This is a genomic window from Streptomyces sp. NBC_01233 (genome assembly GCF_035989305.1).
GTDB lineage: Bacteria > Actinomycetota > Actinomycetes > Streptomycetales > Streptomycetaceae > Streptomyces.
The window spans coordinates 1,578,614-1,636,284 of sequence record NZ_CP108514.1 but is presented as its reverse complement, the minus strand read 5'-3'; the positions used below and the strand labels follow the sequence as shown (position 1 = coordinate 1,636,284).

The following is a 57,671-nucleotide window of genomic DNA, read 5'->3' as shown; positions in this document are numbered from 1 at the left end:
CGCTGCTGGAGACATTCATGGACCAGCCGGGCCGGCTGTTGAAACTGGTGTGGGTCGACAGCGCCTACCAGGGCCCGGCCCTGGCCAAGGCGTTCGCCCTGCACGGAGTGCGGATCGAGGTCGTGCGCCGATCCGACGGTCACCGCGGGTTTGTCGTGCTGGCCCGCAGGTGGGTGGTGGAGCGAACGCTGAGCTGGCTCTCCCGCTCACGCCGCCTCAACCGCGACTACGAACGCCGCCTCGACCACCACGCCCAGATGGTGTGGTGGGCCGCTGTGATCAGGCTGTCCCGGCGCCTGGCCGCGGACGCTCCGCGCTGGCCGGAGAAGCGTCCCGGCCGACTGCCCCGGGCGCGGGCATGAACCGTCCGTCCTTCGCCCGCGCCAGCCAGCCCCGCTTCTCCAGCACGTAGGCACGGTGACGGATCTTCTCCACCTCGTTCTTGATCTCCGCTTCCCGGCCCACCGCCCGCGTCAGCTCCACTCCGTTCACCGGCCCCGAAGCGGCCACCACCGCGGCGAACACCTCCCGATACAGGCCGCTGAGCACCTCCCCGCCCATGCCCGACCGCCGCACCGGCGGCCTCTCGCCATGCCCCGCGCCGGGGCCGCTCGATCCCACGGCGGCAGCCATCTCACCACCCGACGGCACGGAAACCGGCGTGATCACGGGGCTCTCCTCGGCCGGCACCGACACGAGCTCCTCACGCCCCACCCGGGCCCGCTCGACTCGCTCCCGCGCGGCATCCACCTCCGCCTGAGCCTGCTCCAGGACCTCCGTCCAGGACTCCAGGTCCTGCCTCGCCCGCGCCTCACGCTGTTCCATCAACCCCAGCACCGACGGCATCGCACCCTCCTCGATCAACAACAAGCCGTCCGCTGCCTGCCCCTACCCCGCCCCAGTCATGCCCCGCACACGAAGAAGCCCCTGCTCATCGAACAGGGACTCCCTTTGCCACAACGCACTGACACCCCGAGCTCGACCTCGGCATGGCACCGGCGACGATCGAGCTGCCCCTCTTGCGTGGCCGCTCCGTAGTTCTGAGCGAGAAACGCCGCGTGCCCGCGAGCGCACGATCGCGGGGTTGCCACCGATTCCGACCGCACCCCTGCGCCGGTCGAGCGGGGCCTGGACGAGGACCGTCAGCGGTTGCCCGGACCGTCCTCTGCCGCAAGTTCGGGCACTCTTCGGACGCTCATTCGTATACAACTGGGCGGTCGTTCCAGAGTGACCTGTTTCTCGGCCCATGCCCCCTGCCGCGCAAGCGTTCCGAAGACGGGCACGACCGGTCACCATCGAGCGGCGTGTGAAACTGGGCACACCTCTCTCCTACCGCTAGAAGTGAATGCAGGGGAACCACCTAGACGTGAGGTGGGCGGACAACGTCGAGGCTAGGCAACGCCACGCTGTCCGGTGAATTCCGTGCGATCCCAAGGGAGTGACCCGTGAATCCACTGCTGGCCGACGACCGTGAATCAGACGCTCCCGCGCGTGCCGTGGCACCCATACGGTTCGATCTGACTGCTGCTGAGGTCTCTGAGATATGCGACCTCGTCATCGTTCCGCTGCTCCTGCGGGGAGGTTCCGCAGGGGACATTCTGCGGCGCGACGCCCCCTTCGTGGCGAGGTCCCTCCCTCTGCGCCTTCAACGGTTCCTTTTCGCCTTCCGGTGCGAAGAGCCGGCCGGCGCCTGCGTCATCGGCGGCTGGCCGGTCGATGACGCAGACGCTGGTCCGACACCTGCACACTGGACACCGGAAGCCTTCCCCTCTCGGGTCCTGGAGCACGAGCTCTACCTGGTGCTGCTCGGGTCGCTCCTCGGTGACGTCTTCTCCTGGAGCAACGTCCAGGACGGTCGCTTCGTGCAGGATCTGTTGCCTGTGCGGGGACAAGAGCACGAGCAGAGCGCCGGGAGCAGCAGCAGTCGTATGGAACTCCATTCCGAGGACGCCTTCTCCCCACTGCGGTGCGATTACCTCGGCCTCATGTGCCTGCGCAACGACGATCGGGTCAGCACCAGTTACGCATCACTCGACGGGGTGGTCCTGAGCGCCGACCACCGGCGGGTGCTGTTGGAGCCGCGCTTCCTGGTACGACCCGACGACGAGCGCAGAAGGCGTGTTGCGGTACGAGGCGGGACGCCGCCCTCGTCGGTGAGGACGCCGGTTCTCTTCGGAGACCGGGAGTCGCCCTACCTGGTAGTCGACGGACGCTACACCGAGACCGACCCGGAAGACACGGAGGCTGCCGAGGCACTGGCCGCCCTGCTCGGACAGCTGAAGGCCAAACAGGCCGACATCGCGCTGACACCGGGGGAGGTCCTGTTCATCGACAACTACCGTTCAGTACACGGCCGTGCGCCCTTCCGTGCGCGGTATGACGGCCGGGACCGGTGGTTGAAGCGGGTCAACGTGACACGGGACCTTCGCAAGTCGCGAGCAGCTCGCTCGCGACTCGACTCCTATGTGATCGCCGCGGGCCAAGCCTGACAGGCCACGGACATGGCGACCGCCACGGGAGGGTGAGGCAACGAGCTGAACGAAGGATCTCGGCGTGCACACCTTCAACGGCGCCATCATCGAAGCCGGCACCGAGTCCTACCGCCTCGCCCAGACCAAAGCGAAGCAGCAGCAGACGAAGAAGTAGCCCTCACAGATCGCCGGTCACCCGGCGGATATCGATCACTGTCGGCCGCCGCCACGGCTCTCGAGATACCTGATCAGTTTCGCCTCGCTGCGAAGTAGCCGATCGCGCTCGTCCGCAGGGAGGGACGCCAGTGCGTCGACGAGGACACGGGTTCGGGGAACGTGAACCATCGCACCGGAGTAGATCCGGCACCCGGAGCACCAGGCCAACCCGACGCACCGCTCGAACATCGAGGACTCAGGCGGACGGAAACGGAACTGGTAGGAGCAGACTTCGGTTTCGCAAGCGGCGCAGATTCGGTGATCACCTTCCTTGACCGTGTCCCAGGACGCGACCTTGACCCAGTGCTGCCGCCCGGCCGGTGCTCTTCAAGTCGTCATGCGCAGCATTCTCTCTCATGACCATCCCGCAACAGCAGGCCGCCCCGACCGAGCCCCAGGGCTGGGCCGGCTGAGGCCGGAACCCGGGGCCACCTCGGGCCGGAACAATCGTCGTGTTGTCCACGAAGTGGGGCCAACCCAGACCGGAAACGTGGGGCCAATTCGAACCGTTAACGCCAAGCCGGTGTGACCCGGCGGCGGTCGTCCGCATCGGCGGCCTCGCGGACCTGCATCTTCGATGTGAGAGGTGCTGACCGAGCGCCGGTGGTTGGTGGGTTCGCTGAGTCGTTCTCAAGACGGCACCAACAATTTCGGGCGCCTGCCGGTACAGGTCCGGTCGCACTGCTCGGAAGCGGCAGCGGTGACTGGCGCTCCGGCCAAGCTGACACCGGGTCCTAGCTGCGACTATTCCTATGGGCGCCACTCTGTGGCCTTGTACACCCAGTCATGAACTCCACGTCTGCGGCGAGCGAACGGACGTGGCCGAGAGGCGGCCCAGCCCTATGCTGGAAGGGCCGGGCAGAAGCTGCAACTGCACTTCCCCTCGTCAGCGCTTGCGACGAAGCCGCCACTACCGCGCACCGCTGCTCGGCTGTCTTCACCCATGACAGCGGTTCGGTTTTCGGGGATCGGCCCCTTGAGATGAGCACGCACGAGTGGTCCAGAGCTCATCGCGCGCTGTGCTGACGAGGCCCATCGGTCGTCAGAGCCAGGCCATGACTCGTGCCCTTCATCGCCGTACTTGACTCATCGACGCAGGCCCACTCACGAGGAGAAACAGTGAACAATCCCCAGTCGGCCCCTGTGCATTTCGACAACCAGAGCTCCTCGTATCCGTCACCGGCGTGCAGTGGGATGGATCCCGCTCTGTTCTTCCCCCAGCCGGGCGGATCGCTTGAGGAAGACCACATCCAGGCGGCGAAGCACCTGTGCGAGGTGTGCACCGTGCGCGTGGGCTGCCTCGCCAGCGCCCTTCGGTTTTCTGCGGACGATGGGATCTGGGGAGGCTACACACCCCAGGAGCGCCGTCGGTTGCGGAAACAGGCAACTCTGTGGCAGCGTCCGGATCCTCTGACGATCGAGCGAATCCTCAGGGGTTCCAAGGTGCACATCGAGTTCAAGAATCGTCCAGCTGTCATAGTCCGCCTGCGTCGACTGGGCTGGAGCGAGCTGCGAATCGCCAAAGCACTCGATCTCACCCCTTTCGCCGTACAAGCAGCGGCACGCAACGCCCGTGATGTCGAACTCTTTCTGCGGGCCGAAGGCCTGGCCTTTTGCTCCGACCCGCACGTTGCTTCGTGATGAGTGCAAGGCACAGACTTGGTACGTCCACCCAGCAGCCCCCTGCTCATCTCAGTCTCCACAGCTCAACCGGCAGGGCTGCTGGCAGCACTGCGCAACGAGACCGTGCAACGCCGTACACCCTCATCTCCCTCGACAGAACGGCCAGTGGCTCGCTGATAGGGAAGCTATCCCTCGCCGGCTCCAGGCCTCGCACCGTCCACAGCTGGGGATCTCCACGCGCGCGCGAGGACTTGGTCTCGCACTCGCCAACGCTCGTCGTGATGGACATCCCGTCCGCGCGGCCCGCGCCCGAGCTGGGCACCCGTGTACGTGCTCTGTCGCGGCTTGCCCACGTGGTGGTGCTCATCCCTTCCGGGGTGGACCCGCTGGCCCTCCTCAAGTCAGGTGCTACAAATGTGCTGGAGCGAGATGCACCCTCAACCGAACTGGCTGCACGGATAAGAGCAGAAGGGCGGTGGCTCAGTTCACGGCTTCCCCTGGCCGCGCCGGCTCCCGTGAGCCTCGGCTCTGGGCCCGTACCCATCTTCCCCGCTCAGCGGTTTTTACTTGAAGTGCTTTTGGCCTACCCGGGGCCTTGGTGCTGCCACGACCTTGGAGCACTGTTGGGAACCGCTGACTCCCTCGTTGGCAGGCGCTCCCTGAGGTCAAGAGCCGGGCGGATCGCACCATTCCTGCATCATCGCGGTCTGGACTTGGAGGTCTGCGTGGTGTGGGGCAGAACCACATGGCAGGTCGTCTGGAATGTCCATGACGTTGCCCGCGCCAGCGGCTGACGAAGACGAGTCGCGACAGCGGCAGGCCATCTGTCTCCCCGCACCGCAGTAGGAGAATGCCGCGCTTTGTCGCTGCCAACAACGCCGACATTTCGCCGAGGGTGACGCGGCTGGGGGTGCAGCCCACATCCGGAGGCCCGTCGGTTTATCGGTGGTGCTTGAACCCGTCACCGAAGCAGGGCTTCGGCGTAGTCGCTTGATGCCCGTTTCGTGATCACGTGAGTCCAAGGAGAGCGAGCGGCCTGCTGGCGTCGCGAGCGTTACGTCGAAGGCTGGCGGCGATGTTGGTGCTCCCCGCGAGGCGGAGGGCGCCGATAGCGAGGTTGCGCCAGGTTGCCATGGAACGGGGGGCGGTGCCCGTCCGCAGCTGCGAGGCGTCCTCGGCGAACGTCACGTCTCGCACATGGTGCAGGGCCTCGATCTTCCAGTGGTCACGAATGAAGGTCGCGAGCTGGGCGGGTGTGACCTGCCTGGCGGTCAGGCTGGTGACCGCGTAGACGGTCTTGATACTGATCCTGCCGGTCTTGCGGTCCACCCGGCGGCGCCTGAGCTGAACGGCCTGGCGTGCGCTGGGGAAGAGCAGGTTGTTCACCGTGCACACCTTGATCCGGCGGATCTCACCCCGGCCATGCCCGGTGTCACGGGTGCGTGACTGCAGCGGAATCTGCTTCCACGGAAGGGACTTGAGCTGCTTGCGGAGCCTCTTCTGATGTCCTTTCACGATCACGATGAAGTGCGCGTTGCGGCCGAGCAGGTATGTCGCATGCTCGCGCTGGGTGTGCATCGCGTCGCTGGTCACGACCACGCCCGCCAAGTCGGTGAGGGTCTCCAGTAGCGGCCGGAAGCAGGTGATCTCATTGGTCTTCTCGCCCACGTCGAGCTGGGCCAGGACCAAGCTGCGGACGGGGTCGCATGCGGCGAGCAGATGAACCTTCCGGCCCTTGGCTCTGCCTGCTCGCGCAGGCTCTTGCCGTCGACCGCCAGTGCGCGCAGCCGGCCGTCGGCGCCGAGGCGCCGGTCAGCCAGCCAGCCGCACACTGCCCGGTCCAACACGTCGCCGTCGATGCGGCCCAGCAGCCGTCGTACCGTCGTTTCCGCAGGCGTGCATCGCTTCGGGAACAGCGGGTCGGGCCGTACGCCAAGGCGCTCCAGGACACAGGACGGGGCGTCAGCGATCTACTCGCCGACCGCCAGCAGGGAGGTCGCCCCGGCCAGAACCGCGCACGCGGTGAGCGTGAGCACGGCGACCAGGGCGTGTCGCACGCCGCGCGGGTCCCGAGGGTCGGGCACCTCAGCCAGTCGCTCCAGCAGGCCCGGGATCTCCTCGGGCACGGCCTCAGGCTGCTGACGGAGTTGGTCAAGGCAGGCGGGATCGGCGATGATGCTTCGGCAGGCACGGTCTTCCCGTCGGATCACGGGGCGTCGAGAACTCCATGATCTTGGAAGCCCGTGCCTGCTACGTTCCGGGGCCAGCCAAGCTGACAGATCGCCACGGACCGGGCCTCACACGAGAACGCTGAGGGCCTGCCGGTCGGGTATCCACCATCGGGACTCCAGCGGGGTTCTGCGTCGCAGCTGGACCCACGGACTCGCTGCACAGGGCTCCGCACCCGTGTCAGCACCGCAGCTCCGCCGCGCGCTCGCACATCACCTCCACAGCGTCAGGTAGTCGAGGAAGCGGCCCGGGGTGGGCCTCCCGGATGAGCTTCACCGCGTGAAGCCGCCGACCACCCCTGATCAGCTCGTCCACCTCTTCCCGAACCACCGGCAGCAACGCATCCCAGATCGAGTTCTCCATGCGCCGATCCAAGCAACTCACCCTCTCCCACCACCACCGGATTGAACGGTACGACCGCGCGAAGACCCGCTCAGTGGGCCGGGGGTAATAGCGGGCGATATCCCCACCGCGGGGCCCTCACATCGGCACCCAGGGAAGCCCGTTCCTGCTCTGCATACGGACCGCCGCCAGCGCATATCAGGGCAATCCACTCAAGCCACGACTATGCCGAAGCCCTGGTCACCGAAGCCAGTTGAGGGCTGCGGTCGTCCTGGCGGGGAGTGCCCTGCGGCTTGAGGAGCAGAGCTGCTGCCAGCGGGCGTGAACCGGAACGCTGCCGAGGGCAATCGGGCATTCCACGGCGCTGGTTCCGCTCATATCCTTTTGTCTGCATGGGGCAGAAGGTGGCCGAGACGGCGACTATCTGCAGCCTGTCCGCCCGAACCAGTCACGGCAGACACCGGCCTTCCTGCCGGTAGCCGCCGATTTTTGTGCGCGAGGTTCCAAGGGGGAAAGCATGAACACGAGTTCTTGGCGAGTCGTCCTGAACGATGAGCCCGGCGTGAAGTCCCCGGCGCCCGGCGCGGCGATCGTGCTGGCAGCGGCGCCAACGGGCAAGGGGCGGCTGATGGAAACGGCGTCCGCCCTGCTCCCGCTGGGAGCGATCCCGCCGAGCCGATTGACCGGTACGGCCGAGGGGTCCGTCATCGAACTGGTCGATCCCATCGAGCCCGAGGCGGTGCTGGCACGGATACGCGGTGTTCTCCAGAACCGCGGCCCAGTGTCTGTCTACGTCGTGGGTCAGCTGTACTTGGACCGACACAAGAGCGAGTTGTACCTGGGGCTGGCGCTGACCACTCCTGGAAGCCTGCGGTACACGTCGCTGTCCTGGCGGTCATTGGCAACGGAGCTCAAAGTGCGGAGCGCCGGCCACACCCGTGTGGTGGTGGACCTGGTAGCGGAGCCTGCGGCCTGGACCCACATCAGGGAGAATGGGCTGGCCCTCTGCCAGGGGGTTTCCTTGTACGGACGGGTACTTCCACCGCCACGTCGACGCGAGACCCGTTCTCCCACCTATCTGATGGCTTGTGCGAAGCTGCTGAATGACGGCCAGGAACTCCCGTTCCCTACCGTCCACACGGCGGCGATCGACCTGGTGGGGGAGTCGGACGGAGTGGTATTGGCCAGGGAGCATTGTCCCCCGGTTGCGCTACCGGGGTTGCGCGCCGTGGGTCGGACCTTGGCGTCGCGCGACACCGCAAGGTCCCTCGGGGCAGGGCCTGCCACGCCCGAAGACCCCCTGCCCGCGATCCTCATGGCGGCGGCGGCCGGGTGTCATGCCCGGGCGGCCTCTATGGCCTCCGCTTGCCAGTCCGAGGCGCTACGGTCCCACGGGCCTCATTCGGCACCGGCCGTCCAATGGATGGAGGTGCAGGCGGATCTGGCTCGTCTTGCCGAGGACCCCGGCCGCAGCTGCGAGGGCTGGATGAAGGTTGCCGAGGTCCGGCTGTACAGCCTCCGGCAGGTGCCGGAGGCCGAGGAGGTCATAGCGGCCGTGGACCGAGCCCACCATCAATGGCTGCGGGTGTCGGACCCTGTCCGTACCATGGCCCTGGGAGCGACGCTCCTTTCACTCCGTGAGCAGGTCCCCGGTCGACAGCCAGGCGCCCGCGCCGCCGTTCGGCGACGACTGGACGGCTTTCGCACGACCGCTACCGACTCCTGACGTGCTGTGCGGCACAGCCTTCACTACGGCCGGCCATAGAGGTTGGGGTTGAAGGAGCTGAAGCTCGACACGCGGACCGACCTTCCAGGGCGGGGAGACTCCAGATACTGATCGCCCCCTAGGTAGATCGCGACGTGGTAGACACCGGACGCACGCCCGTTGGTGGACCAGAACACCAGGTCGCCGCGCTGGAGTTGCGAGCGGGTGAGGGGAGTGGTGGCGCGGTACTGGTCCGCCGCTACGCGGGGGAGTGCGACCTTGGCTTGCTGGTAGGCCGCCTGGACCAGCCCGGAGCAGTCCCAGGCGTTGGGGCCGTTGCCCCCGTATACGTAGGGGTCACCCACCTGCGCGCTCGCGAAATCGATGGCGCTCTCGACAACCGATGTCCCCGAGCCCACCGGGACTGACTCCGTGACCGTCTCTCCCTCGGCGTCGTCGCCGGCTGTGGTGGTGGTCGCGCGATTGGACCTCTCGCTGAATCGTTCGTACTTCTCACGATGGCTGGTCCACCACCAGTGCCCGTCGTTCTCGTACCAGTAGACGCGGTCTGTTGCGTCCCACCCCGCGTGGCCCCGGAAGACCGGCATGGCTGAGGGGCGGGTGTTTGTGGGGGCCGCGAGGTCGGCCCCCGCGGCATCCACGTTCGCGAGGTACTTGTCGTAGTGGGACGTCCAGCGCCACCCACCCGAGGCGTCCTTGTACCAGTACCTGGTCCCATCCCATCCAGCGTGGCTGGGTGCGGGCATCGCTGAAGCGGTTCCCGTGCCGGTTCCGGCCAGCACAGCCGCGCCGACCGTCGCGCCCAATACCAAGCGGGCGAGGCGTCTCGGGGCGGAGGAGGGACGCCCTGCGGCGGAGTAGGAGTTCTCTGAGGCGCGCGGGGCTTCTCCCGGCCTTTGTTCCAGAGCCTGTCGAGCGAGATCGCGGCGGCGCTGACGGGCGCCGTACGAAATGGCAGTGCTGGCCAGGGTTTCGGTGAGTGTTCTCACGGCTCTCCTTCGGGTATGTCACTGCATTTATAGGCAGATTTCCTTTGCCGTCAAGAGGAATGGGCAAGACGTGGCATTCTGGCTCGTCAAATCTTTCGATGTGTGCCCGAATTGCAGGGTGAAGCGGGCGCCGTCGTGGCCAGAAGCGGTCGCTCGGGAGCGATGCGGAATGACGCGCACTGGTGTAGGCCGGGAGTCTGAACCGCGCTGAGATGCAAGTATGCCCCCACGGGGAGTCGTCGCAAGCCATGCTGCAGGCATGAACACCACACGTTTCAAGCCAGAACGGGCCTGACTGAAAGGGAGATGGGGGCCTATCCTGGAAGAGGCTGGCGACGCATCTGCGTGTCAGCTTGCTCGTCCTGAGCCCGAAAGATTTCACGCCTTACGGAATTGTTGTGTAGAGGGTGAGTTCTCCAGATTGCGCTGTCGCATGGAAAGTTCGTCCGGGACGTGTCTGCCGTAGGCGGTTTCGATTCGCGGTACTTGGTTCGCCATGGGGACAGCCGGTTGAACCGCGTTGACGGGGCGGCATTCGCCGACGGTGGGCCGTGGCCGCATGGTCCGGGCATAAGCGCGGTGTGCTGCTGCGGGCCGGGGTGGGGATCAACGATGTCAGGAGCGCAGGAGCGCAGGAGCGCAGGAGGGCGTGATGGACCGTAGGAGCCAGGACCTGGCCTTGGAAGACATCGAGTGTCGGCTGCGGGAGCAGGCGCCCTGCTTCGCGCGTCGCCTCGACCGATTTGACGGCCATCCGTTTCCCCGGCAGAGCCGGTGGCGGCGGATCGCGGGGATCGCAGGCATCGCGGCCCTTCTCCTCCCGTGGGCCGGCTGCGTGGGCCTGGTCCTCTTGCTGATCTGAGAGCGCCTCACTCGTGCCTCACGGGAGGCAGGAGGGAGCCTCTCTCGCCGCGGTTCCGCGGCCCCGCCCAAGGGCGGAGGGGCACCGAGCGGGCGGTCTCTGGCAGGGCTGGTTCAGCGCCGTGTTCGCTGTGGATGAATGTTCTGCTCCAGGTCCTCAGGCAGCAACAGCCTCAAGTCGTCGACAGTCGGCCGCTCCATTCGGGTGAGCCGGCGGGCCTGGTGCGTGATCATGTCCTCCAGGATGCGGCGGGCCAGCCGGCCGTTGCCGAAGGACCGCCCGCGTGGGATCGCGTCCACATGGACGCGCAGGGCCGCGAGGGTGGCGGCGTCCAATGCGTACCCGGACACCGCGGCGTGCTGGGTGACGATCGTCACCAGCTCTTCCGTCGTGTAGTCCTCGAACTCCACCAAGCGCGAGAACCGTGAGGCGAGGCCGGGGTTCGAGGCGAGGAACCGCTCCATCTCATCCGTGTAGCCCGCGGCGATGAGCACGACCTCGTCCCGGTGGTCCTCCATCAGCTTCAGCAGGGTGTCCACCGCCTCACGGCCGAAGTCGTTTGCAGAGCCCTCCGGCGTCAGGGTGTACGCCTCGTCGATGAACAGCACTCCGCCCAGAGCGCTGTTGAACACCGATTTGGTGAGTTGTGCGGTGTGCCCGACGTACTGGCCCACCAGATCGGCGCGGGCCACTTCGACGAGGTGGGGCCGGGCCAGTACGCCGAGGGAGTGCAGCAGTTCTGCGTACAGGCGCGCCACCGTCGTCTTGCCCGTTCCTGGCTGCCCGGTGAAAACCAGGTGGTTGCTGATCCTGGCGGTCGGCAGGCCCGCGGCGGCTCGCTGCCGGGCGTTGGACAGCAGGTCAACCAGATCGGTCACCTCGCGCTTGACCGCGTTCAGGCCCACCATCGACTCCAGTCGGGCCAGCGGTCCGGGCTCGTCATCCGCGGCTTCGGCTGTGCCGTTCAGGGACGCGGCCACCTGCTCCCCGACATCTTCCGGCAATAGCGTCGACAGGTCACTCTCGCCCGGATCGGTCAGGGAGGCGAGCCGGAAAGACTGTCGGTCCACCATTTCCTCGAACACCCCGCGAGCCGCACGCCCGTTGCCGAAGGTCGCATCCCGGGTCATTCCCTCGAAGTGCAGGAACAGGGCCTCCCTCGTCATCGGACCGAGGGCGTACTGGTGCTGTTCGCACATGCTCTCAGTGATTGTCACGAGTTCGTCGACGCTGTAGTTGCCGAACTCGATGGTGCGTGTGAACCGGGAGCTGAGGCCGGGGTTCGCGGTCAGGAAGGACTGCATCTGCTCCGAGTAGCCGGCCGCGACCACGACGATGTCGTCGCGGTGGTCCTCCATCAGCTTGAGCAGGGTGTCGACGGCCTCACGGCCGAAGTCGTTCGACGAAGCACCGTCGGGCGTGAGGGTGTACGCCTCGTCGATGAACAGGACCCCGCCGAGCGCGCTCTTGAAGGCCTCCGTCGTCTTGATCGCCGTGCCGCCGATGATCTGTGCGACCAGGTCGGCGCGGGCTACCTCGACGAGGTGGCCCGTGCGTAGGACCCCCAGCGATGCCATGATCCCCCCGTACAGCCGGGCCACGGTCGTCTTGCCGGTGCCGGGCGGTCCCGCGAAGACCAGGTGGCGACTCATGGACGCCACCGGCATGCCGAGCCTCCTGCGCTGCTCCGCCAGCTGGTTGAGATTGACCAGCGTGCGCACCTGATGCTTGACGTTGTCCAGGCCGGTGAGGGCTTCCAGCTCGGCCAGCGGGCCTTCGGGCTCCCGGCCCGCGGCGTTCTGTGCTCCGTGCGGATCGCCCGTGCCGGGTCCGGTGTCCCCCCAGGCGTCCTCGGCACCGTTGCCGCCACTGGTGAGGTGTTCGACGGAAAGGCGGCTGCCGGGCCGGCTCTGGCGCAGGCCCGAGCCCCGGTTGTCCCGCACGACGCACCGGACGGCGGACACGGCCTCCTCGGTGTCGACGCGTATGCCGTCGCCCGCGCCGCCGGTGAACTCGCAGGCGGTCAGCTCCCCCCGGCTGCCACGTGAGAGGAGAATCCCGTGAGCACGGGCGCCATGGACCCGGACCCGCTCCAAAGTGGTCTCGCCGCCGTCCATCACGGTCACACCGGACTCGGAGCTGGCGCTGATCTCGCAGTCCCGCAGCAGGGCCAGCCCGCGCTCCCCGACGGTCAGCCCGGAGCGGTCCGCCGAGGCCAGCACGGTGTCACTGACGTCCGGGCTGGCGTCATCGGCGACGAACAGCCCCGAGCCGCCCGCCGTTTCGACGCGGCAGTGCTCCAGGCGTCCCCGCCCGTTGTCGGTGAACTCCACACCGTTGCCTCCGGAGCCCGTAACCGTCGCATGGCGGATCAGCGGATCGGCGGACGAGCGGACGGAGATGCCGGCTCCCGCGGCGCCGTGCACCTGCAGGCCGTCGAACTCGGGCGTGGACGCGTCGGTGACCAGCACGCCGGCGATGGTGTTGGTGCAGTCGCGGACGAGATTTCCCAGGAGTGTCGGCGAGCTGCCCTCCGCCACCCGGATCGCGGGTTCGGTGGCGGAGAGGAACTCGCACTCTTCGATCGTGCCCCGCGAGCGGTCCAGGACGACCAGCCCGCTGCCCTTCGTACGCCGCGTGACACACCTGCGGACCAGCGGATCGGCGCCGCCCGAGATGATGATGGCGCTCTGGGCTGTGGACTCGAAGGAGGTTTCCTCGATCTCCGGCCGGGCCACGCTGCTGACCAGGAGGCCGACGGCCGAGCCCCGTACGGTGGTGCCCCGGATGCGGGTGGAGCTGTGGCCCTCCAGCGCGATGGCGGGCTTGTCGGTTCCGGAGATCACACAGTTCTCCACCGTGCCCCTGGCCTCACCGTTGGCGAGAATTCCGTTGCCGCGTGCGCCGCGTACCGTGCAGCCGCGGATGGTGGGGTCGCCGTTCTCGCCGATGACCACCGCGGAGGTGCCGAGGTTCTCGAACTGGCAGTCTTCGATGACGCTGCCGGCAGCCGAGGTGTCGACGAGTCCGGCACCTCCGGGGTTGCCGATGCGGCACCCTCGGGCGGCCAGCGAGCCGCTGCCGCGCACGAGGACTGCCGTCCACCCCGCCCCGGTGACGGTGCAGCCGTTCATGGCCGCCTGTCCCGCCGGGATGTCGACCACCGCCACTTCCTTGTCGTGGCCGCGCAGGCTGAGGTCACTGAGCATGACGGCATCGGCCAACAGGCTGACCGCGCTGCCGCGGCGCGGGCATATTTCCACGGGACCGTCGTCGGCCTCCGCCACGAGCGTCACCCGGGTCCGGATCACGAGGTTCTCGGGGTATCGGCCGGCGTGGATCCGGATCATCGCTCCGGTGCGCGCCTGGGCGAGTGCCTCACCGATCGTCTGGTAGCTGTCCGGTTTCCCGGGGTGCACCGTGAGCATCTGCCGTGACACGCTCTCTCCAAATCCTTTGATATATTGGTATGTTGGGCTATAGACGGGGGTGGGCGTGATGCGCCTATCATGCGCGGCATGTCAAGTCCCGTAAAGAGCACATTCGTGGCGGCCGTGACGGCGGCCACCCTCTTTCTGCCGACCCCCGCGTCCACGGCGATCGCCGCATCCGCCGCGGACGACCCGACGCCGGATGCCGTGACGCTCCTGCCTCCGCTGCCCGTGCGCCTGGGCGAGGGCCAACCCTGCACTGCGGCCTCGGACAAGAGGGCGGACAGCAGCTCGTGGGCGCGGGCGGTCCTCGGGTTGCCGAAGGCACAGCAGCTCACCAGGGGCGCCGGCACCACGGTGGCCGTCGTCGGGACCGGCGTATCGGCGCAGGCACCCAGCCTCAGCGGCCGAGTGACAGCCGTGGACGGAGCCGACCAGGACTGCGTGGGACACGGCACATTCGCCGCCGGACTCATCGCCGGGGCCCGGATCGAGGGGAGCGCGGTGCTGGGGATCGCGCCGGAGACCCGCATCCTGGCCCTCCTGGGCACGGACAACCGTGGCGTGCCCAGCGCGCAGCGCATCGCCCAGGGCATCCGTACCGCCGCTGACCGCGGCGTGGACGTCATCTACGTCGGCCACGCGCTCCGCGGTGACGGGACGGAGGTGAGTGCCGCCGTCGCGTACGCCACGGGCCGGGGTGCGCTCGTCGTCGCCCCCGCGGCGCCCGATGCGGTCCCCCGGGAGGAGCTCGGTCCCGACGGCACCCCGCCGCCCGGACCTTTCTGGCCGGCCGCCTCGCCCGGGGCGCTGGCCGTCGTCGACTTCGGGTCCAACGGCAACCGGCAGGAGGACGCACCGCCCGCGTACAAGCCCGACCTGGCCGCGCCCGGAAGCCAGATGGTCAGCGTGGGTCCCAGCGGCAACGGCCACTACATCGGCTCCGGCGCCTCGCTGGCCGCTGCCGAGGTCGCGGGCGCGGCAGCGCTGGTCAAGGCACGCCACCCCGGCGCCACCGGAGCGGACCTGCGGCGCCGGCTGATCGAGGCGGCCTACCCGGCAGACACCCCGCGCCTCGACCCGTTCGCGGCCCTGTCCCTGGAACTTCCGGCCAAGACCGAGGCGGAACGCCAGGCACCGCCAGCCGCGCGGTACCCGGCTCCTGCCCCCACCGGGCACGTCACGCGCTCGCTCGTCATCGCCGCCTCGGTGCTCGCGCTGGTGCTGCTGATCGGATTCGCCGCGGTGATCATCCCGCTGGGGCGGGCCAGGGGTTGGCTTCCGCCGGGCACTCACCAACGGGACCCCGCTGCGGATTCGTAGGGCCTCACGGTGTGGCTTCCTCTAGGAGAGGGGTCTGCACCTGAGTCGTCTTGCGCCGAGCGATGCGTACGGCCCGGCCCGGGATGAGATCACGCCCCTTGACGTTGCCGAAGAGGTACCCCTCGCTGGGCGGGCAGGACATCAGCAGGGCCGGAGTGTTCACCTCCTGCAGCCTGCGCATGAGCGATTCGTTGAGCCCTCGTCCGGCTCCGGCCGAGGAGCGGGCGACGACGATGTGCAGCCCGATCTCGTGCCCGAGGGGCAGATGGTCCAGTAGCGGCAGGAACGGTTGCGCCATCGGACCGCTGCTCACCATGTCGTAGTCGTCGACCACGACGAAGAGCCTCGGACCCTCCCACCAGTCGCACAGGGGCATTCGGGCCGGGGCGATGTCAGGCCCGGGAACCCGGCGCCTGACAGCCTGCGTGGCGCCTTCCACCAGCTCCTTGAGCACGTCCATCGAGACTGCGTGTCCGAGCTGATACGCCTCGGGGACCGCTGAGATCAGGTTCCTTCGGTAGTCCACGGTCATGATGCGGGCCTCGTCGGGGGAGTAGCGGTCGGTGATCCCCTTGACGATGACGCGCAGCAGGTTGGTCTTTCCGCACTCGCTGTCTCCCACGACGATCAGGTGCGGGTTCTCCGCGAAATCGTGCCAGACCGGGGAGAGTTCGTTCTCCTCCACGCCGATCGGGATCCTCAGGTTGCCCTGCCGGACGACGGCGGGCAGGTCCCTCGCGGCGAGCCGCGTGGGCAGCATGCGTACGGGCGGGGCGGGCGGCCCGGCCCAGCTCTCGCTGATCGCGGAGACGAGACCGGCGATTCCGTCGGCGAGATCGTCCGCGTCCTCGACCCCGTCGATCCGGGGGAGGGCCGCGAGGTAGTGCAGCTTCTCGGCGGTCAGTCCGCGGCCCGGGCTGCGCGGGATCGAGGCCGCCTTGCGCGAGTCGATCTGGGAGTCCATCGGGTCTCCCATCCGCAACTCCAGCCGGGTTCCCGCCTGATCGCGGATGGAAGCCGACAGTTCCACCCAGCGGGCTGTGGTGACGACGAGGTGCACGCCGTAGTTGAGGCCACGGCCGGCCAGCGCATTGAAGGTCGGGATGTGGCTGTCGAAATCCTGACGCACGGTGGCCCAGCCGTCGATGACGAGGAAGATGTCCCCGTGGGGCTCGTCCGGGAACTCGCCCGCCGCCCGCCGCCTGCGATAGGTCGGCATCGAGTCGATGCCGTGCTCCAGGAAGAAGCGTTCGCGGGCACTGAGGAGTGTGCTGACCTCCGCTATCGTGCGGCCGACGCGTTCGGTGTCGACCCGCGCGGCAACGCCGCTCATGTGCGGCAGCCCGGACAGCCCGGCCAGCGTGCCGCCGCCGAAGTCCAGGCAGAAGAACTGGACCTCACGAGGGGTGTGGGTAAGGGCGAGTGTTGTGATCACGGTCCGCAGGAGGGTGCTCTTTCCGCTCTGCGGACCGCCGGCGATGGCCATGTGCCCGCCCGCTGCCGACAGGTCGATCGTCAGCAGCTCGCGCAGCTGGTCGAAGGGCCGGTCGACGATGCCCACGGGTACGGTCAGACGGCCGCGGAGCGGGGAGCCGACGGTCGTGAGCCCGTGCTCCGGGTCAGGACTGAGCGGCGGCAGGATCTGGTCCAGCGTGGACGGCAGGTCCAGCGGCGGAAGCCACACTTCGTGCGCGGGGGGCCCCGAGTCGCGCAGCCGGTCCAGAGCCACGGACATCAGGGTGTCGCCGGACTCTTCCTCTTCGGCCTCCGGCTCCGCCTGCGTGCCTTCGCCCAGGGCATCCGGGTCCGCCGGAGTGCGCGGTACCACCCAGGCCGAGGTCCAGGGCACGACCTGGCGAGCCACCTGTGCCTGCACAACCGCACTGCGGCGCCGCTTGTAGGGGCCGGAGATGTAGGCCGCGCGAAAGCGGGTGAGCGCGTCGATGCCGCTCTTGAGGAAACCGCTGCCGGGCTGCGCGGGCAGCTCGTAGGCGTCGGACACGCCCAGTACGCCCCGGCTCTCCATCGCGGAGAAGGTGCGCAGGCCGATGCGGTACGAAAGGTGGCTTTCCAGCTGGTGCATCCGGCCTTCGTCGAGCCGCTGCGAGGCGAGCAGCAGGTGGACGCCGAGACTGCGCCCCAGCCTGCCGATCATGACGAACAGCTCCATGAAGTCCCGGTGGGCAGAAAGCAGTTCGCTGAATTCGTCCACCACTACGAAGAGACTGGGCAGGGGCGTCAGAGGGGTCCCCGACTGGCGCGCCTTCTCGTATTCCAGCGCGGAGGTGTAGTTCCCGGCGGCGCGCAGCAGTTCCTGCCGCCGGATCAGTTCGCCGTGCAGGGCGTCCTGCATGCGGGAGACCAGTGCCACCTCGTCGGCGAGGTTGGTGATCACTGCTGATGTGTGAGGGAGTTCATCCAGTCCCAGGAAGGTGGCGCCGCCCTTGAAATCGACGAGGATGAAGTTGAGGGTCTCGGAGGAGTTCGTCAGGGCCAGGGCGAGCACGAGGGTCCGCAGCAGCTCGCTCTTGCCGGAGCCGGTGGCGCCGATGAGCATGCCGTGGGGGCCGGTGCCCCCTTGGGCGGACTCCTTGATGTCCAGCTCGACCGGGATGCCGTCGCCGCCCACGGCGATGGGGACGCGCAGCCGGCTGCTTCCGGTGGAACGCTCCCAAAGGGTCTTCGGATCGTGACGGTAGAGGTCCGGGATGTTCAGCAGCGAGGTCAGTTCCACATCGCCGGAGAAGGGCTCGGTGAGGTCTCCGCCCATACCCATCCGGTACGGGGCCATGAGCCGGGCGACTGCCAGAGCCCCGGCCGGACCCAGCTGGTCAGGACGGCCGAGTGGGGTCGTCTGTTCCTTGCGGTCCTTGTCGGTGCGGACGAGCGACATGAGGTTGCCGTCCGCTTCGAGCCTGAGCGTGGTCTTTCCCGGCTTCCAGGTAAGGGCGCCGGAAAGGTCCAGTACGACGCTGTTGCGAAAACCCAAGCCGTCGAACCGGTGGCCGCCGGGCACGGTGCAGCCGTCGAGCACGATGACGGTGAAGGGCTCCTCCCGGCCGGGAACCGCATCGGGGTCGGCAGCCGGGCGCTCCTGGAACTCGGCGCCGAGCAGATTCTCCAGGTCCGCGAAGTCGGAGGTCACCATGCGAGCCGGCCCGGCCCCGTCCTGCTCGTGACGGTGGAGACTGTGCGGCAGCCACTTGGCCCACTCCCACTGAGGCCGGGCGGCGTCGGAGACACACAGGGCGATCCACACGTCGTCGGGTGCGTGGAAAACGGCCAGTTGGGCCAGCAGCGCTCGTGCGGCACCCCGAATGCGTTCCTCGTCCCCACGGAACAGCACCTTCGACCAGGCACGGAGGTAGATGGCGACCGGCTGGTCGGGGACGGTGGAGTAGGCACGGGTGAAACTGCGCAGGGCATGAGCCGACAGAGGCTCGAGGTCCTCCACCGGTTTGGTCGACAACGGCGTCAGTTTCATGGCGATGCGCTGGTCCCCGATGCCGAGGCGGACCTCGCAGAAGTCGACGTCGGATACCCTGCGTTCCCACAGGCGGCTGCTTCGGACGAAGGACGAGAGCGCCTCGGGGTGGGGATGCCGCCATGCCAGGGCGCGCTGCTGGTCACGGATGGACGCACGTACCTTGCGCCTCGTCTGGGCAAGGTAGCGCAGGTAGTCCCGGCGCTCACCCTTCAGCCGCTGCTTTCGCTCACTGTTGCGGCGCATCACCTGACCCACCATCATGGCGGCGGACGCGACCAGCATCAGTCCCAGCGCCAGGTACATGAACCCACCACTGGCACCGCGCATTCCGGGCCGCATGAACATCATCATCATGGACACCGACATCAGCGCCATGGGCAGATAGGTCCAAATCGCCGAGCTGTCGGGTACGACCTCGGGAAGCGTCGGGGGTTCCTGGAGGCTCAGTTCTCCTGACGGCATTTCCGGACCGTGGCGGCGTGCCGGTCTGCGGAACAGGATGACGCTCAACGAATGTCCTCCTTCTGAGGGCGGCCCGGGTTGAGAACCCCGACTGTGAGAGGAATGGGGAAATCTCCCGGTGGGGTTCCCGGGTTTGGAGGGAAGAATCCTGCCGATCGGTCGTTCAACAGGCGTTGCGAAGAAGCCGGTGGGCCCGTCAAACTCTGATCACACAGTCATACCGCTGACTTGAATTGATGTCAGCAGTTCTGCCGAAGTTGAAAATTTCCCGCCACCGCTGAAGCGGCCTGCCAGGAAGCGCGGAGACGAAGCCATGACCGAATCACAGGCGGCCAGCTTGTGCCGCATCACCGTACATGCCCCCGCCAGGGACATTGACCTGGCCGTTCCCGCCGATGTCCCCATAGCCGACCTGTTGCCCACAGTGATCAGCTACGGAGGAGAGGCCCTGGAGGAGTCCGGCCTGGACCACGGAGGTTGGATCCTCCAGCGCTTGGGCGGCGCACCGCTCGATCCTGAGAGTACCTTGGACTCCCTCGCGTTGCGCGAGGGCGAAGCCCTCTATCTCAGAGCCCGGGACGAGGCGCTGCCGGAGGTACACCTCGACGACCTGGTCGACGGCATCTCCACGACGATGCAGGACCAGTCGCACGGCTGGAACGCCGATGCCAGCAGGCGCCTTCTGCACGGTCTTGCCGCCGCCACCATGATGCTCGGGCTCGTCGCGCTCGCCCTGCCCGGCGCGGCCGGGTGGATCAGGGCGATCGCAGCCGCGGCCGCAGGGCTGCTCCTGGTCGCCGGCGCCGGCACAGCGAGCAGGGCGGTCGGCGATACGGGGGCGGGGGCCGTACTCGGGATGATGGCCGCACCGTACTTCGCCCTCGCGGGCTGGCTGTTGCCCGGGGGTGAGCTCGGCGGCGCCGGGGGCGATGGCGCGCTGGGCGCCCGCTTGCTGGCCGCCGCTGCCGGAGCGACCGGCGGTGCGGTCCTCTCGCTGGCCGCGGTCGGGACCTTCCCCGCCCTCTTCCTCGGCGCGGCCACCATCGGAGTGGCCGGCGCCGTCGGGGCGGTGCTGATCCTCTGCGGCCTCACCTCCGAGGAAGCTGCCAGCGTGATCGTGGTGGTGATGGTGCTCTTCGGAGGCTTCGTACCCTCCTTCTCCTTCCGTCTGTCCGGGATGCGGATGCCGCCGCTCCCCACCAACGTGCAGCAGCTCCAGGAGGGCATTGACCCGTACCCCACCGGTGTCGTGGCGGAGCGCTCGGTTCTGGCCGATGGATGGATGACGGCCTTCTACGGTGCCATCAGCTTGATCTGCCTTCCGTGTGTGGCCGTACTGGCGGCGGATCCCGAACTCGCCGAGATCTTCACGATCGCCGCCCTCTCCCTCCTGCTTCTCCTGCACAGCCGGGGACTGGGCAACGTCTGGCAGCGGCTCGCGCTCACCACCGCCGGGGCGTGGGGAGTCGCACTCCTGCTCCTGGTCTCCGCGCATTCCCTCGCCCCGTTGGACCGGCTGACCATGGTGGCGGGCCTGGTCGGGCTGACGGCAGCCCTCGCCATCGCCTCGTGGACGGTGCCCGGGCGCAGGCTGGTGCCTTACTGGGGGCGGGCCGCCGAACTGCTACACACCACGGCAGCAGTGGCCCTCGTTCCGCTCATGCTCTGGTGCGTCGGCGTCTACGGCATGCTCCGCGCACTCGCCAGCTGAATCCCAGAAGCCGTCGGAAGGACATCGAGATGCAGACCAAACGCGATCAGGTCCAAGCCCATTTGTTCGTCATGGGCAGATTGGCATCCGCCCTTCTGCGGTCCGAGCCCGACGCACCCGAGAGCCCGTCAGGCAGGACCAACCGCGGAGCGGCGATCGGTGTGCTCATCGCCCTTCTCGTCTGCGCCGGCGCTTTCGTGTTCGGCCTGATCAAGCCGGGTGGGGACGACTCCTGGAAGACTGCGGAAGGCTTGATCGTCGACAAGGAGACGGGCGCCCGCTACTTGTTCCTCGAAGGCCGCTTGCGCCCCGTCCGCAACTATGCCTCCGCCCGGCTGATCGCCGGTGGCGGACTCACGGCCACGACCGTGCGCACGTCCTCCCTCGCCGGTACACCGCGAGGAACACCCATCGGCATCCCCGGCGCGCCCGAGGCTCTGCCGTCCCAAGGTGACCTTGATGCCACGTCACCTTGGTTCGTGTGCTCGGCAACGGTGCTCAAGCCGAACGGCACCGCCTCGGCGACGACAGCTCTCGCGACGGGCCTGAAGACCGCGGACATTCCCGGCAGGCGGCCATTCGACGGAACGCAAGGCCTGCTGGTCCGTGGGCCCGACGGCACTGTCCACCTGCTGTGGCAGGGCAGCCGGCTCCGCCTTGATCAAGGTTCGGAGGCAGTCCAGGCCCTGGGATACGGGTCCGTCACGCCGCGTCCCGTGTCGTCCGCGTTCATCGACGCGTTTCCCCAGGGTCCCGACCTCGCGCCCATGCCCGTACCGGGCCGAGGCGGGGACGGTCCAGCGTTGTCGGGACAGCCGACGAAGATCGGGCAGATCTTCCGCGTAGAAGTACCCGGTGCCGCTCCACGCTTCCACCTCCTCAAGGCCGAGGGTCTGGTTCCGCTCACCGCGACGGATGCGGCGCTGATGCTGGGTGATCCCCTGACCAGGAAAGAGGCGTACGGAGGGGCCCCGGCGACCGTGGCCAGCGTCGGTGCCGAGGCGCTGAGCACCCATCTGGCGCCGAGTCCTCCGGGAGCATCCGACAGCCGGGCGAAGCTGCCCCCCTCACCTCCAGCGATGGCCGAGGTGCCCGGCGGGTCCCTCGTGTGCGCGGAGGTGGACGCTCAGGGCGGCAGCACACGGGTCGCCACGTCCGTCCTTCCTGGCATGAGCCTGCCCCCGCAGGTGCAGCCGCCCGGCCCGGAAGCGGTGCCGGCATGCGTCGCGGTCGACGCCGTCACCGCGCGCCCGGACAAGGGTTCCCTGGTCCGGGCGGTCGGTGCGAGCGGCAGCACGATCGGGGACACGACCTACCTCGTGACCGAGGAGGGAGTGAAGTACCGGATGCTGTCGAAAGAGGCGCTGAAGTCGCTGGGCCTGGAGGGCGCGACGATAAGGACGCTCCCCGCGCAATTGCTGTCGATGTTGCCCACCGGGCCCGACCTGACGCCGGAGTCCGCTTCACTCGGTGAGGCGAGGGTAACGTTGCGTTGTAGCTGACCGGTGCATGCGACCAAAATGCCACACCCTGCAGCAATGTGACTCAGTGTAACTTTCGTGACGCAGGGATATGCCCCCAAGGGGCAATGTCCGAGAACGCCCCATCTCGCCGCGGCTGCCGCTCGATTGAGCGCCATCTCCTTTAGTTATTGCTCAATCGAGCATTTCTCTCGGCCGGTTGGCGGGAGTTAATTACGGCTGGAATATTGCCCCTCAGGGCTGGTCGGGTCTATCGTTTGGATCGTCACACGTCGCGCCCTGTGGTAGGTCCCGGAGGCGCTGAGTTGAATTCTTCCGAAGGGGGATCTCTGGTGGCGATGCAGCAGTCCGAAGAGGGCGCAACACGAAATGGGATCATGGCGCTGGAGCAGGCTTACTCCGGTGTCCTGAAGTGTCAGCAGGACGTCCAGGGGACGCGGCAAAACCTCGCGTCCGGATATGGAGGGGCCGACGGCGGCCAGTACGGCAAGCTCCTGGATCAGTGGGACGGGCATGTGGATACGATCCTGACCAATCTCGACAGGATGGTGGACGAGCTCAACAGCACGCTCACGGAGCACGGTCTGGCCCAGGGTTCCGCGAACGAGTCCATCGACTCTGCGTACTCGCAGGCGACGAATGTCTTCGACACGCTCAATCCGGGTGCCGGCCACAGTTCCTGATCGCTGCAGCCGCCCCGTAATACCGCACGCCCGCACACCGCACTGCCGAACCACGCCCCGCCCACAGGTGATGGCTCGGAATCCGACCCCTCGCAGTCGAATCGAGGCTTCTATGGACTTCAGCGACGGCTACATCTACGTCGACTACAACCATGCTGAAAATGCCGCGGACGACATGGTCTCCCAGTCGCAAGCGATCATGAGTATCATCGCCAACCTGGAAATGGAACTCGCGGAACTCAGGAACACCTGGATAGGTGACGACCGCGAGGTCTACAGTGAGGTCCAGGCGAAATGGGACCAGGCTGTCGAAAACATCAAGGCTCTTCTCGCTAGTCACTCCGCGCTCCTCACGGACATCTCAGGGAACTATCGCTTCACCGAGAACAATCTCGCCCAGAAGTGGGGGGACATTCGAATCGGAGGCCGCTGATCGATATACAGCCATGCGCCGTCGTTCTACGCCGTGCCGGGCGAGATCGACGGCGCTGACACACCTCGTCACATGAGAAGGGAGGTCCGGTGGCCGACAAAGGCCGAACGCCGACGGTTCTCGACAGCGAGTGGTTGAAGCGATTCATTCACGAGAACATCGATGAATTTCGTGCCACTTTGCAGAAGATTCTCAAGGACGACCCTAATGGGCGCGCCATCAGTTTCATCGCCGATGCCATGCTCACCAGCACCACCCTCGTCGCCACCAAGCCGCTTGCATTGGGGCTCATGGCCGGCGAGAAAGGGGTCGGTGGAGGGGATCTCAACAAAGCGATACAGGAGACGGCGGCGAGCATCGTAAAAATACTCACCGACCAAAATCTGCTGTGGGAAGAAGTGGAAGACGCTCTTCGGGAGACCATCCAGAGGATGCGGGAGAGGCAGGGGAAGAGCCTTCAAAAGATCTCGACCGAGACCTTCCTCGATCTCTTCGAGGATGTGGACACCGCTGTGAGTTCTGACATGCCCGCCAAGGACGCCTGAGGAGAGGCTGGAGCCCCGCCATGGCCGACGTGCCTGCCGTCACGAACAACGATGACAACTGGAAGAGAGCGGTCGAACTGCTCACCGGATACATCCTGCCGGAACGTTCCACGTTGTTCGACACCCTCAAGGGCAATGACGGCATTCCCCTGATGCACGTCCGGCTGCACAAGGTCGGTGGCTCGAAGTACCTTCCAGGATGGGTGAGTTCAGGCGGGTGGGGCCGGAGCAACTCGGACTTCGTCCTGCCCTACTACCGAGACCAGGACGGGGGCGCGGAAGATCCCGCGCCCGGAAACGAATACCTCTCGCACTACAAGGCCTTCATCACACTCATCGGGCGCAAGGCAGGTTCGGCTCCGCCCAGTGGTGACGACGTCGTCGCCGGGGGGAAGAGGACGAGCGGCGCGCTCAAGGACAAGGGCATGTGGAACAAGGAGGGCGGGGCGCTCACCTGGGATGCCTTGCCTTTGATGCAGTACGTGCGTGGTTCCCGGGCAGCCCTGGACAAGCTCGCGCTGTACCCGCACACCACGCAGGGCTTCGAAGACAGCGGCATCTCAGTCGGCGATGACGCCTTCGTGGACCTGCTGACCTTCACCGAAGTGGCCAAGTCGTTCGACCGGGTGGTGCAGTTCTTCCAGGACAGCGCCAAAGAGATCGAGCGCTGGAGATCCGAGGACATCGGCGAAGGCAGCAAGGCCTGGGCCGGCACGGGGGCGGAGCTCTTCAAGGAACTCGTGGAGAAGCTCGCCAAGAACTACGAGGGCTACGCCGAACAGGTGGGAAAGGGCGAGGGATTCGTCCCGACCGTTTCGATCGAGGGCGAGGTGATCGGGTCCGCCCCCGGCCGCGCGCTGATGAACGCACAGTTCATCATCCAACGAGAAGCCGTAAACTTGATCAATGCCTGGGAAGCGTGGAGGCCGGAGAGCTCGCCGCACCGCTGGCTCTACGACATGTTGATGGACGCTCAGCTCAGCATGTTCGACAACCAGTACACCCAGGTCGATTTTCGCTCCGGTGCCCGGGGCGACATCAGCATCGTTGCGGGGGCAGGCTTCCGCAACACCATCACCATCGAGGGCCAGGACTACGGTCCGCCGAACGAGTTGGCGACGTGGAAGGCGATCGGTGACGAGGCCGTCCGTCGCTGGGAGAACTCGGTACAGGGCTGGTTGAGTGCGGCGGCCGCGGACGTGATCGTCGCCATCGACTCAGCGCTGCGAGCGGCCGACGATCCGTTCGGGCAGAAGGTGACCGACGTCTCCAAGGGTTCCCTCACCGCTCTCGCGGACGAGGCGGAAGCCAAGAAGGAGAAGGAGGACGCGAAGAAGGAGAAGGAGGACGCGAAGAAGGAGCGGGAAGAGGTCCGGACGCAGAACGAGCAGGACCGCAAGGAGGCCAAGAAGGAGCAGGAGGCCGCCAAGGAAGAGGCCAGGAAGGAGCGGGAAGAGGTCCGGGCGCAGAACGAGCAGGACCGCGAGGAGGCCAAGAAGGAGCAGGAGGCCGCCAAGGAAGAGGCCGACAAGGAGCGGGAAGAGGTCCGGGCCCAGAACGAGCAGGACCGCGAGGAGGCCAAGCAGGAGCAGGAGGCTGCCAAGGAGGAGGCGCAGAAGGACCGCGAGGAGGTTCGGGCGCAGCAGGAGCAGGAGCGTGCTGAGGCCGAGCGGGAGCAGGAGGCTGCCAAGGAGGAGGCGCAGAAGGACCGCGAGGAGGTTCGGGCGCAGCAGGAGCAGGAGCGTGCTGAGGCCGAGCGGGAGCAGGAGGCTGCCAAGGAGGAGGCCGACAAGGAGCGGGAAGAGGTCCGGGCCCAGAACGAGCAGGACCGCGAGGAGGCCAAGCGGGAGCAGGAGGCCGCCAAGGAGCAGGCGCAGAAGGACCGCGAAGAGGCGACGTCCGCCGCTTCGGGTGCCCAGGCGGTAGCTCTCGGACAGGCGCAGCAGCAGCGGGAGGAGGAAAAGAAGGAGCGCGAGCGGGCACGGGCGGAGCAGGAGCAGGAGCGTGCCGAGGCCGAGCGGGAGCAGGAGGCTGCCAAGGAGCAGGCGCAGAAGGACCGCGAAGAGGTCCGGCAACAGCAGGAGCAGGATCGGGAGCAGGCCAAGCAGGAGCAGGAGGCTGCCAAGGAGGAGGCCGACAAGGAGCGGGAAGAGGTTCGGACGCAGCAGCAGCAGGAGCGTGCCGGGGCCGAGCGGGAGCAGGAGGCCGCCAAGGAGCAGGCTCAGAAGGATCGCGAGGAGGTCCGGCAGCAGCAGGAGCAGGAGCGGGAGCAGGCCAAGCAGGAGCAGCAGGCCGCCAAGGAGCAGGCGCAGAAGGATCGCGACGAGGTTCGGACACAGCAGCAGCAGGAGCGTGCCGGGGCCGAGCGGGAGCAGCAGGCCGCCAAGGAGCAGGCGCAGAAGGACCGGGAAGAGGTCCGGCAGCAGCAGGAGCAGTCCCGGCAGGAGGCGGCACGCGAGCGTACTGAGGCCCGGTTCGAGGCCCAGCAGGCTCAGGAGTCCGCCCGGGCCGAATTGGACCGCGCCAACGCCGAGGCCCTCACCGAACGCAACGCCGCCGAGCAGCAGGCCGAGCAGCAGGAAGCCGCGGCGAAGCAGGAGTTCGAGCGGGAGAAGGCGGAAGCCGAGGACCAGCGGGAACAGGCCCGACAAGAGGCGGATGCGGCTCGTGCCGAGTCGCAACAGCAGCTGGACCGGGATCTCGCGGACGGTCGAACCAGCGCGGAAGACGCGCGGCGGGAGTTCGACGAGCGGAACGCCGAGATCGACGCCACCGAGCGGGCCGCTCTCGAGGACGCCGACCGGCGCGAGGCCGATGCCAAGGGGAAGTTCGAAGAGCAGCGCGCCGAGGCCCAGCAGGACCGGGAGGACGCCCGCAAGGACGCCGAGCAGGCGCGCCGGGATGCCAGGGCGGCTTTCGACCAACGCATGGGCGACATCCAGGCGGACCAGGATCGTGTGGCGGCCGGCGACAAGAACATGGAAGATCTGATCCGTCAGCGCATCGCCGACCTGCCTCAGCCCGATCTGCCCCGCGGCGGTGCGGGCAGCCCCTTCTCCGGCCAGTTCAGCGACAACCTCTTCAACCAGGGCGACCTGGCGGGCGCACTCGGCCGTGGAGGCGGCGATCCCGCGCTCGTGGGGGCGAACGGCGCCGCCGGCGGTGGCGGTTCGCCCGGGATGATGCCGCCCATGATGCACGGCATGGGCGGTGGCGGTGCCGACGGAGGCTCCGGGGAGCGGACGCGCACCGTCGTCGATCGCAACGGCCGCCCCACACGGCAGTCCCCGGCTCCGACGACGGAAGACGAGGAGCACCGGGTGGCCCCGCGTGGAACGCAGACCAGCAGCAACGCCACTCCCTTCATGCCTCCGATGGGTGGGGGAGCGCCCGGAGGGGGACAGCAGACCGAAAGCAGCGGGGACCGAGAACGGACTTCGTGGCTCGCGGAGGACGAAGACGTCTGGGGTACGGACGAAGGCGGCCTGCCGCAGGCTCTGGGCCGATGAAACCTCGGAGCAAGCGCGAAAGGACATGTTGTGAGTGAGTCGATGGAAGACCGCGTCGCCAAGGCGATGGCCGACCTCAAGGCCACGGAGAAGGCCGTCGCCAAGGCTGAGGCGGTGTTCCGGAAGACCTCGTGGACGGGAACGTCGGCCGACAGGTCGGTGCAGGTGACCGTCGGCTCGAAGGGCGAACTGGAGAGCATCGACTTCCTGGACGGCAAGTACAGGCAGATGGCCGCCTCACAGCTGGCTGACGCGGTGCTCCAGGCCTCTGCCGATGCGCGCGCCGACATGGCCCGCCAGGTCATCGACATGCTGGAACCTCTCACCAGGAAGCTCACCGGGGGTTCGGCGAAGGAACGACTCGGAGTCGACTGGGAGAAGCTCTTCGGTCCGCTTCGGAAGGACGTGGCCGCCGGTGAGCGGACACCGTCGCCCATGAGCCGGCTGCGTGACGAGATCGACGACGAGGAAGAAGAAGGGAGCACCCGCCATGGCTGAGTATTCCGCTGACATGGAAAAGGTTTTCGCCGGGTCCAGGCACATCGCCGACGCCGTGAGGTCCTGCAAGAGACTTCCCGTCCAGTTCGAGGACTCGCTTGAGCGGTACTACGGGTGGTGGGGACAGGAAGGCGGGGATGACCAGTTCGCCAACGTGGTGGGGCAGCAGTGTGTGGAGGAGCAGGAGAGGGTCTTGACGACGTTGCGGTCGATCACGGAGGGGCTTACGGCTCTGATCGGGGTTGTAGCGGCGCAGGCCGAGCATGTGCAGAAGCCGCAGGTGGATGCGCTGGATGACATTGTCACGCAAGGCACGGCTAGTGAAGACGACGCGAAGCGGTAATATACGGTGATTGATTTCTCGCCCGAGCTCCGGGGGTTTATTGAGGTCTGGGTCGGTGCGAATGTTGCGACCGGCAATGAGGACCTGGGTTATGCGAGCCGGTATCCTTATGAGGATCTGGCTGATGACCTCCGTGAGTTGTCGACGTCGTTGACGAGTGCGGTGTCGACGGTGGGGAATTCTCTTCCGCCGCGGGTGGCGCGGGAGTTCATTGCCGCGTTGAATTTGTTTGTTGATGATGGTGGGCGGAATCATCTTCGGGATTTCGCTGATCAGCTTGACGGGTTGGGCTGGACGCAGGTCGACCGGTCGAGGAAGCTCAGTGAGAGCAAGTACGAGATCCTCCTTGAGTTCATTTTCATGAACTTGGAGATCGCGTTGATTTTGGCGTTGTCGGTGTTCACGGGTGGGTCGTCGCTGACGCAGATCATCACCGCGAAGTCGCGTACGGCGTTGCGGATGCTGTTGATCCTCCAGCGGATGGGGCATGGGCTGGGGACGCCTGTGTCGGGTGTGATGGAGGCTTTGCAGGAGGCCTTCGTGACGTTTCTGGCGCAGGTCACCTCGATGCTGGCGCCGGAGGACACGGACCGTCGGCGGACGGCGCTGGACTGGCGTGATATCGGGAAGTCGGCTGTGTTCGGGCTGGTGGCCGGTGTGCTGGGGGGCGGGCTGGGCGAGGTCACCGCGAAGTTCACGAAGGATTTCCTGAGGGACAAGCCGCAGTGGGTGAAGGAGGTCTTCGAGGTCCCGGAGTCGTTCGTCAACGAGGGTTTCGCGGAGACCGGGGCGAAGACCCTGGTGGAGTGGATGTTCGAGGGCAAGTTCGCCGTCGACCTCGGCACGTTCGTCAGTGCTGGTACCAGCGGTGTTCTGTTCACGGTCGCGGAGGGTCTGGCGGAGTGGACCGGTCAGGCGGTCCACGACATTTTCCAGCGGAAGTTCGACGTCACCCTGCCCGACACCGTTACGAACACGAACACGGTGGTGGGTGGTGCGGGCGGTCGGGTGGACCGGCCGTCGGTGGCGTCCGGGGATCTGCCGGAACTGCCCGTGGGCGGCGGGGTCGAGATGCCGCCCGGCACCGCGGCCGGTGTCACGCGGCCGGGCGTGCCGCCCGTGGTGGTGCCGCTGCCGACCGTGGCCGCGGAAACGGTCCCGCCGGCCTTCACCGTCGGGCAGGATGTTCCGGTGGTGCCCGGTGCGGTCACGGCCGGGACCGCACCCGTTGCGCCGTTCACCGGCAGGATCGACGACACCACGCAACAGGTCCCCGCCGAGGGGGTCGTGGACCCGGGTGACGGGTTCCAGAACGACGGCACCAACGACTTCAGTGATACCGAGTCGGTCTTCAGTGACGTCAGCGCGCTCTCGGGGATCCATGGCATCCCCTCCGACCTGAGTGATGTCAGCGCCCTGTCGGACGACGTCGCCAACCTCTCCGACCTTGAGGACGTCACCACCGACTTCAGTGATACCGAGTCGGTCTTCAGTGACGTCAGCGCGCTCTCGGGGATCCATGGCATCCCCTCCGGCCTGAGTGATGTCAGCGCCCTGTCGGACGACGTCGCCAACCTCTCCGACCTCGAGGACGTCACCACCGACTTCACCGACCCGGGTACCGCTTCACCGCTCACGGGTTTCGACCCCGGCGGCCTGCCCCTGGCATCCGGCCGCGAGGCGTTCACGGCCGGAACCAGCCCCACCTGGTCCACGACCGACCCCACCCGGGCCTTCGATCCCGCAGCGGTTCCCGACCCCACGGCAATCCTCGACCCCACCACCCCGGTCCAGGACACGCCCCACACCCAGCCCCGGGACCTGCCGGTCACAGGCCTGCCGCACAGCACACCCGTGGCCGGCCTGCCCCAGGGCGCCCAGGCCCAGGACACACCCCAGGACCTGCCCGTCACAGGCCAGCCGGCCACGGACACCCCCTTCGCAGGTCTGCCGGTCACGGGCCTGCCTCAGGGCACGACGGTTCCGGGCGTGCCGGTCCACGGAGCCCCGGCCGCCGGCGTGCCGGTCACGGGAGTGCCGGACCCTCTGTCGGATCCCACCGTTGCGCCCACGGACACCCGACCCCTGCCCACCGCCGCCCAGACCGGCCTTCCCCTGCCCGCCCACTCCGCCTCCACCGCTCCCACGGGCGTGCCCGGCACGACCGTCCCGCCCACGACCACCGCCACCGCGGGCACACCGGCCGCGACCACGGGCAGCACGTCCAACGCAGCCACCCCCTCCACCCCGACGACACAGCCCGTCCCCCACACGAACACCACAGCCGCGCAGCAGCCCACAACCTCCGGCAGGACAGGCGCGGCCTCCACCACCCCCGGCCTGCCCACCACCCCCGGCCTGGTCCCCACCCAGTCCGCCGACCCCGCACCCAGGCCCGCCACCCAGCAGCCCGCCACCGATACCACCGGGGCCGCAACCGACCCCCGCGGCACGCAGACGGGCCATTCCCCCGCAGCACCCTCCCCCACAGCTCCTGCCACCACCGGCACGTACACCGTCCCGCCCCGCAAGCCCGCGCAACCGCCGAAGAAGTACACCAAGCCCCCGGTAAGCGCATGGACGGGACCCCAGCTGCGTCTTCAGCCCGTCACCAACGCACAGGGCAAGGTGACGGGAGCAATCTCATTCAACGACAACCACCTGGCACGGCGAAAAGGCAACTACGGAAAGCTGTCGGACCAGACCCAGTTCTACCAGGGCGTCCGGAACAGCGAAGGCAAGTGGGACGGCTCCTGGCAGGACCTGCCGCCGAACTTCAAGGACTCCTTCTTCCTCGGCCTGCACCACGACGAGAAGGGCTTCAAGGCCGTCGTCGAAGACCCCAACACCCCCCGCCGCCCCGGAACAGCGCCCCGCACCCGCCAGATCCGCATGAGCGCCCAAGAGCTCGGCGAACTCGTACGCCACCTCAAACCACAACTCTCAGACTTCAAGGAGATCACCCTCTTCTCCTGCACAGCCGGCGCCGACGGTGCCCACAACACCATCGCCGACGCCCAGATCGTCGCCGACATCTCCGGCCTGACCGTCAACGCCCCCACTGGAAAAGTCGCCTTCTCCGAGACGGACTCAGGCGACGGCGACCACATCACATTGCGACACGACGACGAAGGCAGAGCGACCGAATGGCGGAAATTCCAGCCCCGGAACGCCGCCGACGTGCCGCCCGATGCGACACCCCCGCCCCCCACGCCCAGCGTCCCGAACCGCCCGCAGAAAGCGGACTTGCCGCATTTCGTGGACGAACCGCTGCCCGAGGACTGGAACTCGGGCGAGCCGGAGCCCCGGACCGAACTCGCGGTCGGCACACGTACCGTGTCGGCGCCGCGCTTCCCGAATCTGTATGCCGACCCGAGGTGGGAGCCACGCAGTCGGCAGTACGAAGCCGACGTCCGGACGGCCCTCGCTGCCGACCCACAGCTGCTCACGGGGGCCAAGACGGCCGTACACGCCCTGCTGACCGTCCTGGAACAGCACTTCGGCCCCGACGCTGCGGCGCTCGCCTTCGCGCTGCCCGGTTCCAGCAGCGACGCGGATGGCCTGCGGGCATCGCTCATGGAGTGGACGAACCAGGACGACAACTCCCTCCACCTCGACCAGCTGATCACTTTGTTCACCAGGGCTGCACTCCCCGGCCCGTCCGGCAGCACACTGAGCGACGTGTGGCGCGACGGCCCACAGGCCGCGCACCCCCTCTCGCTCCAGCCTCCTGCGCTTCCTCCGCACGCGCAGACACCTCCCGACCAGGTTGCACGTGGGATCCGGATGCGGCCGGAAGCCGTCGCGAGGATCGCGTGGCTGCTGCGGGCCTACGATGCGCTGCCCATCAAGGAGGGTGATCCCACCCTGTTCCGCGAGGCACTGCTGGCCGGTCTTCCCCCAGAGGACGACTACACCTTGGCGGAGGTGCTGCACGGCTCTCGCGTGGCGGGCGTGGAACAAGGGCACGCGCCCGACATGGCGCACGAGGACGCGGCAGCGCTGTACGGGTGGGCACACGGTTTCCTGGACGCGTACAAGCGCGCGGAAACCCTCTCCGATGTGGCGGAAGCGATAGCGGCCGCGAACCTGTCCCGCGCCGACTTCCAGCCGCCCCATCACACGATGTACCGCGCCCGGCACGTCCGGTTGTTGGATGGGATGGCAGAGGGCGGAGCCATCATGACGGGATTGAGCGAACTGGTCTTCCGTCAGCGCGGCGACTCGCAAGCCCCGCGCTCCGAGCTGCTGGCCGAAGACCGCCGGCATCGGCGCGGTGCGCTGGCCGAGTGGGCCACGCGGCATGGCTCGCTCGATCTTTTGGACGCCAATCTCAACAGTGCTTACCTGTTGGCCCTCTTCCTCGCCAGCGGTGCCGATGCCCGGCTGATGGACCCGGTACTCACCGTCGGCGGTGAGCGTGCGAAAGCGCGACGTGAGAACGTGATCGAGTCCCTGGTCCAGAGGGCGCTTGGTGAACTTTCGCCGAGGGCACACCTGCCGCTGCTGTTCCTGCAAGACCAGACCTTCCGTTCGCTGCTGGGCGAAGAGGCGGGGACGCCGGAAACGCATGCCGATCGGTCAGCTCGTCTGGTGCGGCGCGGGGTGCAGATCACTGACGGACGCCTCCACGAGTTGGTTTCGCACCGCGAAATGGCTACTGAAGCCCTCGCCATGCTCCCCAAGGCGCCGCACCGGGTCATGTGGGCGAGCTGGGAGGCCGAACCGCCGCGGCCGGGAGCCAAGTTCGAGGTGCCCCCCTTCCACAGGGCGCGGAACACGCTGGCAGGAGCGATCGCCGGACTCGGCGCCCCACCCGGGGCCGGCGATTCCGTGGCGGTGGTGTGGTCGGTGGAACGATCCAACGGGCGCGACATCACCCCGCTGGGTCGCACGGCTTCGGAGGAGACGGTTCTTTTCCCCAAGCTCAGCGGATTCAAGGTGGAATCGGCCACGTCATCCGTCGACGGGGCCACCGGGACACAGTTCCTCCACGTCACTCTCAAGGACCTCCACCGCAAGGGGCCGTGGACCCCTGAGATCCTGACCTTGCCGGTGAAGGGGCCCGATCGTCTCGTGGGCTTCAGCAGCATCAACCATAGGGAATGGCGATTTTTCGAGCGCGGAGCGCCGAACTGGGACAAGGCCACCCACTGGTTCACCTCCCTGGCAGAAGGAAGGCTTGAAGACTTCGGGCGGAGAACTCCCGTCCCCTGGGACGATCGCTCGTTGTCCATCTACACCCACGCCTCACCGCGCGGGCTCTTCGCCTTGTCCCACCACGGCGTCAGGCATGTCGCAGGTACGGAGTTCGGACAACACATCAGGCGACTGGTGCAGCGCAACAAGTTGCCTCAGGACTCCCGCATCGTCCTGCTTGCCTGCCACTCGGGAGCCGAAACACTCGGTGGTGTGCCACTGGCTCAAGCAGTCGCTACGGGCAGTGGGTTGACTGTTGTCGCTCCGACCCACCTGATCCGCGTCATCGGGTCAGACACCGGCCATCCTGTGCCCATTCAGGATGTGACCTCGCCCACGAAATGGGCACGATTCAAACACTTCTCCCCCCAGTCCGGCTCCGGCGAGAGTCTCCGTACGAGCGGGCCGGCATACGCCTCCTACGCCGCATGGCTGCGCGGTCTCTACCAGGACCCGCTCTGGCCCGAACTCGGCGCAGCCTATGAACGTGCGTTGGGCCGCCGGCTCGCGGTGGCCCCGGAGGTCCGCGAAGCGGCCCACCTGATGCTTGCCGCGTGGGACGATGGAGAGGAATGGGCGTCGCAGTACGCCGACGTACTCGTCGCAGCCGCCATAGACGCCGCGGTCGCTGCCGGCGTGGTGTCGGGGGATGCAGTCCGCTCCCGCTCCCTGCAACGGGACGCCGCACGAGTCCAGCCGGGTGGCCGGGGTCTCCTGACCGCGGACACGAACCGGCAGCTCATCGTGACCACCTTCCTCATGGCTCACATGGATCGGGTGCCGGAAGAACAGGTCCCGATGGCCCGCACCGCGTTGTTCAGCTGGATGCTGGCACAGGGCCACGGCACCCTCGCTGACGCGTTCAACGGTTCTTGGCCGCTACTGACGTCTCCCATTGAAGAGACCGTCGCCCTGGGTGACGCGGCGCACCTGTACGCATGGGCTTTCGCCGAACTGGACCGCACGGACCTAGGGCGGGGGCAGACCCCTTACCAGACTCTGTACGGAATCCGGAACCAATGGCTGACGCCGGCGCTGACCGGCGGTGAGAGCATCCCCGCTGACATTGTCGGCGCGCTCCGCGGCGATGCCGCTTCCGACGGCCGCAGAAAGGCCGTGGACGCGTGGAACGAGCGGCATTCGAGTGCCTCGCCCCTGTACGCACTGACACCGGCGCACATCACTGCGCTGTACCTGCTCAGCAGCACACGCGATCGTGACCTGCTGGACGTGAAGTTCACCGCCCCTCACCCCGGGCTTGCACTCCGCGCCCACCAGGCAGTCCGCCGCGGCCTCAACTCGCTCCGGGCCGCCCAGGGCGGGCCCGCCTTCCCGCTCCTCCTGATGCGTCACGCTTCGTTCCGCGCTGTGGTCGAGCAGACCATGCTGGCTGCCGAGGCAGGCAGGCCTCCTGCCGATGGCGGATGGAAGGCTGCGGCAGAGGCCCTGCGCCTCCAGGTCGACGGGCTGGAATCGGAGTTGCGCGACGCGGTCCCCGTGCACCTGGCCATGGCAGCCGAAGCCCTCCAGCTGCTCCCACCCGTCAACTCGTCGGTCTGGTACACCGCGTGGCTGCCCAGCAACGCCGGCACCTTCGTCGTCCCGCAGTTCCAGGCGGTGTCACTGGATGAGGGCGGTACTCGCTCCGCTCTCCCCGGGGTACCCGCGGGCGAGGACGGCCACTGGACACTCATCGAGGTGGCCGACTCCTCGGCACGGGACATATCCTTCGCCGCGGCGCAGCCCGCCCTACAGCCCGCGATCTACGCGGCCGGAACGGAGCTGCGCCTCGGCCAGGGTGCCTGGCGGGAGGACGACCACGGCCGGTACTGGTATGTGACGGCCACGGAAACGACGTCCGTCAAGCAGTATCCCGCCCCGACCGGCATCGTGCCGGGGTCCTCCGCAGATCAGGAACGCCAGGACGAGGCCGGTCCCTCCACCCACGTGAAGGCGACCGGGGCCGGCCCGCAGGCTGAGCCTGAGGAAGCGGACTGGAACAGCGGTTCCGACATCGATGAGGAAGAGGGGCTGCCTTCGCAGGAGGACCTCGACGCTGTTTATGAAGTAGCGGTGGGGAAGGTTCTGGTCGCCGACCCGCGTCTGGTCGGCACCGCGCGCCAGGCGCTCAAGGCCCTGTTCACCTACATCACCTCGCATACTGACGCGACCGTCGAGGTCAGTGCGGTGTTCGTCCCGCCGGGCACGCGCAATACAGATGAGCTGCTGAAGAAGCTGCTCGATCCCGAGGGCGATGCCGACCCCAGGTTGGTCTTCGGTGCTTTCGCCGTGGCGGCTTACGGGCATCCCTCGTCGCCTCACACGTTGAGTGCGTTGTGGGCTTCGGATCCCGGGCTGAATCCGGGGGGCGTGCCGCTGGCGCCCGCCGGCAGAGAGCCGGCGGCTGCCATGGCGTGGCTGTTGCGCGTCTACAAGGCCTTGGACGTGGCGGTGTCCGATCCGCTGGCATTCCGGGATTTCCTGATGGGCGTGATGCTCAGGGACAAGCGGATGAGCATGGTGGAGGCGTTCGGGGCGGCGCAGCAGGTGGGTGTGCGGGATCCGGCGGAGCCCGATGTCCGTGAGGCGGACACGGTCACCCTCCACAGCTGGGCCGACCACGCATTCGGCCTGGTGAAGCGCTTGGCGGGTCTGCGGCTCCCGGCCGGTTTCGACAAGGGTGATCTGAGTTTGCCGCACCGTGTGCGGTACGCGTTGTCGACCGGGTGGCTCACTGAGCGCCTCACGGGCGCTCCCGTGCTGGCGGAGATCGCGGCGCTGACCCGTGTTCCGGGACCGGTCGGGCGCTACGCGCAGTTCGGTGCCCTGGCGGCTACGACGGCGGATGCGGTCGGCCGGGTGGCTGTGCGGCGGGATGCTTTGCGGGCGTGGGTGTTGCGGCACGGGAATCCGTTCATCCTGAGCAATGTGCGCGTGGAGCATGTGCCTGCTTTGTATCTGGCGGCTGGTGTGGATGGGGTGTTGCTGCGGGGTGAGCTGGATGAGGGTGTGGCGGCGCTGTATCCGCTGGTGCGGTCGGTGCTGGGTGAGGCGTTCGGGTCGGGGGATGTGCGTGCCGCGGTGCCGCTGATCCTGCGGCGGCGGGGCATCGAGGAGCTGCTGTCGCGGGCGGAGGCGGTTCCTGCCGTCGCGCCTGACCGGCGGGTGCTGCTGGCCGGGCTGGCGGGCCGGGCGGCTGAGCTGGTGCTGGGCGGGGGTGAGGGGCTGCTCGGTGAGCTGGTGCGGCACCGGGAGATGGCGGTGGAGGCGGTCGAGCTGCTGCCGGCGGTTCTGGGGCCGGTGTGGTGGGTGGGTTCCGGGGGTCAGACGGTGTCCGGGGTTCCTGCTTTGCACCGGGCGGGCACGAGCCGGGATGCGGTGCTGCGGGAAGCGGCCGTTGCCGGTGCCGGTGCCGTTGCTGGTGGTGTGGATGGTCTGGTGCTGTATGAGGTCCGGGATTCCACGGCGCGTGATGTGGCGGTGTTCGCACCCGACCCCGGTGCCCGGCCGGCGTTGTTCGCGCAGGCGACGGAGTTGCGGGAGGTGTCGCGTGGGGTGGTGTTCGACGCGGCTACCGGTCAGCGGTACACGCATGTGGTCCTTGCCGAGGTTCCCGCTCCGCTCCCGGTCCGCGAGTGGGACCGGGAGATCATCACCCGTGCCACTGCCCGCCCTGGCACCGACCGCGTCATCGGAGCCGACGCCATACCACCGACAGAGGTGGATGTGCGGCTCCACCGCACGGCCGAGATCTTCTTCGACATACGCCACTACGATAGAGTTGACGAGTTTGTCCGGGTCGTCGCCTCCTCTATCCCGCTCCCGTGGAACGAAGCGGGTGACGGCTTCGTCCTCATTTCCCATGTGACCCATGGGATGTTCTTTGGGCTCGGCTCCCGGCGTGGCCGTCGCAGCGCGACGGGCGGGGAGGTCGGCGATTTCCTGCGAGTGCTCCTCGAACGCTACCGGCCGGGAGAGTGGGGGCTCACCCTGGTCCTCCTCGGGTGCCGGGCGGGCCAGTCGCTTCCCGGGTTTGACGCGCTGGGCCAGACGGTGGCGGACGCCAATCCGCGCCACGTTGTGTGGGCACCGAACACCCTTGCCGCGACAGCCGGTTTCGCGGGCGGTAGGTTGGGGCTGGGGCTGAGGCACGAATCGGGTGATCCGGAGCCGCTTTGGGTGCGGTTCACGGGGCGCGGGCCGGAGGCGATTGCCGAGGCGGGGCGGGCGGCGGATGCCGTCTTCGGTGGGCGGCCGGGGCGTTACGATGTGTTCTTCGGCTCGCAGCGGTGGCAGGAGCTGACCCGGCAGTACGAGGACGCCCTGGGCCGCGCGCTGGCCCGCAACCAGGCGGTGGTCGAGGGCGGGCGTGTCCTCCTTCAGAAGTTGTATGGGAGCTACCTGGAGGAGACGGGGGACCCGGGCCGGGCCCTGCGGATGCTGCTGCCCCAGGTGGACATGTCCGTGCGCGGCGAGGAGGAGTGGAGGGCGCACCTCCTCCAGCCGGGGTCCGGGGCCACGCTGGAGGAGATCGTCAGTGCCCTGGCCGCAAGCCTGGGCGGGGTCACATCGGTCACACCGAGAGACAAGGACACTCCCGGCTTCCACGAGCTGCGGACCCGGGGGTTCCTCGCCGTCGGGGACCCGGCCTTGCCGCGCACGATCGTGAACGGGATGAAGAAGCGCCTCCTTCTCACCGACGTGCACATGCAGTTCCTGCGAGCGGTGCTGATGGCCGGCCTGCTCCCGGACAACCGCTATTCCCTCTACGACCTGTTCGAGGCGTCAGTGGGCTCCGAAACGGCCCAGGGCTTGGAGATGTCGCTGCTGTACGGGGACGCGGTGAACCTGTATGAGTGGACGGAGGCGCTCCTCGGTCCCGACCTGTTGCCGTGGAGCCCGGAGTATCCGTTCGTTGATCTGCCTCACCGCACCGCGTATCTCGAGTTGGCGGGTTCGCTTACCGGGGGCCGTGCCGGGGTGGAGGTTTCCGGGAGTGTCGCGCATCGGGCTCAGGCGTTGGCGCTTCATGTGGTCAGTGGTCCTGATGGTCCCCTTCTGGCCGCTGACGGTGGCCCTGCCGGGCAGGTGCGGGAGCTTGAGCGTGTGGTGGTGCGTGCGGCGGACGGTGGGGGCGGGTTCCCGTCGCTGCTGATGCGCGACGAGGCTTTCGCCGCTCTGGCGGGTGCGCATGCTGGTACGGCGCCGGGGTCGCGTGCTGCTTCGCGGGCTGCTTTGGTGGAGCGGGCTGGTGAGCTGGCGCAGGGCCTGCTGGGGGAGGCCGCGGCGCACCGGGCGATGGCGTTGGAGGCGCTGGCCTCGTTGCCTCCCGCCGATGGTGCTGCGGGGTCGGTGTGGGTGGCGATGGCCGGTCCGGGCGAGCGGGTGGGGAGTCTGGTGGTCGCCGGGCTTCAGGCCGGCACGCGGGATCAGCGGCTGGCGATGCGGGAGGTTGCGGCACTGCCCGGTGGGCGGCGGATGCTGGTGGAGGTGGAGGTGGGGTCCTCGCCGTCGCTGCGGGACATCTCCCGCTACGCGCAGCGGCCCGAGACGTTCCCGTACCTGTTCGCGGGGCAGACCGTGCTGACGGTCAGTGACTGGCAGGAACGCCAGGACGAGAGTGGTCCCTACACCCATGTGAAGGCGACCGGGGCCGGCCCGCAGGCCGAGCCCGAGGAGGCGGACTGGAACAGTGGTTCCGACCTTGATGAGGAAGAGGGTCTGCCTGCGCAGGAGGACCTCGACGCTGTTTACGAAGTAGCGGTGGGGAAGGTTCTGACCGCCGACCCGCGTCTGGTCGGCACCGCGCGCCAGGCGCTCAAGGCCCTGTTCACCTACATCACCTCGCGTACTGACGCGACGGTTGAGGTCAGTGCGGTGTTCTTCCCGCCGGACACGCGCAATACAGATGATCTGCTGGCGAAGCTGCTCGATCCCAAGGGCGATGCCGACCCCAGGGTCGTCTTCGCTGCTTTCTCCCTGGCGGCTTACGGGCATCGCTCGTCGCCTCACACGTTGAGTGCGTTGTGGGCTGCGGATCCCGGGCTGAATCCGGGGGGCGTGCCGCTGGCGCCCGCCAGCAGAGAGCCGGCGGATGTCATGGCCTGGCTGTTGCGCGTCTACAAGGCCTTGGACGTGGTGGAGTCAAATCCGCTGGGATTCCGTGATGTCCTGATGGGCGGGATGCTCAGGGGCAAGCGGATGAGCATGGTGGAGGCGTTCGGGGCGGCGCAGCAGGCGGGTGTGCGGGATCCGGCGGAGCCCGATGTCCGTGAGGCGGACACGGTCACCCTCCACAGCTGGGCCGACCACGCATTCGAACCGGTGAAGCGCTTGGCGGGTCTGCGGCTCCCGGCCGGTTTCAACAAGGGGGACCTGAGTTTGCCGCACCGTGTGCGGTATGCGTTGTCGACCGGGTGGCTCACTCCGCAGCTCACGGGCGGTCCCGTGCTGGCGGAGATCGCGGCGCTGACCGGTGTTCCGGGACCGGTCGGGCGCTACGCGCAGTTCGGTGCCCTGGCGGCTACGACGGCGGATGCGGTCGGCCGGGTGGCTGTGCGGCGGGATGCTCTGCGGGCGTGGGTGTTGCGGCACGGGCACCCGTACATCCTGAGCAGCGTGCACGTGGAGCATGTGCCTGCTTTGTATCTGGCGGCTGGTGTGGATGGGGTGTTGCTGCGGGGTGAGCTGGATGAGGGTGTGGCGGCGCTGTCTGCGTTGGTGCGGTCGGTGCTGGGTGAGGCGTTCGGGTCGGGGGATGTGCGTGCTGGGGTGCCGCTGATCCTGCGGCGGCGGGGCATCGAGGAGCTGCTGTCGCGGGCGGAGGCGGTTCCTGCCGTCGCGCCTGACCGGCGGGTGCTGCTGGCCGGGCTGGCGGGCCGGGCGGCTGAGCTGGTGCTGGGCGGGGGTGAGGGGCTGCTCGGTGAGCTGGTGCGGCACCGGGAGATGGCGGTGGAGGCGGTCGAGCTGCTGCCGGCCGTTCTGGGACCGGTGTGGTGGGTGGGTTCCGGGGGTCAGACGGTGTCCGGGGTTCCTGCTCTGCACCGGGCCGGCACGAGCCGGGATGCGGTGCTGCGGGAAGCGGCCGTTGCCGGTGCCGTTGCTGGTGGTGTGGATGGTCTGGTGCTGTATGAGGTCCGGGATTCCACGGCGCGTGATGTGGCGGTGTTCGCGCCGGATCCCGGTGCCCGGCCGGCGTTGTTCGCGCAGGCGACGGAGTTGCGGGAGGTGTCGCGTGGGGTGGTGTTCGACGCGGCTACCGGTCAGCGGTACACGCATGTGGTCCTTGCCGAGGTTCCCGCTCCGCTCCCGGTCCGCGAGTGGGACCGGGAGATCATCACCCGCGCCGCTACCCGCCCTGGCACCGACCGCGTCATCGGCGCCGACGCCATATCACCATCACAGCAGCATGTGGTGCTCCACCGTATGGCCGAGGTCTTCTTCGACATACGGCAGTATGAGCTGTTTCGAGGGTCAAGCCGGCTCGCTGTCCCCTCTGTTCCGGTCCCGTGGAACGAAGCAGGTGACGGCTTCGTCCTGAGTTCCCATGCGACCGTGGGGATGTTCTTTCCGCTCGGCTCCCGGCGTGGCCTTCGCAATGTGACGGGCGGGGAGGTCGGCCGTCACCTGGGAGAGCTCCTCAGACGCCACCGGCCGGGAGAGAAGGGGCTCGCCCTGGTCCTCTTCGCGTGCCGGCCGGGCCAGTCGCTCCCCGGGTTTGACGCGCTGGGCCAGACGGTGGCGGACGCCAATCCGCGCCAGGTCGTGTGGGCACCGAACGTCGTCAGCAACGAACGCGGTGTGTACCCCGGCGAAATCGGTGTGGGCGCCGCTGGAGTGGGATTGGGCCTGGCCCGCGATTCGGGTGATCCGGAGCCGCGTTGGGTGCGGTTCACGGGGCGGGGGCCGGAGGCGATTGCTGCGGCGGCCCGGGCGGCGGATGCCGTCTTCGGTGGGCGGCCGGGGCGTTACGATGTGCTCTTCGGCTCGCAGCGGTGGCAGGAGCTGACCCGGCAGTACGAGGACGCCCTGGGCCGCGCGCTGGCCCGCAACTCGTCGCTGGTCGAGGGCGGGCGTTCCCTCCTTCAGAAGCTGTATGGGAGCTACCTGGAGGAGACGGGGGACCCGGGCCGGGCCCTGCGGATGCTGCTGCCCCAGGCAGACATGTCCGTGCGCGGCGAGGAGGAATGGAGGGCGCACTACCTCCAGCCGGGGGCCGGGGCCACGCTGCTGCAGGTCGTCATGGTCCTGGCTGCAAGCCTCGGTGGGGGCACATCGGCCAGACCGAGAGACAAGGACACTCCCCGATTCCACGAGCTGCGGGCCCGGGGGTTCCTCGCCGTCGGGGACCCGGCCTTGCCGATCGCGATCGTGGACGGGCTGAAGAAGCGCATCCTTCTCAACGACGGGGGCGTGCGGGGCCTGCGAGCGGTGCTGATGGCAGGTCTGCTCCCGGACAACCGCTATTCCCTCTACGACCTGTTCGAGGCGTCAGTAAGCTCCCAAACGGCCAGGGGCTTGGAGCTGTCGCTGCAGTACGGGGACGCGGTGAACCTGTATGAGCGGACCGAGCAGCTCCTCCGCCCCAACGGGTTGCCGTGGAGCCCGGAGCATCCGTTCGTTGATCTGCCTCACCGCACCGCGTATCTCGAGTTGGCGGGTTCGCTTACCGGGGGCCGTGCCGGGGTGGAGGTTTCCGGGAGTGTCGCGCATCGGGCTCAGGCGTTGGCGCTTCATGTGGTCAGTGGTCCTGATGGTCCCCTTCTGGCCGCTGACGGTGGCCCTGCCGGGCAGGTGCGGGAGCTTGAGCGTCTGGTGGTGCGTGCGGCGGACGGTGGGGGCGGGTTCCCGTCGCTGCTGATGCGCGACGAGGCTTTCGCCGCTCTGGCGGGTGCGCATGCTGGTACGGCGCCGGGGTCGCGTGCTGCTTCGCGTGCTGCTTTGGTGGAGCGGGCTGGTGAGCTGGCGCGGGCCGTGCTGCGGGAGGCCGCGGCGCACCGGGCGATGGCTTTGGAGGCGCTGGCCTCGTTGCCTCCCGCCGATGGTGCTGCGGGGTCGGTGTGGGTGGCGATGGCCGGTCCGGGCGAGCGGGTGGGGAGTCTGGTGGTCGCCGGGCTTCAGGCCGGCACGCGGGATCAGCGGCTGGCGATGCGGGAGGTTGCGGCACTGCCCGGTGGGCGGCGGATGCTGGTGGAGGTGGAGGTGGGGTCCTCGCCGTCGCTGCGGGACATCTCCCGCTACGCGCAGCGGCCCGAGACGTTCCCGTACCTGTTCGCGGGGCAGACCGTGCTGACGGTCAGTGACTGGCAGGAACGCCAGGACGAGAGTGGTCCCTACACCCATGTGAAGGCGGCCGAGGCCGGCCCGCAGGCTGAGCCCGAGGAGGCGGACTGGAACAGTGGTTCCGACATCGATGAGGAAGAGGGTCTGCCTGCGCAGGAGGACCTCGACGCTGTTTATGAAGTAGCGGTGGGGAAGGTTCTGACCGCCGACCCGCGTCTGGTCGGCACCGCGCGCCAGGCGCTCAAGGCCCTGTTCGCCTACATCACCTCGCGTACTGACGCGACGGTTGAGGTCAGTGCGGTGTTCTTCCCGCCGGGCACGCGCAATACAGATGATCTGCTGGCGAAGCTGCTCGATCCCAAGGGCGATGCCGACCCCAGGGTCGTCTTCGGTGCTTTCGCCGTGGCGGCTTACGGGCATCGCTCGTCGCCTCACACGTTGAGTGCGTTGTGGGCTGCGGATCCCGGGCTGAATCCGGGGGGCGTGCCGCTGGCGCCCGCCGGCAGAGAGCCGGCGGATGTCATGGCCTGGCTGTTGCGCGTCTACAAGGCCTTGGACGTGGTGGAGTCAAATCCGCTGGGATTCCGTGATTTCTTGATGGGTGTGATGCTCAGGGACAAGCGGATGAGCATGGTGGAGGCGTTCGGGGCGGCGCAGCAGGCGGGTGTGCGGGATCCGGCGGAGCCCGATGTCCGTGAGGCGGACACGGTCGCCCTCCACAGCTGGGCCGACCACGCATTCGAACCGGTGAAGCGCTTGGCGGGTCTGCGGCTCCCGGCCGGTTTCAACAAGGGGGACCTGAGTTTGCCGCACCGTGTGCGGTATGCGTTGTCGACCGGGTGGCTCACTCCGCAGCTCACGGGCGGTCCCGTGCTGGCGGAGATCGCGGCGCTGACCGGTGTTCCGGGGTCGGTCGGGCGCTACGCGCAGTTCGGTGCCCTGGCGGCTACGACGGCGGATGCGGTCGGCCGGGTGGCTGTGCGGCGGGATGCTCTGCGGGCGTGGGTGTTGCGGCACGGGCACCCGTACATCCTGAGCAGCGTGCACGTGGAGCATGTGCCTGCTTTGTATCTGGCGGCTGGTGTGGATGGGGTGTTGCTGCGGGGTGAGCTGGATGAGGGTGTGGCGGCGCTGTCTGCGTTGGTGCGGTCGGTGCTGGGTGAGGCGTTCGGGTCGGGGGATGTGCGTGCTGGGGTGCCGCTGATCCTGCGGCGGCGGGGCATCGAGGAGCTGCTGTCGCGGGCGGAGGCGGTTCCTGCCGTCGCGCCTGACCGGCGGGTGCTGCTGGCCGGGCTGGCGGGCCGGGCGGCTGAGCTGGTGCTGGGCGGGGGTGAGGGGCTGCTCGGTGAGCTGGTGCGGCACCGGGAGATGGCGGTGGAGGCGGTCGAGCTGCTGCCGGCCGTTCTGGGGCCGGTGTGGTGGGTGGGTTCCGGGGGTCAGACGGTGTCCGGGGTTCCTGCTTTGCACCGGGCGGGCACGAGCCGGGATGCGGTGCTGCGGGAAGCGGCCGTTGCCGGTGCCGTTGCTGGTGGTGTGGATGGTCTGGTGCTGTATGAGGTCCGGGATTCCACGGCGCGTGATGTGGCGGTGTTCGCGCCGGATCCCGGTGCCCGGCCGGCGTTGTTCGCGCGGGCGACGGAGTTGCGGGAGGTGTCGCGTGGGGTGGTGTTCGACGCGGCTACGGGTCAGCGGTACACGCATGTGGTCCTTGCCGAGGTTCCCGCTCCGCTGCCGGTCCGTGAGTGGGACCGGGAGATCATCACCCGTGCCACTGCCCGCCCTGGCACCGACCGCGTCATCGGCGCCGAGGCCGTGTCGCCGTCACAGCAGCATGTGCGGTTCCACCGCACGGCCGAGGTCTTCTTCGACATACGGCAGTATGAGCTATTTGAAGGGTCAAACCGTCTCGCCGTTCCTTCTGTTCCGCTCCCGTGGAACGAAGCGGGTGACGGCTTCGTCCTGAGTTCCCATGCGACCGTGGGGATGTTCTTTCCGCTCGGCTCCCGGCGTGGCCTTCGCAATGTGACGGGCGGGGAGGTCGGCCGTCACCTGGGAGAGCTCCTCAGACGCCACCGGCCGGGAGAGAAGGGGCTCGCCCTGGTCCTCTTCGCGTGCCGGCCGGGCCAGTCGCTCCCCGGGTTTGACGCGCTGGGCCAGACGGTGGCGGACGCCAATCCGCGCCACGTTGTGTGGGCACCGAACGTCATCAGCAACGAATTCGGTGTGGGCGCCGCTGGAGTGGGAGTCGGCCTGGTGCCCCAATCGGGTGATCCGGAGCCGCTTTGGGTGCGGTTCACGGGGCGCGGGCCGGAGGCCATTGCCGAGGCGGGGCGGGCGGCGGATGCCGTCTTCGGTGGGCGGCCGGGGCGTTACGATGTGCTCTTCGGCTCGCAGCGGTGGGAGGAGCTGACCCGGCAGTACGAGGACGCCCTGGGCCGCGCGCTGGCCCGCAACTCGTCGCTGGTCGAGGGCGGGCGTTCCCTCCTAAAGGGGCTGTATGGGAGCTACCTGGAGGAGACGGGGGACCCGGGCCGGGCCCTGCGGATGCTGCTGCCCCAGGCAGACATGTCCATGCGCGGCGAGGAGGAATGGAGGGCGCACTACCTCCAGCCGGGGGCCGGGGCCACGCTGCTGCAGGTCGTCATGGTCCTGGCTGCAAGCCTCGGTGGGGGCACATCGGCCAAACCGAGAGACAAGGACACTCCCGGCTTCCACGAGCTGCGGGCCCGGGGGTTCCTCGCCGTCGGGGACCCGGCCTTGCCGATCGCGATCGTGGACGGGATGAAGAAGCGCCTCGTTCTCACCGACGGGGGCGTGCAGTTCCTGCGAGCGGTGCTGATGGCCGGCCTGCTCCCGGACAACCGCTATTCCCTCTACGACCTGTTCGAGGCGTCAGTAAGCTCCCAAATGGCCAGGGGCTTGGAGCTGTCGCTGCAGTACGGGGACGCGGTGAACCTGTATGAGCGGACCGAGCAGCTCCTCCGCCCCGACCTGTTGCCGTGGAGCCCGGAGCATCCGTTCGTTGATCTGCCTCACCGCACCGCGTATCTCGAGCTGGCGGGGTCGCTCACCGGGGGCCGTGCCGGGGTGGAGGTTTCCGGGAGTGTCGCGCATCGGGCTCAGGCGTTGGCGCTTCATGTGGTCAGTGGTCCTGATGGTCCCCTTCTGGCCGCTGACGGTGGCCCTGCCGGGCAGGTGCGGGAGCTTGAGCGTCTGGTGGTGCGTGCGGCGGACGGTGGGGGCGGGTTCCCGTCGCTGCTGATGCGCGACGAGGCTTTCGCCGCTCTGGCGGGTGCGCATGCTGGTACGGCGCCGGGGTCGCGTGCTGCTTCGCGTGCTGCTTTGGTGGAGCGGGCTGGTGAGCTGGCGCGGGCCGTGCTGCGGGAGGCCGCGGCGCACCGGGCGATGGCTTTGGAGGCGCTGGCCTCGTTGCCTCCCGCCGATGGTGCTGCGGGGTCGGTGTGGGTGGCGATGGCCGGTCCGGGCGAGCGGGTGGGGAGTCTGGTGGTCGCCGGGCTTCAGGCCGGCACGCGGGATCAGCGGCTGGCGATGCGGGAGGTTGCGGCACTGCCCGGTGGGCGGCGGATGCTGGTGGAGGTGGAGGTGGGGTCCTCGCCGTCGCTGCGGGACATCTCCCGCTACGCGCAGCGGCCCGAGACGTTCCCGTACCTGTTCGCGGGGCAGACCGTGCTGACGGTCAGTGACTGGCAGGAACGCCAGGACGAGAGTGGTCCCTACACCCATGTGAAGGCGGCCGAGGCCGGCCCGCAGGCTGAGCCCGAGGAGGCGGACTGGAACAGTGGTTCCGACATCGATGAGGAAGAGGGTCTGCCTGCGCAGGAGGACCTCGACGCTGTTTACGAAGTAGCGGTGGGGAAGGTTCTGGTCGCCGACCCGCGTCTGGCCGTGACGGCGCGCTGGGCGCTCAAGGCCCTGTTCACCTACATCACCTCGCGTACTGACGCGACGGTTGAGGTCAGTGCGGTGTTCTTCCCGCCGGGCACGCGCAATACAGATGAGCTGCTGAAGGAGCTGCTCGATCCCAAGGGCGATGCCGACCTCCGGTTCGTCCTCGCTGCTTTCTCTCTGGCGGCTTACGGGCATCGCTCGTCGCCTCACACGGTGAGTGCGTTGTGGGCTTCGGATCCCGGGCTGAATCCGGGGGGCGTGCCGCTGGCGCCCGCCGGCAGAAAGCCGGCGGATGTCATGGCGTGGCTGTTGCGCGTCTACAAGGCCTTGGAAATGGCGGAGCCCGATCCGCTGGGATTCCGGGATTTCCTGATGGGCGTGATGCTCAGGGGCAAGCGGATGAGCATGGTGGAGGCGTTCGGGGCGGCGCAGCAGGCGGGTGTGCGGGATCCGGCGGAGCCCGATGTCCGTGAGGCGGACACGGTCGCCCTCCACAGCTGGGCCGACCACGCACTCGTGCCGGAGGGGCGCTCGGCGAGTGTGCGGCTCCCGGCCGGTTTCGACAAGGGTGATCTGAGTCTGCCGCACCGTGTGCGGTACGCGCTGTCGACCGGGTGGCTCACTCCGCAGCTCACGGGCGGTCCCGTCCTGGCGGAGATCGCTGAGCTGACCCGTGTTCCGGGACCGGTCGGGCGCTACGCGCAGTTCGGTGATCCGACGGCTACGACGCCTGTGCGGCGGGATGCGTTGCGGGCGTGGGCGTTGCGGCACGGGCACCCGTACATCCTGAGCAGCGTGCACGTGGAGCATGTGCCTGCCCTGTATCTGGCGGCTGGTGTGGATGGGGTGTTGCTGCGGGGTGAGCTGGATGAGGGTGTGGCGGCGCTGTATCCGCTGGTGCGGTCGGTGCTGGGTGAGGCGTTCGGGTCGGGGGATGTGCGTGCTGGGGTGCCGCTGATCCTGCGGCGGCGGGGCATCGAGGAGCTGCTGTCGCGGGCGGAGGCGGTTCCTGCCGTCGCGCCTGACCGGCGGGTGCTGCTGGCCGGGCTGGCGGGCCGGGCGGCTGATGTGGTGCTGGGCGGGGGTGAGGGGCTGCTCGGTGAGCTGGTGCGGCACCGGGAGATGGCGGTGGAGGCGGTCGAGCTGCTGCCGGCCGTTCTGGGGCCGGTGTGGTGGGTGGGTTCCGGGGGTCAGAGCGTGTCCGGGGTTCCTGCTCTGCACCGGGCGGGCACGAGCCGGGATGCGGTGCTGCGGGAAGCGGCCGATGCCAGCGCCGTTGCCGGTGGTGTGGATGGTCTGGTGCTGTATGAGGTCCGGGATTCCACGGCGCGTGATGTGGCGGTGTTCGCACCGGATCCCGCTGCCCGGCCGGCGTTGTTCGCGCAGGCGACGGAGTTGCGGGAGGTGTCGCGTGGGGTGGTGTTCGACGCGGCTACCGGTCAGCGGTACACGCATGTGGTCCTTGCCGAGGTTCCCGCTCCGCTGCCGGTCCGTGAGTGGGACCGGGAGATCATCACCCGCGCCGCTACCCGCCCTGGCACCGACCGCGTCGTCGGAGCCGACGCCATGCCGCTATCACAGCTGCATGTGCGGTACAACCGCACGGCCGAGGTCTTCTTCGACATACGGCAGTATGAGCTATTTGAAGGGTCAAACCGTCTCGCCGTTCCTTCTGTTCCGCTCCCGTGGAACGGATCGGGTGACGGCTTCGTCCTGAATGCGCATGCGGCCGCTGGGATGTACTTCGACCTCGGCTCCCGGCGTGGCCGTCGCAGGGTGACGGGCGGGGAGGTCGGCCATTACCTGGGAGAGCTCCTCAGACGCTACCGGCCGGGAGAGAAGGGGCTCGCCCTGGTCCTCTTCGCGTGCCGGCCGGGCCAGTCGCTCCCCGGGTTTGACGCGCTGGGCCAGACGGTGGCGGACGCCAATCCGCGCCACGTTGTGTGGGCACCGAACGTCATCAGCAACGAATTCGGTGTGGGCGCCGCTGGAGTGGGAGTCGGCCTGGTGCCCCAATCGGGTGATCCGGAGCCGCTTTGGGTGCGGTTCACGGGGCGCGGGCCGGAGGCCATTGCCGAGGCGGGGCGGGCGGCGGATGCCGTCTTCGGTGGGCGGCCGGGGCGTTACGATGTGCTCTTCGGCTCGCAGCGGTGGGAGGAGCTGACCCGGCAGTACGAGGACGCCCTGGGCCGCGCGCTGGCCCGTTACCCGTCGCTGGTCGAGGGCGGGCGTGTCCTCCTAAAGGGGCTGTACAAGAGCTACCTGGAGGAGACGGGGGACCCGGGCCGGGCCCTGCGGATGCTGCTGCCCCAGGCGGACATATCTGAGGGCCGCGAGGAGGAGTGGAGGGCGCACTTCCTCCAGCCGGGGGCCGAGGCCACGCTGGAGGAGATTGTCAGTGCCCTGGCCGCAAGCCTGGGCGGGGTCACATCGATAACACCGAGAGACAAGAACACTCCCCGATTCCACGAGCTGCGGACCCGGGGATTCCTCGCCGTCGCGGATCCGGCCTTGCCGATCGCGATCGTGAACGGGCTGAAGAAGCGCCTCGTTCTCACCGACGTGGACGTGCGGATCCTGCGAGCGGTGCTGATGGCCGGCCTGCTCCCGGACAACCGCTATTCCCTCTACGACCTGTTCGAGGCGTCAGTAGACTCGGTCGGGGGCTTGGAGCTGTCGCTGCAGTACGGGGACGCGGTGAACCTGTATGAGCGGACCAAGCAGCTCCTCCGCCCCGACCTGTTGCCGTGGAGCCCGGAGTATCCGTTCGTTGATCTGCCTCACCGCACCGCGTATCTCGAGCTGGCGGGTTCGCTTACCGGGGGCCGTGCCGGGGTGGAGGTTTCCGGGGGTGTCGCGTATCGGGCTTATGTGCTGGCGCTTCATGTGGTCAGTGGTCCTGATGGTCCCCTTCTGGCCGCTGAGGGCGGCCTCGCCGGGCAGGTGCGGGAGCTTGTGCGTTCGGTGGTGCGTGCGGCGGACGGTGGGGGCGGGTTCCCGTCGCTGCTGATGCGCGACGAGGCCTTCGCCGCTCTGGCGGGTGCGCATGGTGGTGTGGCGCCGGGGTCGCGTGCTGCTTCGCGGGCTGCTTTGGTGGAGCGGGCCGGTGAGCTGGCGCAGGTCGTGCTGGGGGTGGCTGCGGCGCACCGGGCGATGGCGTTGGAGGCGCTGGCCGCGTTGCCTCCCGCCGATGGTGCTGCGGGGTCGGTGTGGGTGGCGATGGCCGGTCCGGCCGAGCGGGTGGGGAGTCTGGTGGTCGCCGGGCTTCAGGCGGGAACGCGGGATCAGCGGCTGGCGATGCGGGAGGTTGCGGCACTGCCCGGTGGGCGGCGGATGCTGGTGGAGGTGGAGGTGGGGTCCTCGCCGTCGCTGCGGGACATCTCCCGCTACGCGCAGCGGCCCGAGACGTCCCCGCACTTGTTCGCGGGGCAGACCGTGCTGACGGTCAGTGACTGGCAGGAACGCCAGGACGAGAGTGGTCCCTACACCCATGTGAAGGCGGCCGAGGCCGGCCCGCAGGCTGAGCCCGAGGAAGCGGACTGGAACAGCGGTTCCGACCTTGACGAGGAAGAGGGTCTGCCTGCGCAGGAGGACCTCGACGCTGTTTACGAAGTAGCGGTGGGGAAGGTTCTGGTCGCCGATCCGCGTCTGGTCGAGACGGCGCGCCAAGCACTCAAGGCCCTGTTCGTCTACATCACCTTGCGTACTGACGCGATGGTTGACGTCAGTGCGGTCTTCTTCCCGCCGGGCACGCGCAATACGGATGAGCTGCTGAACAGTCTGCTCGATCCCAAGGGCGATGCCGACCCCGGGCTTCTCTTCACTGCCTTCTCCTGGGCGGCTTTCCAGCATCGCTCGTCGCCTCACACGGTGAGTGCGTTGTGGGCGTCGGATCCCGGGCTGAATCCGGGGGGCGTGCCGCTGGCGCCCGCCGGCAGAGAGCCGGCGGATGTCATGGCGTGGCTGCTGCGCGTCTACAAGGCCTTGGAGATGGAGGATCCCGATCCGCTGGGATTCCGGGATTTCCTGATGGGTGTGATGCTCAGGGGCAAGCGGATGAGCATGGTGGAGGCGTTCGGGGCGGCGCAGCAGGCGGGTGTGCGGGATCCGGCGGAGCCCGATGTCCGTGAGGCGGACACGGTCACCCTCCACAGCTGGGCCGACCACGCACTCAACCCGGAGGGGCGCTCGGCGAGTGTGCGGCTCCCGGCCGGTTTCGACAAGGGTGACCTGAGTCTGCCGCACCGTGTGCGGTACGCGCTGTCGACCGGGTGGCTCACTCCGCAGCTCACGGACGCTCCCGTGCTGGCGGAGATCGCGGAGCTGACCGCTGTTCCGGGACCGGTCGGGCGCTACGCGCAGTTCGGTGATCCGACGGCTACGACGCCTGTGCGGCGGGATGCGTTGCGGGCGTGGGCGTTGCGGCACGGGCATCCGTTCCTCCTGCGGAACGTGCGCGTGGAGCATGTGCCTGCTCTGTATCTGGCGGCTGGTGTGGATGGGGTGTTGCTGCGGGCTGGACTGGATGAGGGTGTGGCGGCGCTGTATCCGTTGGTGCGGTCGGTGCTGGGTGAGGCGTTCGGGTCGGGGGATGTGCGTGCTGGGGTGCCGCTGATCCTGCGGCGGCGGGGGATTGAGGAGCTGCTGTCGCGGGCGGAGGCGGTTCCTGCCGTCGGGCTGGACCGGGGGGTGGTGCTGGCGGGGCTGGCGGGCGGGGCGGCTGATGTGGTGCTGGGCGGGGGTGAGGGGCTGCTCGGTGAGCTGGTGCGGCACCGGGAGATGGCGGTGGAGGCGGTCGAGCTGCTGCCGGCCGTTCTGGGGCCGGTGTGGTGGGTGGGTTCCGGGGGGCAGAGCGTGTCCGGGGTTCCTGCTCTGCACCGGGCGGGCACGAGCCGGGATGCGGTGCTGCGGGAAGCGGCCGTTGCCGGTGCCGTTGCCGTTGCTGGTGGTGTGGATGGTCTGGTGCTGTATGAGGTCCGGGATTCCACGGCGCGTGATGTGGCGGTGTTCGCGCCGGATCCCGCTGCCCGGCCGGCGTTGTTCGCGCGGGCGACGGAGTTGCGGGAGGTGTCGCGTGGGGTGGTGTTCGACGCGGCTACCGGTCAGCGGTACACGCATGTGGTCCTTGCCGAGGTTCCCGCTCCGCTCCCGGTCCGCGAGTGGGACCGGGAGATCATCACCCATGCCACTACCCGCCCTGGCACCGACCGCGTCATCGGAGCCAACGCCATGCCGCTATCACAGCAGCATGTGCGGTTCCACCGCACGGCCGAGATCTTCTTCGACATACGCCAGTTCGATACAATTGAAGGCTCACACCGGGTCATCGCCTCCTCTATCCCGGTCCCGTGGAACGGATCGGGTGACGGCTTCGTCCTGGCTTCCCATGTGGCACAGGCGATGGTTTTCACGACTGGCTCCCGGCGTGGCCTTCGCAGGGTGACGGGCGGGGAGGTCGGCCATTACCTGGGAGAGCTCCTCAAGCGTTACCGGCCCGGGGAGGAGGGGCTGCCTCTGGTCCTCTTCGCGTGCCGGCCGGGCGAGTCGCTCCCCGGGTTTGACGCGCTGGGCCAGACGGTGGCGGACGCGAATCCGCGCCACGTTGTGTGGGCACCGAACGTCATCAGCGCCGAATTCGAAGCGGGCACCGCCGATGGGGTGGCATTGGCTCTGGTGCACCAATCGGGTGATCCGGAGCCGCGTTGGGTGCCGTTCACGGGGCGCGGGCCGGAGGCCATTGCCGCGGCGGCTCGGGAGGCGGATGCCGTCTTCGGTGGGCGGCCGGGGCGTTACGATGTGTTCTTCGGCTCGCAGCGGTGGCAGGAGCTGACCCGGCAGTACGAGGACGCCCTGGGCCGCGCGCTGGCCCGCAAACCGGCGCTGGTCGAGGACGCGCGTGTCCTCCTGCAGGGTTTGTATGAGAGCTACCTGGAGGAGACGGGGGACCCGGGCCGGGCCCTGCGGATGTTGATGCCCGCGGCGGACATGTCTGAGGGCCGCGAGGAGGAGTGGAGGGCGCACTTCCTCCAGCCGGGGTCCGGGGCCACGCTGGAGGAGTTCGTCAGTGCCCTGGCGGGAAGCCTGGGCGGGGTCACATCGGTCAAACCGAGAGACAAGAACAGTGCCCGATTCCACGAGCTGCGGGCCCGGGGATTCCTCGCCGTCGCGGACCCGGCCTTGCTGCGCACGATCGTGGACGGGCTGAAGAAGCGCCTCCGTCTCACCGACGTGCACATGCGGGTCCTGCGAGCCGTGCTGATGGCCGGCCTGCTCCCGGACAACCGCTATTCCCTCTACGACCTGTTCGAGGCGTCAGTAGACTCCAACACGGTCAGGGGCTTGGAGCTGTCGCTGCTGTACGGGGACGCGGTGAACCTGTATGAGCGGACCGAGCAGCTGCTCCGTCTCGACCTATTGCCGTGGAGCCCGGAGTATGTTGTTGATCTGCCTCACCGCAGCGCGTATCTCGAGTTGGCGGGGTCGCTCACCGGGGGCCGTGCCGGGGTGGAGGTTTCCGGGAGTGTCGCGCATCGGGCTTATGCGCTGGCGCTTCATGTGGTCAGTGGTCCTGATGGTGCGTTCCTGGCTGCTGGTGGTGGTCCTGCGGGGCAGGTGCGGGAGCTTGAGCGTGTGGTGGTGCGTGCGGCGGACGGTGGGGGCGGGTTCCCGTCGCTGCTGATGCGTGACGGGGCTTTCGCCGCTCTGGCGGGTGCGCATGGTGGTGTGGCGCCGGGGTCGCGTGCTGCTTCGCGTGCTGCTTTGGTGGAGCGGGCTGGTGAGCTGGCGCAGGCTGTGCTGGGGGAGGCCGCGGCGCACCGGGCGATGGCGTTGGAGGCGCTGGCCTCGTTGCCCCCCGCCGAGGCTGCCGGGGCGGCCGGGGGGCCGGTGTGGGTGGCGATGGCTGGTCCGGGCGAGCGGGTGGGGAGTCTGGTGGTCGCCGGGCTTCAGGCCGGCACGCGGGATCAGCGGCTGGCGATGCGGGAGGTTGCGGCACTGCCCGGTGGGCGGCGGATGCTGGTGGAGGTGGAGGTGGGGTCCTCGCCGTCGCTGCGGGACATCTCCCGCTACGCGCAGCAGCCCGAGACGTCCCCGCACTTGTTCGCCGGGCAGACCGTGCTGACGGTCAGTGACTGGCAGGAACGCCAGGACGAGGCCGGTCCCTACACCCATGTGAAGGCGGCCGAGGCCGGCCCGCAGGCTGAGCCCGAGGAAGCGGACTGGAACAGTGGTTCCGACATCGATGAGGAAGAGGGTCTGCCTGCGCAGGAGGACCTCGACGCTGTTTACGAAGTAGCGGTGGGGAAGGTTCTGACCGCCGACCCGCGTCTGGTCACCACCGCGCGCCAAGCACTCAACGGCCTGTTGACCTATCTCAACCAGCACACTGACGCGAGGGTGAAGCTCAGTGCGGTGTTCTTCCCGCCGGGCACGCGCAATACAGATCAGCTGCTGAAGAAGCTGCTCGATCCCAAGGGGGATGCCGACCCCAGGGTCGTCCACGCTGCTTTCTCCCTGGCGGCTTTCGAGCATCCCTCGTCGCCTCACACGTTGAGTGCGTTGTGGGCTTCGGATCCCGGGCTGAATCCGGGGGGCGTGCCGCTGGCGCCCGCCGGCAGAGAGCCGGCGGATGTCATGGCCTGGCTGCTGCGCGTCTACAAGGCCTTGGACGTGGTGGAGTCAAATCCGCTGGGATTCCGGGATTTCCTGATGGGTGTGATGCTCAGGGGCAAGCGGATGAGCATGGTGGAGGCGTTCGGGGCGGCGCAGCAGGTGGGTGTGCGGGATCCGGCGGAGCCCGATGTCCGTGAGGTGGACACGGTCGCCCTCCACAGCTGGGCCGACCACGCACTCAACCCGGAGAAGCGCGCGGCGAGTGTGCGGCTCCCGGCCGGTTTCGACAGGGGTGATCTGAGTCTGCCGCACCGTGTGCGGTATGCGTTGTCGACCGGGTGGCTCACTGAGCGCCTCACGGGTGGTCCCGTGCTGGCGGAGATCGCGGCGCTGACCGGTGTTCCGGGACCGGTTAGGCGCTACGCGCAGTTCGGTGGTCTGGGGGCCATGACGGCGGATTCACTTGGCCGGGTGGCTGCGCGGCGGGACGCTTTGCGGGCGTGGGCGTTGCGGCACGGGCACCCGTACATCCTGCGCAGCGTGCGCGTGGAGCATGTGCCTGCCCTGTATCTGGCGGCTGGTGTGGATGGGGTGTTGCTGCGGGGTGAGCTGGATGAGGGTGTGGCGGCGCTGTCTGCGTTGGTGCGGTCGGTGCTGGGTGAGGCGTTCGGGTCGGGGGATGTGCGTGCTGCGGTGCCGCTGATCCTGCGGCGGCGGGGGATCGAGTACCTCGTCGTCGATCTCGTCGAGCTGCTGTTGCGGGCGGAGACGGTTCCTGCCGCGGCGCCTGACCAGCGGGTGCTGCTGGCCGGGATAGCGGGCCGGGCGGCTGATGTGGTGCTGGGCGGGGGTGAGGGGCTGCTCGGTGAGCTGGTGCGGCACCGGGAGATGGCGGTGGAGGCGGTCGAGCTGCTGCCGGCCGTTCTGGGGCCGGTGTGGTGGGTGGGTTCCCAGGGTCAGAGCGTGTCCGGGGTTCCTGCTCTGCACCGGGCGGGCACGAGCCGGGATGCGGTGCTGCGGGAAGCGGCCGTTGCCGGTGCCGATGCCGGTGGTGTGGATGGTCTGGTGCTGTATGAGGTCCGGGACTCCACGGCGCGTGATGTGGCGGTGTTCGCACCGGATCCCGCTGCCCGGCCGGCGTTGTTCGCGCAGGCGACGGAGTTGCGGGAGGTGTCGCGTGGGGTGGTGTTCGACGCGGCTACCGGTCAGCGGTACACGCACGTGGTCCTTGCCGAGGTTCCCGCTCCGCTCCCGGTCCGCGAGTGGGACCGGGAGATCATCACCCATGCCACTACCCGCCCTGGCACCGACCGCGTCATCGCAGCCGACGCCATGTCACCATCACAGCAGCATGTGCTGCTCCACCGTACGGCCGAGGTCTTCTTCGACATACGGCAGTATGAGCTATTTGAAGGGTCAAACCGTCTCGCCGTTCCTTCTGTTCCGCTCCCGTGGAACGGATCGGGTGACGGCTTCGTCCTGAGTTCCCATGCGAATGGGATGTTCTTTACGCTCGGCTCCCGGCGTGGCCTTCGCAGGGTGACGGGCGGGGAAGCCGGCGATCTCCTGCGAGAGCTCCTCAAGCGCTACCGGCCCGGGGAGGAGGGGCTGCCTCTGGTCCTCTTCGCGTGCCGGCCGGGCCAGTCGCTTCCCGGGTTTGACGCGCTGGGCCAGACGGTGGCGGACGCCAATCCGCGCCACGTCGTGTGGGCACCGAACGTCGTCAGCAACGAATTCGAAGTGGGCACCGCCGGTGGAGTGGGATTGGGGCTGAGGCACCAATCGGGTGATCCGGAGCCGCGTTGGGTGCGGTTCACGGGGCGCGGGCCGGAGGCGATTGCCGCGGCGGCTCGGGAGGCGGATGCCGTCTTCGGTGGGCGGCCGGGGCGTTACGATGTGTTCTTCGGCTCGCAGCGGTGGCAGGAGCTGACCCGGCAGTACGAGGACGCCCTGGGCCGCGCGCTGGCCCGCAATCCGTTGCTGGTCGAGGGCGGGCGTTTCCTCCTGATGGGGCTGTATGGGAGCTATCTGGAGGAGACGGGGGACCCGGGCCGGGCCCTGCGGATGTTGATGCCCGCGGCGGACATGTCTGAGGGCCGCGAGGAGGAGTGGAGGGCGCACTTCCTCCAGCCGGGGTCCGGGGCCACGCTGGAGGAGATCGTCAGTGCCCTGGCGGGAAGCCTGGGCGGGGTCACATCGGTCAAACCGAGAGACAAGAACACTCCCCGATTCCACGAGCTGCGGACCCGGGGATTCCTCGCCGTCGCGGATCCGGCCTTGCCGATCGCGATCGTGAACGGGATGAAGAAGCGCCTCGTTCTCACCGACGGGGACGTGCGGATCCTGCGAGCGGTGCTGATGGCGGGCCTGCTCCCGGACAACCGCTATTCCCTCCTCGACCTGTTCGAGGCGTCAGCAGACTCCGGCACGGCCCAGGGCTTGGAGCTGTCGCTGCTGTACGGGGACGCGGTGAACCTGTACGAGCGGACGGAGGCGCTCCTCGGTCCCAACGGGTTGCCGTGGAGCCCGGAGTATCCGTTCGTTGATCTGCCTCACCGCACCGCGTATCTCGAGCTGGCGGGTTCGCTTACCGGGGGCCGTGCCGGGGTGGAGGTTTCCGGGAGTGTCGCGCATCGGGCTCAGGCGTTGGCGCTTCATGTGGTCAGTGGTCCTGATGGTCCCCTTCTGGCCGCTGACGGCGGCCTCGCCGGGCAGGTGCGGGAGCTTGAGCGTGTGGTGGTGCGTGCGGCGGACGGTGGGGGCGGGTTCCCGTCGCTGCTGATGCGTGACGGGGCTTTCGCCGCTCTGGCGGGTGCGCATGGTGGTGTGGCGCCGGGGTCGCGTGCTGCTTCGCGTGCTGCTTTGGTGGAGCGGGCTGGTGAGCTGGCGCAGGTCGTGCTGGGGGAGGCTGCGGCGCACCGGGCGATGGCGTTGGAGGCGCTGGCCGCGTTGCCTCCCGCCGATGGTGCTGCGGGGTCGGTGTGGGTGGCGATGGCCGGTCCGGCCGGGCCGGTGGGGAGTCTGGTGGTCGCCGGGCTTCAGGCCGGCACGCGGGATCAGCAGCAGGCGATGCGGGAGGTTGCGGCACTGCCCGGTGGGCGGCGGATGCTGGTGGAGGTGGAGGTGGGGTCCTCGCCGTCGCTGCGGGACATCTCCCGCTACGCGCAGCGGCCCGAGACGTCCCCGCACCTGTTCGCGGGGCAGACCGTGCTGACGGTCAGTGACTGGCAGGAACGCCAGGACGAGAGTGGTCCCTACACCCATGTGAAGGCGACCGGGGCCGGCCCGCAGGCTGAGCCCGAGGAG

The 57,671-nt window shown here is 68.4% G+C and carries 22 protein-coding genes (2 of these 22 running past the window's edge); 16 read left to right on the top strand and 6 right to left on the bottom strand.

The genetic code is table 11. The features are described from left to right. Window positions 1-362, top strand: the 3' portion of a protein-coding gene (locus OG332_RS07415; RefSeq protein ID WP_327419135.1) for a transposase. 100 nt of this gene lie to the left of the window's left edge; 362 of the gene's 462 nt are visible here — the last part of the coding sequence; the start codon falls outside the window, past its left edge; the stop codon is at window positions 360-362. Here the strand turns inward: OG332_RS07415 and OG332_RS07410 are convergent. Continuing rightward, on the bottom strand, window positions 280-846 hold the full coding sequence (locus tag OG332_RS07410) for a hypothetical protein (RefSeq protein ID WP_327412649.1): 567 nt from the start codon (window positions 844-846) through the stop codon (window positions 280-282). The two genes, OG332_RS07415 and OG332_RS07410, sit on opposite strands and share 83 nt — an antisense overlap. A gap of 599 nt (window positions 847-1,445) precedes the next feature. Between OG332_RS07410 and gntD the strand changes: the two genes are divergently transcribed. The 3 genes from gntD to OG332_RS07395 all read left to right on the top strand — a co-directional run bounded on the left by gntD (window position 1,446) and on the right by OG332_RS07395 (window position 4,328). Next, window positions 1,446-2,489: a guanitoxin biosynthesis L-enduracididine beta-hydroxylase GntD gene (gene gntD / locus OG332_RS07405; RefSeq protein ID WP_327412695.1), complete on the top strand. Its 1,044-nt coding sequence runs from the start codon at window positions 1,446-1,448 to the stop codon at window positions 2,487-2,489. A 64-nt stretch (window positions 2,490-2,553) separates the two neighbouring features. Beyond that, a complete protein-coding gene (locus OG332_RS07400) occupies window positions 2,554-2,646 on the top strand; it encodes an ATPase (RefSeq protein WP_327412694.1) in 93 nt (30 codons plus the stop codon). A 1,160-nt stretch (window positions 2,647-3,806) separates the two neighbouring features. After that, window positions 3,807-4,328 carry a WhiB family transcriptional regulator gene (locus tag OG332_RS07395; RefSeq protein WP_327412693.1) on the top strand — a complete coding sequence of 174 codons (522 nt, stop codon included), beginning with the start codon at window positions 3,807-3,809 and terminating at the stop codon, window positions 4,326-4,328. A 990-nt stretch (window positions 4,329-5,318) separates the two neighbouring features. On the opposite strand, the gene OG332_RS07390 is transcribed toward OG332_RS07395, so the two are convergent. Both OG332_RS07390 and OG332_RS07385 read right to left on the bottom strand, forming a co-directional pair. Next, on the bottom strand, window positions 5,319-5,999 hold the full coding sequence (locus OG332_RS07390) for an ISAs1 family transposase (RefSeq protein ID WP_327412692.1): 681 nt from the start codon (window positions 5,997-5,999) through the stop codon (window positions 5,319-5,321). Window positions 6,000-6,280: 281 nt separating this feature from the next. Further along, the gene (locus tag OG332_RS07385) at window positions 6,281-6,436 is read right to left on the bottom strand and encodes a transposase family protein (protein WP_327412691.1); all 156 of its coding nucleotides are present in this window, start codon (window positions 6,434-6,436) and stop codon (window positions 6,281-6,283) included. Between the two features lie 962 nt (window positions 6,437-7,398). Between OG332_RS07385 and OG332_RS07380 the strand changes: the two genes are divergently transcribed. Continuing rightward, window positions 7,399-8,607, top strand: a complete 1,209-nt coding sequence (locus OG332_RS07380) for a hypothetical protein (RefSeq protein WP_327412690.1) — start codon at window positions 7,399-7,401, stop codon at window positions 8,605-8,607. 23 nt (window positions 8,608-8,630) lie between these two features. On the opposite strand, the gene OG332_RS07375 is transcribed toward OG332_RS07380, so the two are convergent. Beyond that, window positions 8,631-9,353, bottom strand: coding sequence for a C40 family peptidase (locus OG332_RS07375; protein WP_327412689.1), 723 nt, complete (start codon window positions 9,351-9,353; stop codon window positions 8,631-8,633). An 895-nt stretch (window positions 9,354-10,248) separates the two neighbouring features. On the opposite strand from OG332_RS07375, the gene OG332_RS07370 reads away from it, so the two are divergent. Continuing rightward, complete coding sequence (locus OG332_RS07370; RefSeq protein ID WP_327412688.1) at window positions 10,249-10,458, top strand: hypothetical protein; 210 nt, start codon at window positions 10,249-10,251, stop codon at window positions 10,456-10,458. 113 nt (window positions 10,459-10,571) lie between these two features. Here the strand turns inward: OG332_RS07370 and OG332_RS07365 are convergent, their stop codons facing one another. Beyond that, complete coding sequence (locus OG332_RS07365; protein ID WP_327412687.1) at window positions 10,572-13,898, bottom strand: right-handed parallel beta-helix repeat-containing protein; 3,327 nt, start codon at window positions 13,896-13,898, stop codon at window positions 10,572-10,574. Window positions 13,899-13,976: 78 nt separating this feature from the next. On the opposite strand from OG332_RS07365, the gene OG332_RS07360 reads away from it, so the two are divergent. Next, window positions 13,977-15,212, top strand: coding sequence for a S8 family serine peptidase (locus OG332_RS07360; protein WP_327412686.1), 1,236 nt, complete (start codon window positions 13,977-13,979; stop codon window positions 15,210-15,212). A gap of 4 nt (window positions 15,213-15,216) precedes the next feature. Here OG332_RS07360 and eccCa read toward each other — a convergent pair whose 3' ends face one another. Continuing rightward, on the bottom strand, window positions 15,217-19,161 hold the full coding sequence (gene eccCa, locus OG332_RS07355) for a type VII secretion protein EccCa (RefSeq protein ID WP_327412685.1): 3,945 nt from the start codon (window positions 19,159-19,161) through the stop codon (window positions 15,217-15,219). Window positions 19,162-19,474: 313 nt separating this feature from the next. On the opposite strand from eccCa, the gene eccD reads away from it, so the two are divergent. The 9 genes from eccD to OG332_RS07310 form a co-directional block, all read left to right on the top strand. Beyond that, window positions 19,475-20,872: a type VII secretion integral membrane protein EccD gene (gene eccD, locus OG332_RS07350; protein ID WP_327412684.1), complete on the top strand. Its 1,398-nt coding sequence runs from the start codon at window positions 19,475-19,477 to the stop codon at window positions 20,870-20,872. 29 nt (window positions 20,873-20,901) lie between these two features. Next, complete coding sequence (eccB, locus tag OG332_RS07345) at window positions 20,902-22,374, top strand: type VII secretion protein EccB (protein ID WP_327412683.1); 1,473 nt, start codon at window positions 20,902-20,904, stop codon at window positions 22,372-22,374. A gap of 317 nt (window positions 22,375-22,691) precedes the next feature. Beyond that, entirely contained in the window at window positions 22,692-23,036 is a 345-nt protein-coding gene (locus OG332_RS07340; RefSeq protein ID WP_327419134.1) for a hypothetical protein, read from the top strand. Between the two features lie 112 nt (window positions 23,037-23,148). After that, window positions 23,149-23,469: a WXG100 family type VII secretion target gene (locus OG332_RS07335; RefSeq protein WP_327412682.1), complete on the top strand. Its 321-nt coding sequence runs from the start codon at window positions 23,149-23,151 to the stop codon at window positions 23,467-23,469. Window positions 23,470-23,558: 89 nt separating this feature from the next. After that, window positions 23,559-24,014 carry a type VII secretion system-associated protein gene (locus OG332_RS07330; protein WP_327412681.1) on the top strand — a complete coding sequence of 152 codons (456 nt, stop codon included), beginning with the start codon at window positions 23,559-23,561 and terminating at the stop codon, window positions 24,012-24,014. A 20-nt stretch (window positions 24,015-24,034) separates the two neighbouring features. Then, a complete protein-coding gene (locus OG332_RS07325; protein ID WP_327412680.1) occupies window positions 24,035-27,523 on the top strand; it encodes an AAWKG family protein in 3,489 nt (1,162 codons plus the stop codon). Window positions 27,524-27,553: 30 nt separating this feature from the next. Continuing rightward, a complete protein-coding gene (locus OG332_RS07320; protein WP_327412679.1) occupies window positions 27,554-28,021 on the top strand; it encodes a YbaB/EbfC family nucleoid-associated protein in 468 nt (155 codons plus the stop codon). Further along, window positions 28,014-28,364: a hypothetical protein gene (locus OG332_RS07315; protein ID WP_327412678.1), complete on the top strand. Its 351-nt coding sequence runs from the start codon at window positions 28,014-28,016 to the stop codon at window positions 28,362-28,364. The genes OG332_RS07320 and OG332_RS07315 overlap by 8 nt, the downstream gene beginning before the upstream one ends. 285 nt (window positions 28,365-28,649) lie before the next feature. Further along, a protein-coding gene (locus OG332_RS07310) for a hypothetical protein (RefSeq protein ID WP_327412677.1) crosses the window boundary here: on the top strand, window positions 28,650-57,671 show its 5' portion. 49,095 nt of this gene lie beyond the right edge of the window; the window shows 29,022 of its 78,117 coding nt (coding positions 1-29,022); it begins with the start codon at window positions 28,650-28,652; its stop codon lies beyond the right edge, outside the window.

Coding starts and splice junctions, on each gene's coding strand:
- OG332_RS07360 (WP_327412686.1), top strand. CDS start 13,977: ATGTCAAGTCCCGTAAAGAGCACATTCGTGGCGGCCGTGACGGCGGCC.
- eccD (WP_327412684.1), top strand. CDS start 19,475: ATGACCGAATCACAGGCGGCCAGCTTGTGCCGCATCACCGTACATGCC.
- OG332_RS07380 (WP_327412690.1), top strand. CDS start 7,399: ATGAACACGAGTTCTTGGCGAGTCGTCCTGAACGATGAGCCCGGCGTG.
- OG332_RS07340 (WP_327419134.1), top strand. CDS start 22,692: ATGCAGCAGTCCGAAGAGGGCGCAACACGAAATGGGATCATGGCGCTG.
- OG332_RS07375 (WP_327412689.1), bottom strand. CDS start 9,353: ATGCCCGCACCCAGCCACGCTGGATGGGATGGGACCAGGTACTGGTAC.
- OG332_RS07410 (WP_327412649.1), bottom strand. CDS start 846: ATGCCGTCGGTGCTGGGGTTGATGGAACAGCGTGAGGCGCGGGCGAGG.
- OG332_RS07335 (WP_327412682.1), top strand. CDS start 23,149: ATGGACTTCAGCGACGGCTACATCTACGTCGACTACAACCATGCTGAA.
- eccB (WP_327412683.1), top strand. CDS start 20,902: ATGCAGACCAAACGCGATCAGGTCCAAGCCCATTTGTTCGTCATGGGC.
- eccCa (WP_327412685.1), bottom strand. CDS start 19,161: ATGCCGTCAGGAGAACTGAGCCTCCAGGAACCCCCGACGCTTCCCGAG.
- OG332_RS07315 (WP_327412678.1), top strand. CDS start 28,014: ATGGCTGAGTATTCCGCTGACATGGAAAAGGTTTTCGCCGGGTCCAGG.
- OG332_RS07370 (WP_327412688.1), top strand. CDS start 10,249: ATGGACCGTAGGAGCCAGGACCTGGCCTTGGAAGACATCGAGTGTCGG.
- OG332_RS07325 (WP_327412680.1), top strand. CDS start 24,035: ATGGCCGACGTGCCTGCCGTCACGAACAACGATGACAACTGGAAGAGA.